Consider the following 42124-nt stretch of genomic DNA (forward strand, 5'->3'; position numbering starts at 1 on the left):
TTAATACTACCTACCAATGAAGTAGCTTAATTTTAATACTACCCACCCTATTAGGTAGCTTAATTTTGATACTACCCACCCTATTAGGTAGCTTAATTTTAATACTACTTATTAATTTTAAACTTCTGATTTACAAATAAATATATTTATTTTTCAAAAAAGTAAAAACTCCCCCTACATATATATATTATATAGGTATATAAATTAAAAAAAAGTATGTAACATACACACCTCTCTTCTTTTTCTGCAACTAAAATCTTCTAAATCTGTAATTCATTATTAATCAATTATATTTTGCGGTTTTGTATTCGGTCGCGGTTTTAGGGGCAAGATGTGTCTTTGTATATACACAGTTTTGAAAAAAACGGTATACAAAGACTCGTCTTGCCTTTTAGCTTCTTTGAAAAATTTGCCTATCGTCTGCATTTTTACAAAGGAAGCTAAAAGGGGAGAAAAACTGCGGAACTTGTTTTTCTTTCTGCAACGGAAATAGAAATCATACATCAAAAAAAATCTTCAAAAATACAATATTTTACGTTCTAATACGTACCAATAGAGTCCAATAAACACTAATACCGTCTATTTGCGTCTATTTATGTATAAAATAGTCTATTTTTTAAAAAGTTACGTCCATTTGTGCTGTTTATAGTCTATTATAGTCTACACCTCCTCTTCACCTATTGCGCACCTAAAAAATCCTCTCTTACTTTGCCAAAAATTTAAACCTAAAAGCGTTGGAAAAGACAGCTCTTAACAAATCAAAATACCTTATTCTTAGAATTACTGAAAGTCAAAAAGAGCAGTGGAAAAGGTTAAGCGCAGAAAGGAAAACTACTCTCACCGATTTGATAATATCAGCAGTGGAAGGTAATATGAACGCACAAGAACGACGTGAGGTTTTAAAGTTCATTGAAAAGCAAGACAACATCTTTGCTAAGATTGAAAACAATATTAATCAGTTCGCTTATGTAGCCAACGCTAAGAAAGAGGTACACCGAGCAGAGCTCATTGCTTTTACTCAGCGTTTGGACGAGATTGTAAAACTCAAGACAGAACAAAATCAAATCTTTAGGCAGATATATAAACTCATTGCGAATGATAGTAAAAATTCTTAGCTCAGCAAGCAGGGACTTTCACGGAGTAAAGTACAACGACAAGAAAGTACATAACGAAAAAGGCGAGCTAATGTTGATGAAAAACTTTCCTTCATTTATCAATGAGAGCAGCTCTCAAGAGGAAGTCAGAGATTATTTAAAAGCCATCTCAGAAAGTGAACGCACCCGAAAACCACAATTTCACGCGGTAATATCTACAAAGTACCAAGAACACAGTAAGGAGCAGCTCACTGAGATAGCCGATAATTTTATGCAAGAGATGGGCTATGGGCAGCAACCTTACCTTGTAGTCTTTCACAAGGACACAGAAAACAACCACGTGCATATTGTTTCTACCCGTGTAGATAAAAACACAGGCAAGAAGATAAACGACAGCTTCGAGCATCTTAAATCCCAACAAGCCTTAGCAAAGGCAATGGAAAAGGTATTAGGTACAAATCACCAAGCTACTATAGAGAAGCTTTTGCAATATAGGTTTAGCAACCTTCAGCAGGTAGAAATGCTACTCACACGTAATGGTTTTAAACTAGTTCAAAGTGATGACACCCCTAATCAGGTGGATATATTGTACAATGGCGTTGTTCAGAAAACACTTTTCAGTGATAAACTCCATTACCAAGAGAAGCAGAAAGGCGACAAACGCATTAAGCAAATCAAAGCCTTTATAGATAAGTACAAAGAAATGTACAGCAATAAAGTTTTTAAGGTGATAGATGATAGAGTTCAACAGGGACTATACGAACGAAACATTCTACCGCAAGAGCCTATCCCACCACAGATAGAATATGTGAGCGAGTTACAAGAAAAACTGCGCCAAATCTTTGGGATAGATATCGTTTTTCACTTTAGAGACGATAAACAGCCTTTTGGTTATACGCTTATTGACAATAAAAACCAACAAATATATAAAGGCAGTGAGATAGCTAAGATGAAAGACATCTTTGACTTTACTGAAGATAGCATTGACAAAAAAGAGTTTGAACGCCTAAAGGACTACAATCTGAGAAGTGATAAGGAAAAGCAAATCCTTATGCAGCACCTAAGTAAAGAAGGCGTTGCTGTCAAAGATTTTATGTTATTTGAAAACAAGCGTTTTAAAAGCAAGGAGAGCAACCCCAACTTTCAACAACTCAAAGAAGATGTAAGACAACATATTCATAATGCACAGAATGATGATTTTGTCATTTTGGAACAAGACGATAACGGAGCGTATTACGCTATACACGAGCGTTACCACCAAATACACAAACTATCCTTTCTTTTAGATAAAGAGGAATACCAAGCATTTATCGTAGGAACATCCATACACAATACCTCTGAGATGAGAAGCCAAACTGACCTCAAACACAGCCCAAGCGGTAAAATCTCAGAGGTTTTAAACGATGTAGCAGACATCTTTAAAGCTTTAGGTAAAAGTACTTATGCTCCACGCGATACCACAGAAGACGAATTAAAAAAACGACGTAAAAAACGAAAATAAAATGGTTATAACATTTGCTACCCAAAAAGGAGGGGTAGGCAAGACTACCTTAGCGGTTGCTTTTGCTAACTACCTCACCTTAGTAAAGGAGAAAAAAGTAAAAGCTTTTGACTTTGACTTTCAGAAATCTTTCCATCAAAAATGGGAAGAAGATAAAATGCTTTCTATCCCCCAACTCTATGAAGTAGAGGTGATAGGCGACGACAACCAAGAGAGTCTTTTAGATTTTCAGACCTTAATGGATATGAAAAAAGAAGAGACAGTATACCTCTTTGACTTAGCAGGAACATTGGACGAGCGTTATATTGATTTGCTCATATACAGCGACTTTATCATCATTCCTTTTGAGTACTCTGATGTATCGGTAAAATCTACAATGGTATTTATCAATCTATTGGGAATGATAGAAAGCCAAGCAAATAGGGTGTTTGTACGTTCTAAGTATGACAAAGGGTATTTTTACCGTAATCAGCAAGCAATGGACGAGGAGATTGGCAAGTATGGTAGATTATTACCTACGCCCATCTACAAATGCAATGAATTGCAGAGCATTAACACTCGTCGCCTTTCGTATAGACAAAAGAAAGCTGTTAAACAAACCTTTGAAGAATTAACCCAATACATCAATGAAACCATCTAAACTGCCTTTTAACATACAATTGGAGCGAAAATACAACGAAATAAACACGGAGGACTTCCTCAGAGACTGGATAGAAAACGAGGAAAATAGGCGTGATAGAACCATTAGTATGAGCAATGATTTACACATCGAATTGGTAAAGTTTGGCACTTTTGAAGTAGACCTCAATGAAATCATTGATATAGGTTTGCGCTATGCCCTTAGCAAACGAGAGTTTAGAGGTATGATAGCACAACTGATAGCCTATAAAAGTAGTTACTTAACCCATTAATTAATACACTAATGACAACATTTTTTCAAATAGTAATTATTGTTTACATCCTTTATTATGCAGGGAATATCCTATACGACTTGTACTTTAAAAAAGAAAAACTCCCTATAGAGGAGGAAGACAAACAAGAGTTTTCTCTATCGGGGATAGGACAGGAAACGAAAGTCACTAATATAGACTTTAGCGATGTAGAAGAGATGGCTACCAGCAGTAGTACAGAAATAGATGAGAATGATTTATTTCCTTCTACTACTAACGAGACAGCCACAGCTCCTGATGAAGTGTTAAAAGCGATGATGAGAAAACACCAAGAGGAAGAACAACTCAACACTAACGAGGCTGATAATACCGATACCCATACAACTCCAGAAAATACTGGAGGCGAAAGTACAGAGCTTACCAAAGAACAGAAGCAAGAGTATTTAAAAGCTAATAGAGAGCGATTTAAAGACATTTTGAATATGGCAGAAACCAGTGTACAAGTCGTGGTTAGTGGAGAGGGAGACGATGGTATTAAGGTATACAAAGCCTCTGTACAACCCAAGTAAGCAAATAAAACAAAAAACCTAATTTAATTCATTATGTTAAACATTCAAAAATCTGTAACGAGGAAGCAACTACTACTCTTGTTACTTTTAGGAATCTGTGTCACGACTCCTATACTTGCACAAGGAGCAGGTGCTATTACTGATGCTGCCAATAGTATTAAGACCTATTGGGGGCCTTTGAAAACGCTCATTATGATGATTGGAGGTATTGTAGGTCTCATTGGAGGGTTACGTATCTACAATAAGTGGACAAATGGTGATCAAGACATCAACAAGGAAATCCTCGGATGGGGAGGTGCTTGTTTGTTCCTCATCTTAGTACCTATTTTCGTAGGAGCATTCTTTGGTCTCAACTAAAAAAGCATCAACCTATGGGCTTCTATCTGTACAAGGGGCTTAAAAAACCCCTTGTCTTTTTCGGACTCAAAGATAAGTATATTTATTACGCTTTAGGCTCAGCCTTAGGAGGACTTATCTGTTTGGCTTCTTTACCTTCTTTCATTGGCTTTTTTGGAGCTCTTATAGGAGCAGGGATAGGCATTGGAGGGGTATGGTACACCTTTCACAATCAGAAGACGAAAGGTCTATATAACAAGATGAGAAACAATGATGAAATACACATCTTTCCTAAAAGATTTAGAAAATCATCACAAAAGAAACAACAAATTAAATCATTATAACTATGGAAATACAAGGACGTATTAAAGAAATTTTTTCCTTGGAGACAGTAGGTAACAATGGCTTCCAAAAAAGAGATTTAGTTATCACTACAGAAGAGCAATATCCTAATGATATTGTCATTCAGTTCACACAAGGGCGTTGTGCACTTTTAGACAATTTGCAAAAAGGACAGTTAGTAAAGGTACATTATAACCTTAGAGGGCGTGAATGGGTTTCTCCACAAGGTGAGGTAAAGTATTTCAATACAGTAGAAGGCTGGAAAATAGACCTTATGCAAATGCAACAAATACCTTACGGCTCTAATCAAGGACAACTTGTCCCTGCCCAAGCACAGACAACTCCACCGCCAATAAATCAACAAGCACAGCAAGGCGAGTTTTTTAACTCTTATGGCAATGCACCCGCAAATCAATCTGATGATAACGTTCCTTTTTAACAAGAAAAGAATATCAAAATGAAGACAAAAGCTTTTCAATTTCCTTTTATAGGTTACGACTATGGCAGTGAGCACGGTTGGAAATACGATACACTTATTGGTCAGTATGGTAATCCCGTAATAGGAATTCGCATAAAGAATATTGTAGAACAATACTCAGCCGACCCCGAACGTTACGAGCAGTTTCATACCATTCTCAATCAAGTAATTGCCATTATAGGGGAAGGACACATCGTGCAGAAAGTAGACATTTTCGCCAAAAAGCGGTATGTATCTGAAAAAGAAAATACCTATTTGCAACAGAAATACTCTGACCACTTCAATGGACGTATTTACAAAACCATAGACACGCTATTGCTCTTTACCGACTTGTTAGACAAGAAAAAAAGCAAATATAAATTTTCAGAAAAAGCCTATAAAGAACTACGAGACAAATGTGAAAAAGTGTATATGCTGTTAGAGCAAAGTGAGTGTGACCCCGAATGGCTGTTTGAAAAAGATTTTGAGTATTACATTGGAGGAATGCTTACAATGCAGTTTGCTGAAGTACCTGTGTTTGACAATATCAAATCCACTAATGAATATTTGCGTATAGGCAGCTCATTTGTCAAAACAATCTCTTTTGTAGATGTAGAAAACATAGAGCTCCCCAATGAAATAGAAACCTATTCACGCTTAGGCGGTAGCAGTACTGTAGCCTATTTAGCAGTAGATAATTTTTCTTTTCTCAACGAGTTAGAAGCATATCAAACAATTGTCTACAATCAAGTAATTGCTATTCCACCCCAAGTATCACGTCAACGAGAGTTGGAAAAGAAAATGAAAAAACACGATGGAGTAGCTAAAAATGCTCCTTCCAATGCTATAGTAGCTCAAGAAATTCAAGATCTTTTGCACGATATAGCTGTCAATGGACAGTTGATAGTGGATGCTCACTTTTCGTTGGTTTTTGCTTGTGATACCTTGGAGAAAATGGAGAAAACGCAATCCACTATTGAGAGTAAGCTCTTTACTAAGGGAATCATCATCTCTAAGAATGCTTACAACCAAATGGAGCTATTTCGATCGGCTATTATAGGCAATGCGGTAGAGCTGCAGGAGTATGATTTGTTTACCACAACGAGCGAGGCGGGCTTGTGTTTTTTTTTTAAAGAGAGTTACCCCATAAGTGAAAAATCTAATTTTTATTTGCGTTTTGCCGATAGACAAGGCGTACCTCTAAAGGTAGACACCTCAGATTTGCCTTATCAAACGGGACGGATCAACAATCGCAACAAGTTTGTTTTAGGACCTTCGGGAAGTGGTAAATCGTTCTTGATGAACAATATTGTAGAGCAATACCTCACTTATAACTACGATGTAGTAATCGTAGACACGGGTGATTCTTATTCAGGTACTTGTTCCTATAAAGGAGGGCGTTACGTACAATATACAGAAGAAAAGCCTATTACAATGAATCCGTTTGCGGTAGGTAAAGAAGAGTTTAACATTGAAAAAACTGAATTTCTCACCAATCTCATTTTCTTAATATGGCAAGGAGCTGATGCAACAATGTCCCCCGCTCAGAAATCCATTATAGATAATGCCCTCCTTGCCTATTATCACCAACATTTTGAGGGCGACACCCAGTGGTATAAAGCCAAAACAAATGAGGAATTATTGCTCTACCTCAATAAGTTCAACATCTATGAAGAAGATTTAGACAGTAACGAGGAAGAGACTTTCTATGATATACTGGGACTGCCTTTAGATGCGAGTACTGAAGAGATAAAGGACAGAGGTCACAAACTTTTAAAGGAATACCACCCCGACAAACGCAAGGACGAGTATAACGCCAATATGGCAGATATGTTCTATAAGATATACGAAGCTTACGAAACCCTTTCTGATGAAAAAAGGCGTAAAGTCTATAATGAAAGTGCCGCACTCATTGCTGTAAAACGAGAAATAATCCCCTTAGATGATGAAGATTTAGAGACTGATAGACAAAGGCAAGCAATTGTAAAACGAGTTAAAAAAGTAGCAGAAGAATTTAAAGTACAAGAGTTGTCGTTTAATACCTTCTATGATTTTTGTGAAAAGTTCCTACCCGTGTATATGAACAACAAACATCACCGCATTACGGAACAAGAGTTTAACCTGCGTACTTTTCTCTTTGTACTCAAAGATTTTTACAGAGGTGGACGCTATGGTACCACACTCAATGAGAATGCCGATAGTTCTTTGTTTTACGAGCCTTTCATTGTCTTTGAGATAGATAATGTGAAAGACAATCCAAAGCTGTTTCCCATAGTAACGCTCATTATTATGGATACGTTCATTCAAAAAATGCGTTTGCGCAGTGATAGGCGTAAAGCCCTCATTATTGAGGAAGCGTGGAAAGCCATTGCCTCTAAACTAATGGGAGGTTATATACTCTATCTGTACAAAACAGTGCGCAAGTTTTGGGGTGAAGCGGTAGTAGTTACCCAAGAGTTAGACGATATCATCGGTAATACGGTAGTGAAGGACTCAATCATCAATAATTCTGATACGTTCATACTACTTGACCAAACCAAGTTTAAGGACAATTTCGACCGTATAGCAGCTTTATTGTCGCTCAACAAAGTAGAGCAAAACAAAATCTTTACGATTAATAACCTAAACAACAAAACAGGTAGAGGGCGTTTTAAGGAGTTTTATCTAAAGCGAGGGGCTAAAGGAGAGGTATATGGTAATGAAGTATCTATGGAACAATACCTCACCTATACTACTGAAAAGCCCGAAAAATCAGCTATTCTGTACTATGTAAAAGCATTAGGTAATTACGACAAAGCCTTAGACGCTTTTGTAGCTGATGTAAAAAAGTACAAAGAAAAGACAGATGCCATATTTGTCTTGGTAAACCTCTATAAAAAGCCTTTAGATGAAAAAGTAGTAGCTTTCTTTAAGGAGTTCAAGAAGGAGCACCCTAAAGATACCTTAAAGAAATTTGACCAATATGTAAAAGACCAAGAATTACCTTTATCTGAACTTATAAACACACAACAATATGAAAAACAAGCTATTTAAATTATTACTCACAACAATGCTGTTGCCTGCGATAGGAGAGGCACAAACCATTTATTTTGATCCAGCTGTCACAGGTTCAATGGCAGGTTATGCTATTTCGCTTAAAAATGGTCAGAACAAAATTGCCGATGAGCAAACCAAATTGCAAAAAGCGCAAACCTTTATAAGTGGTCAAATGGCATTGGTTAATCAGGTACAAGAAAAAGTATATAAAGGACTTACAGAAGTCTCTACTACCATTACCAACGGAATGCAACTCAAAAATATATGGGAGCAACTCAAGCAATGCCAAGAGTATTCTTCTAATGTACTCACCCTTGCTAAGAAACATCCTCAGTACGCTGTCTTTGGGGTAAAAGCAAGTGAAAAGGCTTACGAGGAAATACTCAAGCTCACGGCAGAGATTAACAGCGTGATTGATAGTAAGGGTAAAAACCTAATGACCGCTGGCGACCGTTATAGGTTATTAGATTCTATAGAGAGCAAAATACGTTCCTTTAAACTATGGCTTTTAACCATTCAAATAGGAATAGAAAATGCTCAGCGTATTGGCTTTTGGAGGGCTATCAGTCCTTTCGACCAATATATCAATACCGATAAGGATATAGTAGAAAACATAATGCGAAAATTCAAACACACTTTCTAATGAAAAAGGTTATTTATCTCATCGGAGTATGTACTCTAGGTTTTTGGCTCAGCTCTTCAGGAGGGAGAAGTAGAGCTCCTTTGGAAAAAGAATCGTTATCCCCCGTAATGATTAACAACGAGGTAGAGCGGTCAGTAGATGAAAACGAGCGACAAAAAACGCTGAACAACAAACAAACGCTCAATACTACTACTGAAGCACTTAATAGAAGTCAATGGGAGAAGTATAAGGAAACGGGTCGCAAGATACAAGACCGCTTGCGGATAGTAGATTTTACCCTACAAGCAATTCCTACGGGCTATGTAATAAGTGAGAGAGCCAAAGAAATAAAACAAGTGCAACAGAAAATTTACAGAGAAATGCGCAATGCACCTGATGTTTTTAGAGAAGCTTTCCCTATTATCCTGCCCAAACAAATCAATTTTATAGACGATTTGCAAATGGTTACCCGATTTTTAGCAGGTATAGTACTCTCTTACGGGGCTATCAACCAAATGGAACGGGCTGAACGCCAAATATTACTTGACTATGCTCTCAGTGAAGTCAATAGACTGTATAATGATTCTTACGCCACCCTTAGTGTTATTCGTGAAACAAGTTATGCTATACAGCGCAGAAGAAGCTTATTTCAGTACTATATAGACCGAGATAAGGAGTTAGCACAAGATATTTTAAAAAATGTTAAAAGCCTTGGCATATGAAACAACTTATCCAACTATCTGTATTGCTTTTCTTTTCTACAGTAACTACACTGCAAGCCCAAAGCTACTATGAGACGGTGATCAATAGTTCTTTATTGGCGCATATCAGTGCCAATCACGTAACAAGGGAAGCGAGTTTAGCGAACTTTAATAGTATCTTTAAAAAACAGAAAGAGTTTTATGAAGAGTCTAATAAAAAAATAGTACAAGTAGTAGCTATCCACGAGAAAATTTACCAAAATCTGTATAACATTAATTCTCTTTTTGGTCAAAGCAAGCAAATCAAGTATATAAAAGATTATGTTTTTAGTATTATAGGGAATCTTAGAAAGATGAACAAATTAGCTGTAGAAAACCCTCAATATAGTTTTTGGATCAAAAAAGAAACAGATCAAGTGTACTCTAAAGTATTGTCAATTATTGAAGAGCGGAAAGCTTTCTTAACAGAAGACAGAAAACGATTGATAGACTCAGCCGATAGAGATGCACTTCTCGACCGTGTATATATGAAGTTACGTTTGCTCAATGTTTCTATTTTAAACGTTATCAATATCATAGAGTTTAATAAGAGCCGTGCTTATATCTATTCTATACCTGTATTCAACAACTTTGTAGAACACGACAAACAACTTGTTGAAGAGATTATGCAAAAGTACAGACGTTATAAATATTATTAATACAATGAAACAAACTATTCTTTATGTGTGTCTATTAGCTTCTACTGTGGTCTTTGCTCAGTATAAAATTACCAAGGTAAGAGATGAAGCCCTCAATGCACAAGAAAAACGGCAGGTTTTTCAACAGTGGGGAGATTTTAAGCCCGAAGCACAGTACAAAAAAATATTCGGGATAAAGGTAGGCCCTCAATTGAGCAAGAACCATTCAATGGTATGGGGATGGCTTTCTTACAACGGGCGCAAGTATAACCACCGTTATATGGACGGTGAGGATATCCGTCCGCTCAGTGCTACAGGCTTAGAGACACAACGGCAGCTCAAAGCTATGGTAATGCAAAGAGAAGCAGAAACCATCAAAAAGCACGTAGATAGTATTTATAAACGCAGTCTCAGTGATATGGCACATTGGACATCCTTAACCGTCAAAGCCGACCCTTTATTCTTGTTGTACTATAAAAGAATGCTCACCCCTCTTAAAGAGTTTCCAGACAAACCTGAGACTTATTCACAATGGGGTTTTAAAGATGAAAAAGCGTTTGAGAATGCTAAACGCACAGGACAATTACAGCCTTTGCAAGAGAAGTTAGACATCATCAAAGGAATTTACGAAAAGGCAACTACATTGGATATGCCACGAGGCAAGCGATTTTTAATGTATCACAAAGCACTGATAGGCTGGCGAGAATTTAAACGTATGCTACAGAACACGGGAAACATCAATCAGTGGTTTTTAGAAACGGAACGACTCCTCAATGATTCTTATAAAGCTACCGATGAAATAGCTCCTTATGTTGAAGATGTACAAATAATGGAAAGTATAATGCGACAATACAAACATAAATTCTAAGTATATGAACTTAAAGAAAATTACAATCATTATAGCAAGTTTGCTATTTATATTGGCAACTCCTGCTTCTTTAGCACAACCCAGACCTCCTTATTCAGGGGCGGGCTCATCTATAATAGGCCCGCCACCACCTAGTATGGATCAAGGAGATAAAACCGTAAAGTTTATGAAAGGTAGTGGCGACTTTGAAGAGTGGTTTATGGAAGCCTTTACGCACTTAGATACTTTTATAGAAAGTTACGCCTACCAAGCCTCTATACTGGGAAAAGCTATTGGAGCACTCGGAATGCTTATTTACTTTTCAATCATAGGTTTTAGAATGCAAAGCGGAAGTGCCGAATGGGACGTAGAGCCAATGATTAAACCCGTTATCATAGGACTTATACTCATCTACTGGGTACCTTTCACCCAAATGGTACAATATCCTTTTCTAAAACTTGCTGAAATGCCCAAGGGAGTTTTCCAAGAGATAGAGAAGACAACTAATAATCTTCGGACAACTCGCTATACCAAACAAATGCAAGTATTAGATGCTACTATCAAAGAAAGAGCAGCTCTTATGGCTAAAAGACAGGACTTTTGGACAAAAGTAGGTAATGGTGATGTAGGAGAAGCTTTTGGCGACCAATGGGATAAACTTACAGCTCCTATTGAAGATGGATTGGAGAGACTCAATTACAAAATGCAAAAAATCATAGGAGAAGCTATTGAGTTAGTATGTTTAATGATTTTAAGGGTAGGGGTCTATCTCATCTTCTTTATACAAAAGGTATGGTCGTATATACTGATAGTTTTAGGGCCTATAGCCGTCGGGATGTCGCTCATACCAGGTTTTGAAAGTTCGCTGACGAATTGGATTTCTAAGTTTATCAATATCAATCTATACACTTTTATAGCCTATACGATTATCAATATAGGGCAACAGATTATAATGGCAGGCTACACTATGGATATTACACGTCTTTCAACGATAGTTGATGCTAATGGCAATGTAATCAATCAAGGACTTCTAATGGCATATACCACCTATAGTGGAATGATGAACTCTGTGATTTTCCCTTGCGTAGGCTATGTAATAACTGGATTAGCCGTACTAATGACACCTACTATTGCCGACTCAGTGGTTTCAGCTGGAGGAGCTAGCATAATGACCAAAGCCAAAGGAGCTGCGAGCAAAGCAGCTAGTGCAGTTTCAGCAGGTGGTAAGGCTGTAGGAGGTACTGTAAACGCAGGACGTTCTCTAGCAAATAGCGTGAAAAACTCAGTGGCAAATAGTACTTTTGATGTTGTTAGTAAGAATATCAACAGAATGCCTGACGTACCTAAATCTAGATAACAAATTCAATTCACAATGATAGTAAAAAACATAGAAAAACGTATCAAAATCAATAAAACAATGGCTATAGCTACCGTGATATTTGCTATTGTTATCGTGATTGTAGGGTTTAGCTATTCCTACAAAATCGTACAGGACTCTCGAAAATCTATCTATATCTTAGACAACGGAGTACCTGTGCTGGTCAAACAAACTGATGAACTCCTAAATCGCCCCGTAGAGTACAAGGCACAAGTGGAACTTTTTCACCGCTTATTTTTCACCTTAGCTCCTGATGATGAGTATATCAATAAGAATATTGATAAAGCACTCTACCTTATGGATGATTCAGCAAAGAAAGAGCGAAGTAACTTAACCGAAAAAGGTTGGTATAACCAAATCATCTCCTCTAATGCAACCGTGTCCATACAAACAGACTCTATCAATATTGATTTGAACAGCAAAAGGTTTATGTACTATGGTACACAGATGATTAATAGAAAGACAAGCCTTATCATACGAAAGCTCATTACACAAGGTACTTTTAGGGATATACCGAGAACGCCTAATAATGCACACGGAGTGCTCTTAGAAAACTGGAATATCTTAGATAATACTGAACTATCTGTCAAACAAAAATACAGCTATTAGAATGAAAAAAGAAGTAGAACAAAACACCTCAATAGAGCCTCAAACAGAGGAACAAGAACAGCAACCTAATAAAAAGCTCAAAGAAAGACTTAAAGAGAGATTTAAAGAAACCTCAGTAGGTAAATGGTTGTATGCCAATCCTAAAAAGTTTTATTTCTATGCGATGACTTTCTTAGTGCTGTCGTTTATAGGAAGTACTATTTGGGATATACGTTTGTCTCAGCAAGCTAACAATGGTATGATACCAATGCTTTATGAGCAAAGTAGCAAAATCATCAAGCAAAACGAGAACAGACAAGAGCAAATGCAAAACATTACTGAGGAATTAAAGGGATATAAAGCCAAACGCGAATTAGGAGAGCTCACCCCTTCTGATAGCCTTAGAATTGAGTTTTTATACCAGCAGTATCAAACCCTACAAAACCAAAGTCAGCAATGAAAAAAATCAACTTTAAGCAACCCAAATATATCTTTCCTCTCATTGCTTTACCTTTTGTGTGCTTCATAGGCTATCAAGTAATAGACCTATTTGGCAAAGACGATAAAAAGGAGCAAGCACAGAAAGACCTGAGTACCTCTTTAGGAAAAGTGGAAACGCCCATAATGAACAAAAACGACGCTTACGACAAGATGTTTGAGAATACGAACGACAGTCGTTCTATGATTCAAGATTTTGAGAAGGAAAGTGATAGCCTTTACAACTACTCCGACAATTTGAATGATGCTCAAAAGCGTTATTTGGATTCTTTGGAATATGAGCGCAAGCGCAATGCTAATAGCAAGGTTACAAAGATAGGAGATAACACCTATTACCGCCCCAACAACAGTGCTTTTTCTCAATCCTCATCGCAATCACAAGACGATAAAGATTACGAACGTTCTAAAGAGATGATTCGTATGCTTAATGAGTCGCAACAGCCTACAATGAGTAGCAAGCAAGAAAAAGAGGAGAAAGAGTACGACCCTGTAAAAGGCTTACGAGAGCAGATGTTATTCTTAGCCTCATTGGAGAAATCTAAAGACCCTGAGGCAATAAGGCAGAAAGTAGCTTCAGAGCGTTTAAAAGCTAATAAAGAAAAACGCGAAGCCTTTCTCAATCGCAGTTTAGAGGTTACCAAAGCAAATAACTTGGGGAATTTTAATCATATTTCTAAAGAGAAAGAGGGTAACAACATCAAAGCGGTAATAGATGAAAACATTAAAGGCTACTTAGGAAGTCGCATTCGTATACGTCTTTTGGAAGATATTTTCATAGGTAAAAAGCAGAAGAGGTTGGTGAGAAGAGGTAGTTTCCTATACGCTGAGATTGCAGGCTTTTCACAACAGCGTGTTTACCTGAGTATCGTATCGGTAATGACCAATAATGAGATTTACCCTATCAATCTTTCCATTTACGATATGGACGGGCTCAAAGGGCTATACGTGCCTGCGAGTGCCTTTAGAGAAATGATTCGAGAGTTAGGAGCGAACTCTGTACAAGGGGTGAATGTAGAAACAGGTCAAGGTTTCTTTACCAGCCTTGCCTCTAATCTATTCCGTTCTACCTCCGAAGCTGTAGCAGCTATCATTCGCAAGAATAAAGTAAAACTCAAGTACAACTCTTACATCTATTTAATTAACGAACAAGATTTAAACAAAAATGAAGAATAATATCATTACAAAACTCTCTATAGCGTTATTTGCCATTCTCTGGGGAGGACAAGTACAAGCACAAACCCTTGTCAATCAAATTAATGTAGATAACCTCCCCATTATCTTTATGGGTAAGGAGGTAAATATTCACATCATTGCCCCTGAGCCTATTCAGTTTGTAGACCTCTCTACAAACTACCTCATAGGCGATTTGCCTTCCGAAAATATTGCCCGCATTAAAGTAGAACAAAGCGGAGACGAATTAATAGAGAATGCAACTCAAAAAAAGGAATTGCGTTCAGGAATGGATATAGGGATTATCACAGTAGTAGGGCAATCGTTTTTAGCGCAATACCGCGCCATTTACCAAGAGCAAGAGCACAACTGGTTAGCCTCTAATATTCATATCAAAGCCGAAGATATGCAACCATTAGAATATCCTAAACTCAAATACTCTAATTACGAACTCAAACGCTTTGCCTTGGATATTCAAGCAAAGAAAATTAAAAAGCCTATTCGCAAGAAAAAGAATTTGAAACTCAAAATGCTACTGAACAATGTTTATGTGATAGATGATTACATCTTCTTAGACATCAGTATCGAAAACCTTACTAACCTACCTTGCAATATCGACGCTATGAAGTTCAGTATTGAGGACAAAAAGATTTATAAAGCTACCAACAATCAAAGTATTTTGCTAACCCCTTTGTATGCACTCAATAATCAAACTAAAATACGCAAGAACTATCGCAATATTTTTGTGTTTGAGAAATTTACCTTTCCCAATAGCAAAATACTAAAAATACGCCTTATCGAGGAACAAATCTCAGGGCGTGTGATTGATATGAAAGTCAATTACTCCGATGTACTCCAAGCTGATACTTTCTAACCCCTAAAACCTGAAACCTAAAACCTGAAGCCTATGAGTATGCAAGAACAACAAAACCAAATCAAAATATACGACTTCTTCCAAAAAATGGTCTATGGAGTCGTAACTTTGGATTGCCTAATTCTTTTCTTTCAAAATGCTGAGATACCTGTGCTATCTAATATCTTGCAAAGTTTTGCAAAGATGGGCGTATTCTTTCCTCCTATCAATGCCAAGCTGAGTACTCTTGTACTAATTACCTTGGTAGCTATAGGCACACGAGCTAAAAAGAAACGCGACTTAGATACAACCAAAGAAATCTTTTTGCCCATATCTGTGGGACTGATAATGATCATAAGCTCTTTAGCCCTTGTATGGGGAGCGGGCAATCCCAATTTACCTTATGTAGTGCCCTATCTCAATGGTTATCAATTAGGCTACCTCCTGCTTTCGTATGCAGGGACGATGATCACTCAAAAAGGTGCTGATAGTATTTCTAAACTAATGCAAACTAAAATGGATAAAGACCGTTGGAATACCGAAGAGGAGAGTTTCGACCAAAATAGGGAACTTGTAGAAACACCTACCTCTGTAAACATCCCTTACAAGTTCCGCTACCAAAAACAAACGCACCAAGGCTGGATGAATATTGACCCCTTTCGTGGTTCAATGGTCATTGGAGTCCCTGGTTCGGGTAAGTCCTTTGGGGTGATTAACCCCGCTATCCGTCAGTTAGTAGGCAAAGGTTTTTGCTTGTGTATCTACGACTTTAAGTTTCCAAGCTTAGGCGAAATTGCCTATTACCACCACTTGCTAAAGAAGAAAACTGACCCTAACTACAAGCACAAATTTCACGTGGTAAACCTCGATGAAGTAGAATACTCCCGAAGAGTAAATCCTTTCAAAAAGGAGTATATCAACACCTTAGCACAAGCCCAAGAAATGGCTGAATCTATGGTAAGTGCCTTGCAAAAAGGAGGCAGCTCTGGTGGAGGAGGTTCTGAACAGTTCTTTACTCAGTCAGCGGTGAATTTTCTTGCCTCTACTATCTATTACTTTGCTACTTATGAGAATGGCAAATACTCTGACCTACCTCATATACTCGCCTTTATGAATCGCAGTTACGAAGAGATATTCGATACTCTCTTTACCAATGAAGAGTTAGTATCGCTTATGTCGCCTTTCAAATCTGCCTATGAAAACAAAGCCTTTGACCAGCTCGAAGGGCAGATAGGTACTATAAAGATTTTCTTATCGCGATTGGCAACCAAAGAAAGCTTTTGGGTATTTAGTGGCGACGAAGTGCAACTCAAAATATCCGACCCTGAAAATCCCTCTATCCTCATTCTCGCCTCCAACCCGCGCACACAGGACATTAACTCAGCTTTGTATTCAGCGGTGCTCAATAGGGTAATAAGTCAGATAAACGACAAAGGTAATCTCTACAGCGGACTTATCGCTGATGAGTTCCCTACTATCTATATTCACAAGATAGACAACCTCGTGGCGACTGCACGTAGCAATAAAGTAGCGGTAATGCTCGGTTTGCAAGAGCAACCACAATTGCGCCAATTCTACAAAAAAGAAGTAGCCGAAACCATTTCAGCTATTATGGGGAATATCCTCTCAGGAGCTGTGCGCGACAAGGGTACCCTTGATTGGCTTGAAAAGCTTTTTGGTAAAATCAAACAAAAAAGCTACTCGGAATCTATCTCCAACCAAGGTACCAATATGACCATCAGCGAAAAGATGGATGTAATGATACCCGCGGGCAAGATTGCAGGACAACGCACAGGTGAAATGGTAGGTATGGTTGTACAAGGCGAGGACAACGCCACCGAAGAGTTTAAAACATCGGCTATTTCAGGCAAAATCAACCTTGATATGAAAGCTATCAAACACGAGGAAGCCAATTATGTGAAAATGCCTACCTACTATTCATTCAAAGACAGCGCAGGCAACGACCGCAAAAATGAAATCCTTATGACCAATTTCCGTCGTATCAACAAAGAAGTTGAAATAATGATTAATGAAATTAGAGAAGCTGTAGCCTAACTGACACCTAAACCTTAAGACCTAACACCTCAAAAATGCAACCCGATAAAAAACATATCAAAACCATAACCCTATCTCTTTTCTTTTCTGCAATAGGTAGTACCTATGCACAGTTCAATACACTCATCCCAAAAGTAGCTCCCGAAAAAGAGTACCAAAAATTTAGAGTAGTAGAGAATAATGAGCTAAGTAATAGCAATGTAAGTGCAGAAAAAAAAGGCAGTGGCGTGTGGAAGCGATTGTTTCGCAGTGAGAAGGCAGCCCTTCGCAAAGAGGTAGATTCACTGAAGACACTTATCCGTCAATCACAACCTACTGCACCTAATATCCTCAAACAGGTGCAAGATTCTATCATCTTATCCCTTGCTAAAAAGGCAGTGACTGAAGCACATACCAAACAGCAGGACAATGAGCAACCTACTCCTACCAAAGAAGTCGTACGGCTCTCTCTGCCTCTGAAGGGAGAATTGTACGTTACCTCTCATTTTGGAGAGCGTTTCCACCCCATTCTAAAGCAAGAGCGTATGCACAACGGCATTGATTTACGGGCTAACTACCAACACATATACGCTGTTTTAGACGGGGTAATTAGCGCAGTAGGCTGGGATAGCAAAGGCGGAGGCGTATATATCAAAGTTAAACATCAGAATTTTGAAACAATCTACTGTCACCTCTCCGAAGTCTATTACCAGCAAGGGGAATCTGTAAAAGCGGGGTTTATTATTGGTAAAAGCGGTAATACCGGACTCTCTACAGCGCCCCATTTGCATTTTTCAGTGAAACAGAATAATGAATATATCAACCCCATAACCTTTCTAAACAATTTAATCAGTATCAAATAAGATGGACAATTACACTTACTATATACTACTGTTATTGTTATTCTTAGCAATAGCCATACACAATATGTATCGTCTCAAAAGAGAGCGAGATAAATTACGCAAAGAGAATAATACATTACATAGTATAATTTCTAATAGGTTAGGTAACATATTAGGTACTCCAAATGGAGGTAAACAATATAATTTTTCCAAATTTAAGGAATTAGAAAAAGAAATAGAGCAACAATAAACTAAAAACATTATGCTTAAAACCCTAATCATAGCCGAAAAATCAACACAAATGCGTGAGTACGCCCGCGCATTAGGTTTTACCCTCAAAGGAGACCATTACGAGAAAGGTGATATTATCCTTTCTTGTGCAGCTGGGCACTTGTTAGAACTTGCTGAAGATACCGCCTATCGAGGGGAAGGAAAATGGGATAAATCCTATTTGCCACTGCTTCTGCAGATAAAAGATTATAAGTACGAACCTAAGAAAGAGGAGAACCGCCAAGCTCAACTCAATAAGTTAGGCAGCTTACTAAACGACCCTGAAATCGGTAATATCATTGTTGCCACCGACCCCGACCGTGAGGGGGAACTCATTTTTAGATACATCTATAACTATTTTAAATGTAAAAAACCTTTCATTCGTGTGTGGAACTCGGCTTTAGTTGATGAGGGTATTCGCAAGGCTTTTGCACACCCTACCTACAAGCAGGGTGACCCATTTTTGGAAAACCTTTGTAAAAGTGGCTACGCTCGTGCTTTTACCGATTGGCTCATTGGCGTAAACGCCACCCAAGCAGCCACCCTACAATTAGGACAAGGTAAATTGCTATCGATAGGAAGAGTACAGAGTACTATCTTAAAGATTATTTGCGATAGGTACATCAAGAATAAGGGGCACGAAAAAACCTATACTTACAAGATTATCACCAATCATTCTTACAATGGTACTACCTATACGACCGAGAGCCCCATATATGAGAGCAAAGAGCAAGCCCAAGCCGTTTTTAACGGACTTTTGCCCGCTCATAGGTTTGTGTCTCACGAGGTGAAAAAAGTGTCTAAAAACCCGCCTCTATTGCATACATTGGACAGTTTGACGATTGTAGCTAACAAACTCTATAAGTACACGCCCGACCAAGTGTTGGCGTCTGCTCAAAAGCTGTATGAAGGTAAATATTTGTCCTACCCGCGTACTGAAGACCCTTATATCACTGAAGAGGGATATTACAACCTCCAAAAGTTCTTTATTGGTTTGTGTAGAGATTTTTTGGGCGTCACTGACTTTTCTTTTATGGGAAAACCCAAATCGGTAGATGATAGCAAAATTACAGGCTCACACGATGCTTTAATACCTACAGGTTACACCAATGGTTTAGAGAGCTTAGCCGAGCAGGAACGCCGTGTATTTGAACTTATCCTATATCGCTGTTTAGAGAGCTTTTCCGACAGCTCTCAATATGAAAAAGGCATATATCTTTTTGACAATCAAGGAACGCCTTTTAAAACCAACACTAACAAACTGTTATATGCAGGTTGGGAGCGTTACACGCCTAAAAATAAAACAGCAGCTACTGATGAAGAGGGTGAAGCAGATGATGAAAAAATTACTGTTTTGGATCTGCCTTACAGGCAGGGCGACGCGGTCGCTATCGAGGCGAAAAACGTTCGTGAAATTGAGAGTAGACCTCCCGCTATATACACACCTGCAACCCTTACCGATGATTTATGTAACTTGGACAAGTTCCTACAAGAACAATCGCCCGAAGTACACAAGGAGCTTTCAAGTCAGTTTGAGTTGAAAGGTCTGCAAATCGGTACCAAAGGTACTCGCCCTGGCATACTTGATACGCTTATTCAAAAAAGACAGTTTATAACCTTACAGAAGAACAAGTATTTGCCTACAGAGTTGGGACTACAGTTTTACAATGCTATCAAAGATTTAGAAGTGGTGAATGTAGCTCAAACCGCCCGCCTTGAGTATCAACTAAAGCAAATAACAGAAGGAAAGTTATTAGTAACACAGTATTACAATAACTTATTGCAATACGTGCAGAATATGGTACATAACATCTTTAGCATTGAGGCTACTGTTAAGGTGGAACGTCCAACCTTGGGAACTTGTCCTAAATGTAAACAAGGGCAAATCGTGGAGGGTAAAAAAGCCTTTGGCTGCACCAACTACAAAAACGGTTGCGACTTTACCATTTGGAAAGAGGTAGCCCATAAAACCATCACCGCCAAGCAAGTGGCCGACCTTATTGCCAAAGGCAAAACAAGTCTACTAAAAGGCTTTAAAAGCAAGGCAGGAAAAGACTTTGAAGCGTATTTAGTGCTCAAAAATTGTAAGGTAGATTTTGAATTTAAAAACAATAAGAAGAAATGACAAAACAACAGAAATTAGAAATTATTTGCAACGTTATACTACTATTGCTTTTCATAGGTATTACCGTAGTAGTAGTTGATTTTAATAGTTTGGTAATAGAAACTTTACAATCTATCGACGATTCGACTCTCATTACTTCTAAAGAAGCTCAAATGGCTAATGAGTTAGCTATTCTTATAAAAAAATGTATAGCTCCTGTTAATCTAATGTTGGGAGTATGTATAGGGCTATTAGCTCCTGAATTAATCAAAATGGTGAGACAGTTAATCAAATTTAAAAACAAATAAATCAGTAACAATATGAACGAACAATTACCTACATTAGACCTAAAAGAGTATGGTATTATGAGTGAAGACAATACCTTCTCTAAAAAGCTCTCCAACAAGGATATTGAAAATTTCCTTAAAGGACACGCTATGATTGCCGATAATGGTAAAGACCGTTTGATTTTCCTCCTGACGGATAACAATACTCGTCTAAATGTGAATATCTATCAGCGTGACAAAACCATTGACGAGATTGTAAAACAAAGTCAAAAGGAAATTGTCTATAGCCAGCTAAATGAACTCACCAATAGTAAGTCCATAGATATTGAGAAAAAAGCCTTTATCTACGACCAAAGAACGCAACAAGTAACCGAGTATGACCTGCTCAAGCACACCGAGAAAATCGCCCAAGTGGTTGCAGAAAAAAAAGATATCCAAGAAAGTAACCGTTTTAAGAACGAACTCCTCAAGCTCAAAGGTTACTTGCAGGATAAGATTGACAAGTTCCCTGAGATTGGCAAAGAAATCACCAATAATCTAAACATTGTATCCAAGACCATCAGTACCATAGACGATGCTACGCCTAATGAAAGCCAATCACAAAAGCAACAGCAGTCTAAACTCCGTTTAGACGTGAATGACGACGACCTCTATCAAGATGCTAATCGTCACCGTGAAGAACAAGAGCAGGAACAACACCGCCATCGTGGTTTTAGAAGATAATAATCTAAAAAACTAATCAAATGCAAAACATACAAATCAGTATCGGACAGCAATTCTATTCCAAAGATTACGATGAAACTTTAGAAGTGTATAGCATCCGTGAGCAACCCGACCCTAAAATCTATCTAAGTGGTACCACTTCTGATAGAGAAGTATCTCTTTATAAGTCTGACATTGTGCGACTTCTCAATGAAGAGAGATTAAAAGAGGTAAATACTCCTAAAAAATCCCTAAATACCGATGTTCTCAATAGCTTTATTGGTGATTTAGCTTGGAGAAAAGACACTGAAATGGACAGACTTAAGCAAGTCTATCTCTCATTTTCTCCTCAAGAGAGAGAATTTGTAGATAAAAACGCTGTGAGAGAAGGAGCAAGCTCCATAGAAGAGTATTATCAAAGGATGAAAAAGAAAAATTAGAAAACAAGATTAATAACTTTTTAAACACTGTAAAACAAATGGAAACAACAGAACAAAAGGAAGTAAACCAAAAGCCTACAATTGACTTGCAAATAGGTCAAAAACTCCATTACAAAGAGGACGTTTTTGAAGTAACAAGATTTGCAAAAAATAAAAGTGACCAAGATATGGTCATTCTAAAAGACTCCTCCATTGGAGGAGGAATTGAAGTCCCCTGGTATCGGTCAAAATTAGAAGAAGTAATAAATAACGGGCAATACAAACTTGCCGAAGTAAATCCTATCAAACAAATGAATACAGTAGAACAAGAAGTAGCTACTAAAGCTACAATCGAAGAAAAATTCAAAGAAATGCCCAAAGAACTCTATCCTTTAGCAAAAGCTTATGCTCTTTCTGAAGACCAAGAGTTTGATAATTATAATGCAGACTGGGGTAATACTAAATCTGACAAAATTGAAGCATATAAAGCTTTAAAACAAAACTTCCCTGAAGAAGTTGTAAAGAGTGTAGAAAAAATGGTTGATGACAATACCTATATACAAAGCAAAGAAGCTAATAAAGTATATGTAGCCAACATTGTAGGCATTCTTGACAACATTGAACAGCAACAAAGTCAAAACAATGATGTAAAAGTAGGTCAAAAATTCCAATTCAAAGAGAATAATTCAGTCTTAGAAGTTGTTAAGATTGACAAAAATGCTCACCGAGATGGTAGCGATGAACTAACAATGAAACCTATAGGCGTAAATGTAGGTAACCAAGAGTTCAACTGGAGCAAGTTAGCTTTAGATACTGCCATTAAGGAAGGAAAAGTTGTAGAAGTTGCTCAACAACAGCAACAACAAACACAATCATCTCCTCAACTTTCACAACAGCAATTCACTCAGCTAAACTACCTCAAAAACCAAGTAAAATATCTTGGTTTAGGCGAAGATACTAAACTGCACAAGGACTTAGAAAATGCCATACTATCACCTGAAGCTAAAGTAACTGTTCGTGCTGAGTACAACTACCCCGACCGCTTGATGAAAGGCAATACAGCTACTTTTGATTTGAACCTCACTAAAACCGAGCAAGGAGGTGTATTTCTTAATTCTTATCGTGCCAATCTCACCACCAAAAATGGTGAGGAACGTTCCCAAACTTTTAAGATACAGAAAGAAAACAATATTACTGCCAAAGAAGCGATTAACTTGCTTGAGGGTCGTTCAGTAAAAATAGAGCACGATGTAGTAAACAAGGAAACTGGGGAGCTTTCACGTACAGAAAGCTTTATCAAACTCAATATGAAAGAGCCTAAAACTGACTATGGCAACTACAAATACGAGTGGTACAATAAGAATGCCTATGGTGTGGATATAGATAACATTATGCAAAAATCCAACTTAACATTTGCTAATGATATTGAGAGAGAACGCACTAAAAAACATTTAGAAAAAGGCAATATCACTCAGGTAACTTTCCAACAAGAAAACCGTCAAATACAAGGCTTTGCCGTGTTAAATCCTCAGTGGAAAATGCTCAATCTGTACGACAACGCTATGAATAGGGTAACTATCCAAAATCAATTGGTAAAACCCGAAGTTACACAGTCTCAACAAAAGAACAACGTTCCTGAACATAGTATTTCACGATAACACATCAATTGATAAACAATGAAAAAAACTCTTTTTCTCTTTTCTGCATTGCTGTGCTTTTCTTGTAGTAAAAAGGAGATTAAAGCCGAAAAGGGAGGTATTGATATAGTGTCCAACATCTATTTCAATGCCTCTAAAGGCTTAGATGATATGAAAAGCGTTGTTATCTCTAAACTCAATTACAAAGGAGACACCCTTGTAGAGCTTGTTCCTTATGTTGATGAACCTGAACTCACTGAAAAAATCTTTGTTATTACCGACTCACTTGCCTTTGATATCACTGACAGAAACCCTCAGCAGTTCATATTTTCAACGCTTTCTAATGTTCCTTCTATCCCTAAACACAAAAAAGAACAAGGAGCAGTATTCAAATCGCAACACCTTTTGAATTTCGATTACCGAAAAGACCTGAGTGATACTATTCTTTTTAAAAAAGAATACAAGCGTTTTAGGATAATTACTCCTGAGAATTACACAACTTATTATGTTCATCCAACCGATACCCTTTTACCTTACACACTATATAAAAAAGAAGGGGATAAATATGGAGGGCGTATAGAGCGTATAGATTTATACAACAAACAAAACGATGTGTTTATATCCTTACAACTCCTCTCTCGTAAAGAGTGGGATAGTAAAGCTAAAAACATTTTTGAGTTCAATGATTTTATAGAAAAACGCAAATAAATTTATCCTATGGCTACATTTTCACCACAAGATATTGAAAATATTGTCAAAAACACTTCTACTGTTGATTATTTCTTCTACCTTGAAAGACAAGGCAGAGTGAAATTTGACCGTCAACGTGGGCACGATTACTATTTTCTTACCGATAACGAGAAATTTTCAGTAGATGAAAAAGGCTATTATGATTTTAAAGCGGGTAAAGGCGGACAAATTTTCAAAGCTGTAATGGAGCTTGAAAAGAAAACTTGGAAAGAAGCTGTTGAGTTTCTGAAAGACTTTTCTAATACTACTATTAGCCAAAGTATTAAAAATCAAAAAGCAGAAAATAAAAGACTTACTCCCACTCAGCATTACACGGAAAAAGCCCCCAGCACTAAGATTACTCAAGTGACTGTACCTAACAATGATAAGTTGTTAGAATACTTCGCAGGGCGTGGTATCTCAAAAGAAATTTTACAACAATACGCTCAACAGGTACATTATCGCAATAATAGTGATGGTAAAAACTATTTTGGTATTGGTTTACGCAATCAATCAGGAGGTTATGATATACGTAATCCTTATGTCAAAGCCAAAGTAGGAGCAAGTGATATAAGCATTATAACTGGTACTCGCAACGAAACGGTTGTCTTTGAAGGAATGACCGATATGTTTTCTTATCTGCAAATGGCTAAAGATAACGGTAAACCTAACGACCGTACATTGGTAGTGCTAAACTCTATTACCAACACAGGTACTTTTATTGAGCAATTTGAAAACTATACAGGTAAAATACATTTGTTTTTAGATGGAGATAAAGCAGGTAACGATGCTACTCAAAACATACTCAACAATCTGAAGAACAGCATAGACCAAAGAGGGGCTTATGGAATAGGTAAAAGTGAAGTAAAAGACTTGAACGACTATCATTTAAAAGTTTTTAACTACAAGAAGAGCATAGAGCAAAGGAATGTCCCTGAAGCAATAGAATTACAAAAAGGAATGAAAGCGGTAGACAAAAGTACGAATGAGACTTTTGTCATTAGCTATACAGCTGATAATTATATAGATTTGAAACGTGAATACAATAGTCATATCGCCAAAGTGAATAGCGTTCATTTCAATCATCTCAGTGAACTATTTAGCGACTATGATTTTTTTGATTTTAACAATAAAAGATTGTTTCTTTCTTCAAAAAACACTATCTTTGCCGATAATAATAATATACAAATTCACACACAAAATGGAAGCACTACAATTGAATCCAACAGAGTATCCTCATCTGAGCAAGTGGGAAAGCAGTCATCTAAACCAAACCTTAGAAAGCCTCTCACGCCAAGCCAATCCCAGCAAGAAGGAGATAACCCAAGCCGACAAGCAATGGGCAGCGACAATGTTGGAAATGGACTTAGCAGCTCAGAGCGGAGCGATTTGGGAAGACAAACAGGAAGACCTCAAATGGGCAGCCACAACGGAGCACAACCGCAAATTCTACCTAATCAAAGACCTCTTTCAACAGAAGAACATCAAAGCACTGGAAGAGATATTCAACACGGAGACCGACCCCGACCTCAAGGAGATGGCAAACAATTACCTAAAGAATCTGTACGACCTACCCTTTTAAACAAACCTAACAACACGAAAGTCAGCAACGAGGAAATAACAACCCTTGTCAATTCGCTGACTTTCGTTGCTGATGATAATACTATCCAACTCAATGAAGGTGTACAAATCACTGATGAGATAAAAAACACCATTAGCCAATACAAAAGTGGCGGTATTACCAAAGATAATCGCGGGGTATTAGATGAATACTACACCGATGAAAAGTTAGTGAATGCTGTACGCAACCTTATCAAAAACAATTTCCCTCAAAAACAGTCCATCAATGTATTAGAACCCAGTGTAGGTACGGGTAACTTCTTGCACGCTACCGATAATTTAGGACTAAAAACCAATGTCTCTGCCTTTGAAATCAATGAAACTACTGCCAAAATAGCCAAACTTCTGCACCCCCAAGCTACTATTAACCTGCGTTCCTTTGAAACCGAATTTATTACCGACAATGGTACCAAAAAAGACTTTACCCCTCGGTACGATTTAGTGATAGGTAACCCTCCTTATGGAAACCATAGAGGGCTTTATTTAGGTTTAGGAGAAGAAACTAAACTCCCCCGCTATGAAGATTATTTTGTAAAACGCTCCCTCGATGTAATGAACGAAGGGGCTACCCTTGCAATGGTACTCCCTTCAGGGTGGCTCAATAGACAAGATAAACTCTCAGGTGCTGAACTTTCTGAGGCGTATCGACTGCCTAACGGTGCTTTTAAAGCTACTGATGTAGGTACTGACATTGTAATTCTCAAAAAGAATAGCCAAGCACAAAACCAAGATATTAGCAAGTATTTTAGCGAACACCCAGAGCAAGTATTAGGTGATACCTTACTGCGCAAAAACCGTTTCGGTCGTGAGGAGGATTACGTGAAAGGCAACTTAGATGATGCCCTTACACGCCTACAAGAGTTTGCTACAAAAAAAGTCATACAACCTACACAAACTCAAACAACACAAGGGGTACAACTTGATATGTTTTCAACTTTTGAGAGTGCTCCAGCCAAAGAATCTATTGCAGAAAAAGAAGAAAATGTTAAGGAAGAGTACACCAATGCACAACTCCTTGAAGAAGCTAAAGAAAAACTAAATGCAGCGCTTAATATTTTAGAGAATATAAAGTTCAAATCTTTAGATGTACAAATAGAAATAGGTGCAAAAAGCAATGTCAAACGCTTACTAAATCGGGGAGATATGAAGTTTAAAGATGAGTATTTGCAAGAGATTATCAAAAAAGCAAATAACATCATCGAAGCCCATACACCCAAAACTAAAAAGACACAAGAAGCAACGGATATTGAAGTTGTTACTAAAAGCAAAAAACAATCCGCTGAAAACACTGGAGAATACAAAGTACAATCTACTCCAGAGATTAGTAAAAAGACACTCAAATACCACTTTGTAAAAGATGATATCGTGGTAGATACAGCTTTACAGAATAGTCATAGCATCACTCCTGAGCAAGTAAAAGCCTTTACTGATACCAATTACAATGGCGAGATAGCCAATCCTGAAGCACACGCTCAATACGCTAATTATTACAAAGGAAAGTACATTCACGATTTTTACTATGCCGAAGGAGATATTTACGAAAAATTAGAACGTCTAACGATTGATTTTGCAGGTAGATTAGATGATGAAAAACTAAAAACACAATATAACAAGCAAAAATCACTCTTGCAAAGCGTTTTACCTCCTAAAAAACAGTTAGAAGATATTATCATTTCACCTAATCACGAGTTTGTGCATAATTTTGATTTAGGAAAAGTGGAGAAAGAGGTCTATAACAGCTATATGAGGCGCTATGATATGGTCAAAGTAGATTATAATTTAGCGGATAAGTTTAAAGACTTCGTTTTAAAATTACCAAGCCAAGCCCTTGAGCCCTCTTCTTCTTGGGAGGTCAGAGAATTTGTAGACAACCAGGCGGTAACAGGTAGTGATAAAGAGCGCAATGCTTTGATACGTGAACGCCGTAAAGAAGTAGCTAATAACCTCTTTCAAAAGTTCCTGCGTGAGGAACTTCCTAATGACCTTAAAGAGCGTTTTGTAAACGAGTTCAACCGCAAATACAACAACCTCCATATACCTGACTATTCTCAGTTCCCTTTGTTCTCTAAAATAAACCAAAACTTCAAAGGCAAACCTTTAAAGCTGACAGAAGTGCAGAGGGCGGGTATCGGTCGCCTTATAACCAAAGGGGTTGGGCTATTAGCCCACGAAGTAGGTTTTGGTAAGACACTTTCAGGAGCGCTCTCTATGCACGAGGCGATGCAACGTGGTAATGCCAAACGCCCTCTTATTGTTGTGCCTAATGATAGCATCTTAAAACAGTGGGTAGAAACTATTTTTGAGGCTATTCCTAACGCCAAAGTGAATGTATTAGGCAATCTTGGTAAAGATTACGATTTGTCTCATTTTGATAACAAAGACGGAGAAATAACCTTAGTAACTTACGAGGGTTTCCAGAATATCGGTTTTGGTGATGAAATTACCCAACGATTGGCTGAAAAATTCTCTTATATCAACAAAAAGGATGTTGATAGCTTAGAAAATCCTATTACGGGAGGCGTTTCCGATGAAACAATGCGTGAGATAGAAATAGCTATTGCAAAAGAAAAGAAAATGCAAGGCATAATGAAACGAGGTAAGGTATACGACTGGGAAGATTTTGGTTTTGACCACCTTACTTTTGATGAAGTACACAACGCCAACCATATCGTAGATAAGGTGCGTATCGAGGACAGGCGTTTTGCCTCCGATTTCCGCAGTCAGAACCAACGCCCCTCAAAATTGGGACTCAACACTTGGGTAGCTTCTCAGTATATACAAGAAAATTACGATGGGCGTAATGTTACTTTACTTTCTGCAACTCCTTTCACTAATAAGCCGTTAGAGTATTATTCTGTATTATCTCTTATTGCCAATCAGCGATTAGAAAAATCGGGCTATTTCAATGTAAATAACTTCTTTGAAACCTTTATGGAAGCCGACAACGATATGGAAATTGATGCCAAAGGTGATGTAAAGTTTAAAACTAATGTACGCAGGTTTAAGAACAACGCGCTGTTTCAACAACTTCTATCCGAGTTTATTGATATTAAAGGCGAAGAGGATAACCCGCAATTGGTACGTCCTAACCGTATCAATAAGGAATACAAGATTGAACAAAATGAGTTTACAAAAAAAGAATACGACACCCTAAACCTCCTTTTTGACGAAAGTAAAGAAGGGGCTATTCTTTCTCATATCCTCAATGCAAGACTCATCGCTTTTTCTCCTTACCTCTCTAAAAATTACGAAGGTGATGTAGACAAAGTAAGTACTAAAGATTTTATAGAGAACTCTCCAAAACTCAAAACCACAATGGACTTAATTCGTCAGAATAAAACCGACAAGCCCGAAGCGGGGCAAATCATCTATTCTGAGTTGGCAGTACAACAATTCCCTCGTCTCAAAGAGTATTTGGTAGGCCAAGTAGGCTACAAATCCGATGAAGTAGGTATCATCACTGGGGCTACCAACAAAAACCAACGTTTGGATATTCAAGAAAAATTCAATGCGGGTAAGATAAAGATAGTTATTGGCTCAGAAGCTATCCAAGAGGGAATGAACTTGCAAGAAAACACTACCGATATGTACCTTTTAACGCTACCTTACAACTTTACCTCTTTACGACAAACAGAGGGACGAATGTGGCGACAAGGCAACAAATGGGAAAATGTACGTATGAACTATATGCTCACCAACGATAGTATTGATGTGTTTATGCTCCAAAAACTACAAGCCAAGCAATCCCGCTATATGGAAGCTATCAAAAAAGGGGCAAATATCATTGATGTGTCTGATGTGGATACACAGGAACTCAAAACCGCTATCATCACCAACCCCGAAACACGTGCTGAAATTGAAGTAGAGTTAATGAGAAAACGCTATGAGAATGAAAAAACCAAACACGCTGCCGATTTAGGTTTTATCTCTCGCAAATTTGAAGATTATACCAAAGTATATGATGAATATTTAAAAGAGAAAAAAAGCTATGAAGATATGCAAAAATGGGCTGAAACAGATGATTATTGGAAAGAGAAACTACCATATAGAGCTCAACAAGTAGAAAGAGCTAAAAAAGAAATCGAGCAAGTAATTGAAAAACTGGCGAAAAAGGGTGTCAATATAGCTGATTTTCAACATCAGCAAGAGATTGCAGAAAATAAAATAGCCTCTATAGACAAAGCAATCAATGAGGAATTACCGATTATCCGCGAAAGACTTATTACGCAATACAAACAAGAAAAACAAGAGCGCCTCAATGCCCCACAAATAGACTTTGTAGAAGAACGGGCTGAAGAGAATAAAACATTCTTTAAATTTCGTCCAATTGCTGAAAATCCTGAGAATAAGGTTGTAGAAAATAAAACATTTCAAGATGAGCAGCAACGCACTTACAAAGCTTTTAAACGATAATAAAATACCCCTGACAAGCTTATACTTATCAGGGGTATTTTTATATCTATTGGCGTACAAGATTGTACTTATATTTGTACTTGTAGGCTAAACCATATTTTAATTGCAATTCTATTAGCTTTTCAGCATAACCAGAGGCGGTTGTATCTAATTGTGAAAATTCTTTTAGATATGCTTCTGCTTTTTCATTTTCCAAATTATCCAAATTAGTATCTGTTATTAAATAGAAAAAGTCTGTGTTTTCAGCTAATAATCTGTTATTCTCAATAGAATAAGTAGCTAAAGGTTGCTTTTTCTCATCATTAACTATTTTGTCGCCTAAAGTTGAGTATGCAATATCCTGAAAAGAATATTGACCTTCCTTGTTAGTTATGTTTAGCCTTTTTTCATTAAAAACTACTCTAACTGTATAGGTTTGATAGTTACTTTCAGGGCTGCCTAATAAAGCTCCATACGATTGTTTAAAAAGTTCTGATACTTTACTTTGTTGTGCAGGTTTTTCTGCAATAACTTCTGCTGTACCTACCCAAGTTCCTAGCAGCTTATTGTTATCTCCACTATTCATAGGAGTGTCGTCAGATTTAGAGCAGGCAGTCATTCCTATTGCCATAAAGGTGAGTAAAAATATTTTCTTTACCATTATTGTTAAGTATTAAAATGTTAATGTTAAGTTACTGATTTGATTGTGCAAAGATACGCATTTTATTAGTAAATTCAAAAAACATTCTTTTAGATTACACAATTAACGGCGAGATAGAGAAAAATTGAAACAATTCTTATAAATAAAATACATTTATGAAGTGTTTTAGAAATGGGTTTTTATATCTTTTTTGAATAAGATATAAATTATATTTTATTGAATTACAGAGTTTTGTGTTTTTATAACAAAATATATTTCAATTTTATTTGAGAATATATTTGTAATTTAAAAATAAATGTATAATTTTGTGGCGTTTAAAATATTACTATACTTTTGATATGCTATAAGTATGAAAAAAGCCTTATTTCTTATCTGCTTTTGGGTAGTAAATTGGTCTTTTGCTCAATTGTCTGATACTACTCCTTCAGTAATGCTCAAGTACTACGTTCAAAAAGATAGAATACTGCTCCGTTGGGCGGTAAATACTCCTATTGAATGGCAGAAAGCAAATCAAAAAGGCTTTGTTCTTCACAAAATACTCCTCAAAAAAGATGGTAATCTCCTCGAAAATCCTGAAAAACAAACTATAGCTACTCTAAAACCTGATAAACAAGAAGATTGGATAGACTTCATTCAAAAAGATAATTATGGCGCTATCATTGCTCAGGCACTATATGGTGAATCTTTTTCTGTAGAACAAGATAGTAAAAATGGTATATCTAAAATTGTAAATATAGCAGAGGAGCTAAACCAGCGTCATACTTTTGCTCTTTTTGCAGCAGATATGTCCTTTGGTGCAGCTCAGAAAGCAGGTTGGGGATTTATAGATACTGATGTAAAAGCGGGAGAAACCTATATTTATCAGGTAGAAGTTCTCGGAATGCCCGAAATAGAGTCTTCTGCAGTGATGGTAGGGCTTTCTGATGTTGAAACACTTCCTAAAATTCACGATTTTACAGCTATCCCCGATGATAAAAAGGTGCTCTTCTCGTGGGGGATTACCTATTTAAAAGATATATATACTTCTTATATCATAGAACGTTCTGAAAACGGCACTGACTTTCAGCCCATTTCTTCCACACCTATTGTAGATATGAATGGAACAAGTAAAAAACAAATGTTCTATGCAACTACTTTAGAAACGAATGATACGCCTTATTTCTTTCGCATCTATGGTATCAATGCCTTTGGCGAAAAAGGTATTCCTTCAGCCCCTATAAAAGTACAAGGTGTTTCTGCTACTACAGCCGTCCCTCGTATAGCCGACTATAATTTCATTAACGACGGAGTTGAACTTATTTGGGAATACCCTAAAGAAGCTGAAAAAGCTACTGAAAAATTTGAGCTTTGGCATAATACCAAAGAAGATGCGAACTATCAAAAAGTGGTAGACAATATCAAAAGAGAAGACAGAAAACTGATATATAAGAAACTTTCAGTGTCTAACTACTTCAAAATAGCCTCAGTTGATAAACAACAAAAGCGACATTTTTCACATAGTACTTTAGTGCAACCATCCGATTCTATTCCTCCTGCCCGACCTATAGAACTACAAGGGAAAATCGATAGTTTAGGTGTAGTTACTCTTTCGTGGAAAGCTAATACAGAGGTTGACTTGGCAGGCTATAGAGTACTGAGAGCTAATACCGATAAAGAAGAATTTGTAGATATTTTTAATCATATCATCACTGAAAATACAACCCGTGATACGGTGAGTTTCTCTCTTTCTAATAAAAAAGTGTATTACAAAATTTTAGCAGAAGATTTGCGTTATAATCGCTCTCCTCTTTCTGAAGTAATAGTAGTTGAGAAACCTGACAAAACCCCGCCTACAGCTCCTATTTTTAATAATTTCACTACCGAAAACGGAAAGATAACACTGTATTGGATAAGCAGTTCAAGTGATGATGTAGAAAGCTATACCCTAAGCAGAAGAGAAAAAGGAACAGAAAAATGGCAACCCCTACAAATATTTCGCAAAGAAACCAATACATTTATTGATGAAACTACTGAAAGTGGCAAAACGTATGAGTATCTCATTCAAGCAAAGGACAAAGCAGGTCTATGGTCAAGTGCAGACAATGCAACCATAACTATAAAAGCACCAGTAAGAGCTGACAAAGTAATTAAAAGTATAGATTTTGTAGCCGATAGAAATGCGCGTACCATCTCTTTGTTTTGGAAATATCAAAAAAATGCCAAAGTAATTGAGATTCAGATTTACAAAAATGTAAAAGGTACACCACCCTCGCTCTGGAAAGTGCTCACCCCCAAGCAACAACACATCACTGATAAAGAAATACATATCAATACAATATATGAATATTACTTTTTGCCTTCATTGGCTAATGGCAAACCCGCGCAAGGTGAAAAAGTAGAAGTTAATTATTAATTTTTAAACACTTACACTATGAGAAAAGTATTTTTATTAATTGCCCTAGTAGCAACCGTATTTGCAAGTAACGCTTGTGGAAAAAAAGATGACACTAAACCTCAAGAACAACCTAAAGAAAACTCCCTCGAACAAAAATTGATCGGGAAGTGGAAATCTTCATTAGAAATAGATGTTGATGCACAAGGGAATAAACTTGTAGAGAAGAAAAGTGAATGCCTTTCTTTGGAATTTTTTGCCAAAGGAAAAGGAAATTGGCTACTTGATCCGAGTTCTGATTGTCAGGATGGGAATGACTGGACAAAAAAGAGTATGAATTGGAAAGTAGAGGGGAATTACCTTATTATGTCTAATGTAGAAGGACACGAAGAGTCAAAACTTTTTAAATTAGAAATCGCTTCTGTAAATGATGATTATTTTGAATATTATACAAATCTTTCTGACGAAGAGAAGCCTTTTCATAATCCAAAAACTGATAAAATACTAAATCGTTATGTAAAAGTGAAATAAAGTATAACATTTACTTCTAAAAACACACTGAATGTATTATTCTTATATGAAAAAAATATTTACCATATTCCTCTTTTTTACTTTGTACTCTGTTTATCCTCAGTTATATATAAATGGAGAAGCGCATTATAATATGTCTGTTAAAGGGAAAGTTGGTTTTACAAGAAGCCCTTGTGGAAATAATATAACAGGGGGATTACAGCATATTGTTGGTATTTATGAAAAAGGTTATCCTACTCCTTTTGTATTTGCTCAAGGTAATTCTCCTTATCCTAATATAGGGCATGGTTTAAAAGGTGTTCCTTTTGGAGATGAAGTTACATTCAAAGAATCTAATAAAATTTTAAGAATAGATATCATAACAACATCTAGAGGAGAAACTTTTTTGGGATTTTGTAAGAAAGAGGATAATAAAAATGAGAGTGTAAAGATTGAAAAATATTGCTTTTGGGGAGTTTATGATTTTTATAACTTAGGGTTAAATCAACCTGGGTGGTTTAATTTGTATATTTATCCAGTGGTAAATCTTTCTTTTCGGGATTCTCGCTCAGATATACTTGGTGATGATGATTATCTTATTATTCCTGAAATTGATGGAATAAATAAAGACTTTTATCAATGGCAGTATGATATTGGTGAAGGATGGAAGAATTTTGATACTAAATATCAAAAGAAAAATTCTTTAAAAATAAAAGGAAAAGATTTTATACCAAGTAATAAGATAAATCAGAATGTAGCAATAAGAGTTGATATGGGGTGTAAACTTTCAAATGAAATTCAATTTACATATCGAAAATCTCTCCCCCATATTATCAATCAATCTATTAGTAAAACATCTTGTTATGATAGTGAAGATGGTAAAATCACACTCTTTTTTGATCGTGATTTAGAAGAATATGAAAATATGTCTTTTAGTATTACGGATATAGACAATCACCCCATTCCTAATAATTACAAAAACATCACTCAGTTACAAAATAATAAATCATATACTATTGAAAACTTACCTGCAGGGAATTATAAGCTGAAACTAATAGGAAAATATAAAGGAAATCCATCGTATTCTCCTCATAGTGATCAATTTTATTACTTTACAATTCAGAAAAGCAATCCTGTTAATTTTAGTTTTTCACAAACAGATGTATACTGCAAAGGAGGAGAAGACGGTAGTATCGTTTTATCTGCTTTTGGAGGAACAGAAAATGGTTTTGAATATGAACTTAATAATAACAATCAATGGATTGCATTCCCTAATAATGATCACTCTACCATAATAAAGAATCTAAAGAAAGGTACTTATGTTGTAAATGTTCGTGATAGGAATAAATGTGTTGCTAAAATACAACGTTATGTAGGAGGAAAAATTGTTTTAGGTGATGTCAAAAACACGCATATCACTATTTCTGAACCTGAAAAACCTCTTACAATAACTTATACTGAAAAAATTAATCCCAAGTTCAATGGTGCAAACAATGGTAAAATTGTAGCAAAAATAGAAGGAGGAACTCTCTATTACGATAATTCTTATGACTTTGAAATACTAAAGGATGGTACTCAACCAATAATGCATTTGGCTACAACTGAGTTTGTAAACAATGCTTTTTATATTATTTTAGAAAATATACCTAAAGGTATTTATAACTTTACAATTTATGATAAAAATTATTCATTAGCTACTAATAAAGAAGGTTGCTCTATAGAAAACTCATATATAGAACTTACAGAGCCTCAACCCCTCAAAGCTACTATAGAACTCAAAACCCCCATTTCCTGCAACTCCCAAAATGAATTTGGCGACGAAACCGATAGAATCCCTTATGACGGTCAGCGTGATGAAAGTCAAAATGGAAAACTAAAAATTAAACCTTCAGGAGGAACTCCTTTTGAGACTGGCAAACCCTACATTTACACTTGGAAAAAGCAAGATAACAATGGCAATTGGGTAACCTTGCCTAACAATACTGACACAGCTGAACACCTTTCTGCGGGTAAATACGCTATTAATATACAAGATGCCAATGGTATTGTATTGGGTGAATACAATACCCATACAGTAACCAAAGTGGTAGATGTGGTTTATGAACTCAAAGAACCTGCCAAACTAACCCTTACCCTCCAAAAAACAGATGCCACTTGCAAGGGTAACGATGGCAAAATTACCGCTACTCCTGCTGGAGGTACTCCTCCTTATACTTATCTGTGGTCTAATGGAGCGACCACTGCCTCCATTGACAACTTGCTGCCTATGCCATATACGGTTGAAATCAAAGATAAGGCTGGCTGTATAGTACAAGGAAGTACGGCAGTTCTGCAACCCAATAGCCTTACGGTTACGGGTACTATCACCCCGCTTCGTTGCCATAATGCCACTAATGCCGCTATAGCGCTTGCTGTACAAGGAGGTACGGCACCTTATCAATATCTGTGGAATACAGGAGCTACTACAGCAAATATAAACAATCTCCCCACAGGAGAGTACAAGGTAAAAATAACCGATGCTCAAGGCTGCGCGCACTTCAAAACTTTCACTATCGAAAACCCTCCTAAATTTGAGATTGATTTAGGAGAGAATCGCACGCTTTGCAACGGACAAACACTTACCTTAAATATAGCTATTAATGATCCACAAGCTACTTACCTGTGGACTGGCGATAATGGTTTTTCTTCTAATACGCCTCAGGTAACTTTATCCGAAAAAGGTACATATACTGCTACAGTAACTACTAAAGATGGTTGTACAGCAACAGATGCTATTACTATTGAAAGTGCAAATACTCAAATAGCTTCTGAGTTCTTACTCACTACCCAAGCCTATGAAAATGAAGAGGTAATATTAGTAAATACCAGTAATCCTAAAGGGGAAACTACTGAGTGGTTAGTACCCGAAAATGAAGCTATTGAAATCACCAATAAAAGTGATGACTATATCTCTCTCATCTTCAAAGCAAAAGGTGAATACCGCATAGGTATCAAGCAAACACAAGCTAATTGCTTTGAGTTGTTCTATAAAAATATCATTGTAGAACCCGCTACCGATTTACCTAAAACTCAAAAAAACAATGAGGCTTTTGTAAGAGAATTTGAAGTCGCACCTAACCCTAACGATGGCAAGTTCAAAGCAAAAGTAGTTTTAGAAAAAGCAGGGGCTATCAAATTCCGCCTATATAGTATCACAGGGCAATTAATAAGTGAGAAAAACTCAGTTTCAGCTACTGAACACTGGGTTGATTTTCAAGACCCTCTGCCTGCTGCTACCTATATATTAGTTTTAGAAACTCCTTACCAACGATTAAGTAAAAAAATCATTATTATTCCTTAAGTACAATGCGCCTATTCTCTTACATATTCCTCTTTCTGCTCACAACGTGGCAGCTCATAGCACAAACCTACCCTGTGCAGGTAGTGCCTGTGCTCACACCTCCGTATAGTAGTAAGATTGCCGACTATGCCAACCCAATGGCTAATAAGGTACAACTGCAACTCATCACTACCGACTTAAGTGTGCAGAACCGCCCCGTACAATTATATGTAGAGATTAAAGGCAATGGACTTACAGCAGCCTCAGCCCCTGTACTTTCAGGCGTTTCACCCTTGCGTATCAGTGGAGGCGAAATCCTCCGCCTCACCAATGCCGAGCTGGCAAGCTACTTCCAGTTGCGCAACCTGCAAGGTATCACCTCACAACAATACGCCTCTGCCTTGCCCGATGGGATGTACTCGTTCTGCTTTAGGGTAAAAGATGTGCTCAGTGGTCGTTGGCTCTCCCAAAGTCATTGCGCCATTGCCTATCTAATGCTCAACGACCCACCAATTCTAAATATCCCTTCTGACAATGAGCAAGTAGCTGTAACCGACTTCCAAAACATTATTTTCAGTTGGACACCCCGTCAAATCAACGCGACCAATGTAACCTATTCCTTTGAATTACGTGAGATTTTAGACCCTACCCTCGACCCTCGTTTTGCTTTTGAAGTAAGCCGACGCATACTCAAAGAAGACGATTTGCGAATGACTACTTTCGTCTACGATGTGAGCAAACCCAACCTCATCCCTGGCAGACGCTATGCGTGGCGCGTAAGAGCTACTTCCACAGGCGGTTTAGCAGAAAACAGTGTCTTTAAAAACGATGGTTATAGCGAGGTACACTCGTTTGTCTACGCCGTAAACTGTAGCAAACCGCTCTTTTTGCTAAGTGAACAGCAGGGTAGAAGTCGTACCAAACTACTCTGGCAAGGGCACACACTGCACCAAAAATACCATATCCAATACCGTAAGAAAAACGTAGAAGGCGCACAGTGGTTCGAGACCTTTACCCGCAATACCCAAACCCTCATCGCCGACTTGGAGGCGGGTGAGTACGAGTTTCGTGTAGGAGCTTCTTGCGAGGGCGAACGCTATGGTATTACTCCCAGCTATGTGTATTCGGATATACAGACTTTCAAAATAGAGAAAACCCCCAACACCACTGAGCAAGGGTATAACTGCGGAATTGTACCCAAAATAACGATTACAAACCAAAAGCCTCTCAATAGTTTGGTAACCAATGAAGTGTTTACCGCAGGTGATTTTGCGGTTACCCTTTTGGAGGTGAGTGGTAGCAATGGTGTATTCTCAGGCAAAGGCTTTATAAAAGTGCCTTACTTGAACGATACTAAGCTGGCGGTAGAATTTGAAAACGTCAAAATCAACAGTGATTACCAGCTCACAGATGGAGTAGTGAAAACTACCTATGATGCCGATTGGAAAAATGTACAGTTCATAGAAAACCTCACAGGTCAAGGTAAAAAATCCTATGAGATAAACGTACCTTTTGAGATTGAAAAGGTAGAAACTCGCAATGGTGAAATAGTAGTTACAGGTAAAGACGGTCGCAAGGAAGTATTCCCTTTTGGAGGTAATGATTCCACTGTTAAGGGAAAAGTTACCACTACTACCAATGGAGAAACTACCACTGAAGAAAAAATATATTACATAGATAAAGACGGCAAAGTATCAGCCCCACAAACTGTTGCTCAAGGAGGCAAACCTACCAAAGAAAACACCAATGGCGTAAGCAAAGGAGGTGAGGCTACAGCCCTTACCGCCAAAGGTATTACCGTTACTTTTGAGAATACAGCCGACTCTAAATACGCTTATGAAGTCCCTACCAAAGCCTATAGTAAGGACTACCAAAACCTTGACGGTAAGTACATTCCGTTTAAAGCGGTGGTAAAAGGCGAAACAGAACCTTTCTTAGCCAAAGTACAGATTACCGATAAGAATATTAGCGCTGATAGCCTTATCTTCAAAACTGATAAAGGCGCACTCATCGAATCCAAACGAGTAGAAGGTTCTAACGACTTTTTGCTTACCCTCAAAGGTTTCCATAGCTTTGCAGTAGAGCAAGTACAAGCTACTATCAAACAGGGCAAGAAATACCAAATCGCAGGGGTGTTTAACTTGGTACACCTCTCACCTAAAACTGCCAAGGTAATCCTTGTACCCACTTCCGAAAACACTTCTATAGATATAGATAGAGTAAAATCTATTTATAGCAAGATAGGAGTAACTTTAGATATCACTTGGGCAGCACCTTTTGACATTACTCCTTATTTGACTAATGGCGTGTTGGAAACCAAAGATGTATTTGGCGACCTTACCGATTATAGTCCGTCGCAACAGGCGCTTATCAATGCCTACAAAGCTACAGGAAAGGTTGTGAACGATACCTACTACGTGTTTATTACCAATGCCAAGAGTAGTACCGGACAAGGAGGCTATATGGCACTCGGTGGACAGTTTGGTTTTGTATTCGACCAAACCGAAAGAACCCTCGCCCACGAATTGGGTCACGGAATATTTAAACTAGCACACCCATTCAAGAAAAAACAACAAGGTAATGTCCCCTCCCTAATGGACTACACCTCCGATGAAGCCCTCCTCTTTGCTGATTGGAAGCAAATCAATGACCCTGCGTTTAAAATTGGTATTTTCCAAGGACAAGGGGAAGGAGAGTTTGCAGATAAAATATGGCTTACTCCTGATTGGCGACCTTTTAAATATGATAGTTCCCATATTACAGCTTTTGATAGAAATAATTTACCTCAAATACCAAAAGGAGCTTTACCTGCAATTTTAGGAGAAGATAAAAATGCTTACTACGCCGAGTTTTCCAATGGAAAATTTATAGGCTACAAAAATTCTGATGGACTCTTCTTAAAACTTGATTATCAAACATCGGTTGGAAATGAAACTGAAATTTATCTGTATAGAATAGGAAGTCGATGTGGTAGTGATACTTATTACAAAACTACTTGGGGATATATTAAAGATAAAAAAGGGAAAGTAGACTTTTTAGATAAAACTATTACACTTGTAAAAACAGTAGTTTGTAATGATAAGGTAGAAAACCAGCAAACCAAATGCAATAATTTTGTTCCTTTAAAAAAAGAAGAGTTATCCACACTCCAAAGCAATGCAATTTTATATCTAAAACAAAACTTACAAAAAATTAACAGTACACGTGGAGAACTTGTAAACACTAAAGGAAACTTTAGTCATATCTATTTTAAAGGCAAAAGTGGACTTGGATATTCTCAATTGCAAATGTTAGAGGATAAGCTACACTTGCTTTCTTATTATACCAATGTAGATATGGTACTGTCGATACTGCCTATCACTAATAACTCAATGGTAGAAGAAAGAATACTCTCCGATATGGCTAAAAAAGCAATCAAAGCCCAAAAATCCTCTCGGAGAATAGTATATATACTTGTTGCGACCTCTAATTACGAATCTATTTTAGGGGAAGGATTGTTTAATAGTGATTCGTGTTATTCTATAGGGTATGCTGAGAGTCAAGAAGGTGTCCTTTCTACGGTTTCTAAAGGAAATACTATTTTTGAAAATGTAGTAACGCTCTTTAAAGGTATTGAAAAACCTCTATTAGTAAATCGTTTTTATTGTAAAGCTGATGGAGCTATTCTAAACCTTCAAAACAAATATAAAGAGCAAAGAGGGTATCCTTTTATCCATCTTATAGAAGTATATGAATCATCGTATTACCAAAAGGTAAAAGACTTAGAATCAAACAAGAATTCTGAGCTTAAACCTAAAAATAGTACTGCCTTTAGAGAGTTGGGAGATGCTAATTTTAGGATAAACATAGATAAGGTTCACGACTTAGAAGAACAGCGCCGACAGTTATTGTTAGAGGCTAATAGAAATGAGAATTTAGAGAATAGCAACTCTGCTGTTTGGAAACCTTGGAAGAGTGACGATGAGAATATTTTACGTGAAGTTTTTGCTATCGACCCCCAATTGTCTTTAGCCAATCTTAAACGCTTGCGCTCAGATGTTAAGTTTTTTGAAAACAGTGCCATTTATCACCAAATGCAAGGCGTTATATTGAACCCTAATGTTCATTTCTACAGTTTTAAAGGTACTGATTTAGTATATCTATTTGCCGATAGTGTAGGCACTATTCCTGTAATAGATATACTAGGAGATTTAACAGGTTTTATCTATGCTTCTTATAGAGGAGATTGGGCAGAAACCTCTTTCTACTCTTTAGGAATGGCTATTCCTATAGGAGGCGTTTATCTAAAAACAGCTGCCAAAGCCGACGAATTGGTAACTATTGTAGCACGTGAAGCTAAAAATGGAGAGAGCACTTTAGAAGTAGTGCCTTTAAGTGAGAAACTAACCACTGATATAGCACTTACTTCTCCCATAGTAAATAATTCTCAAGAAGTAGGAAAGGTATTAGAAGATGTTAGAAAATTACATTTAGAAAATGGAAAACAAATAGCAAATCTTGCTGAAGACCTCTCTAAAAAAACAAACAACATACTTACTAAAGCATTCTCCGAAGGCTCTAAATTTATAGATGATAAGAAAACAATAGAAAAAATCACTCATTATTTAGCCCCTGAAAACGCTGAAAAACTAAAGGCTATTGGAGGTGAACAAGGATTGATAGATTTCT

General features: G+C 37.2%; 31 protein-coding genes and 1 pseudogene. 31 read left to right on the plus strand and 1 reads right to left on the minus strand.

Features of this window, described 5'->3' with window-relative positions:
- Positions 1–734: 734 nt before the first annotated feature.
- The 27 genes from HMPREF9078_RS05545 (at position 735) to HMPREF9078_RS05675 (ending at position 30616) form a co-directional block, all read left to right on the plus strand.
- Positions 735–1115, plus strand: coding sequence for a hypothetical protein (locus tag HMPREF9078_RS05545; protein WP_009419750.1), 381 nt, complete (start codon positions 735–737; stop codon positions 1113–1115).
- Positions 1096–2595 carry a relaxase/mobilization nuclease domain-containing protein gene (locus HMPREF9078_RS05550; protein WP_009419751.1) on the plus strand — a complete coding sequence of 500 codons (1500 nt, stop codon included), beginning with the start codon at positions 1096–1098 and terminating at the stop codon, positions 2593–2595. Before HMPREF9078_RS05545 ends, HMPREF9078_RS05550 begins: the two co-directional genes overlap by 20 nt.
- A gap of 1 nt (position 2596) precedes the next feature.
- Positions 2597–3235, plus strand: coding sequence for a ParA family protein (locus tag HMPREF9078_RS05555; protein ID WP_009419752.1), 639 nt, complete (start codon positions 2597–2599; stop codon positions 3233–3235).
- A complete protein-coding gene (locus HMPREF9078_RS05560) occupies positions 3222–3506 on the plus strand; it encodes a hypothetical protein (RefSeq protein WP_009419753.1) in 285 nt (94 codons plus the stop codon). The genes HMPREF9078_RS05555 and HMPREF9078_RS05560 overlap by 14 nt, the downstream gene beginning before the upstream one ends.
- A gap of 11 nt (positions 3507–3517) precedes the next feature.
- Positions 3518–4054, plus strand: coding sequence for a hypothetical protein (locus HMPREF9078_RS05565; RefSeq protein ID WP_009419754.1), 537 nt, complete (start codon positions 3518–3520; stop codon positions 4052–4054).
- A gap of 33 nt (positions 4055–4087) precedes the next feature.
- Positions 4088–4411, plus strand: coding sequence for a DUF4134 family protein (locus HMPREF9078_RS05570; protein WP_009419755.1), 324 nt, complete (start codon positions 4088–4090; stop codon positions 4409–4411).
- Positions 4412–4425: 14 nt separating this feature from the next.
- Positions 4426–4734, plus strand: a complete 309-nt coding sequence (locus tag HMPREF9078_RS05575) for a DUF4133 domain-containing protein (RefSeq protein WP_009419756.1) — start codon at positions 4426–4428, stop codon at positions 4732–4734.
- A gap of 2 nt (positions 4735–4736) precedes the next feature.
- A complete protein-coding gene (locus HMPREF9078_RS05580) occupies positions 4737–5171 on the plus strand; it encodes a DUF3127 domain-containing protein (RefSeq protein WP_009419757.1) in 435 nt (144 codons plus the stop codon).
- A gap of 18 nt (positions 5172–5189) precedes the next feature.
- A complete protein-coding gene (locus HMPREF9078_RS05585) occupies positions 5190–8222 on the plus strand; it encodes a TraG family conjugative transposon ATPase (protein WP_009419758.1) in 3033 nt (1010 codons plus the stop codon).
- Positions 8203–8868 (plus strand): hypothetical protein, encoded by a 666-nt coding sequence (locus HMPREF9078_RS05590; RefSeq protein ID WP_009419759.1) that lies wholly within the window; start codon positions 8203–8205, stop codon positions 8866–8868. Before HMPREF9078_RS05585 ends, HMPREF9078_RS05590 begins: the two co-directional genes overlap by 20 nt.
- The gene (locus HMPREF9078_RS05595; protein WP_009419760.1) at positions 8868–9569 is read left to right on the plus strand and encodes a hypothetical protein; all 702 of its coding nucleotides are present in this window, start codon (positions 8868–8870) and stop codon (positions 9567–9569) included. Before HMPREF9078_RS05590 ends, HMPREF9078_RS05595 begins: the two co-directional genes overlap by 1 nt.
- Positions 9566–10246, plus strand: a complete 681-nt coding sequence (locus HMPREF9078_RS05600) for a hypothetical protein (RefSeq protein WP_009419761.1) — start codon at positions 9566–9568, stop codon at positions 10244–10246. The genes HMPREF9078_RS05595 and HMPREF9078_RS05600 overlap by 4 nt, the downstream gene beginning before the upstream one ends.
- Before the next feature lie 4 nt (positions 10247–10250).
- Entirely contained in the window at positions 10251–11093 is an 843-nt protein-coding gene (locus HMPREF9078_RS05605) for a hypothetical protein (RefSeq protein WP_009419762.1), read from the plus strand.
- Positions 11094–11097: 4 nt separating this feature from the next.
- Positions 11098–12429, plus strand: a complete 1332-nt coding sequence (locus tag HMPREF9078_RS05610; RefSeq protein WP_009419763.1) for a hypothetical protein — start codon at positions 11098–11100, stop codon at positions 12427–12429.
- Between the two features lie 15 nt (positions 12430–12444).
- Positions 12445–13059 (plus strand): conjugative transposon protein TraK, encoded by a 615-nt coding sequence (gene traK / locus HMPREF9078_RS05615; protein ID WP_009419764.1) that lies wholly within the window; start codon positions 12445–12447, stop codon positions 13057–13059.
- A gap of 1 nt (position 13060) precedes the next feature.
- Positions 13061–13498, plus strand: a complete 438-nt coding sequence (locus HMPREF9078_RS05620; RefSeq protein WP_009419765.1) for a hypothetical protein — start codon at positions 13061–13063, stop codon at positions 13496–13498.
- Entirely contained in the window at positions 13495–14709 is a 1215-nt protein-coding gene (gene traM, locus HMPREF9078_RS05625) for a conjugative transposon protein TraM (protein WP_009419766.1), read from the plus strand. The genes HMPREF9078_RS05620 and traM overlap by 4 nt, the downstream gene beginning before the upstream one ends.
- Entirely contained in the window at positions 14699–15580 is an 882-nt protein-coding gene (gene traN / locus HMPREF9078_RS05630; RefSeq protein ID WP_009419767.1) for a conjugative transposon protein TraN, read from the plus strand. The genes traM and traN overlap by 11 nt, the downstream gene beginning before the upstream one ends.
- Before the next feature lie 39 nt (positions 15581–15619).
- The gene (locus tag HMPREF9078_RS05635; protein ID WP_009419768.1) at positions 15620–17614 is read left to right on the plus strand and encodes a type IV secretion system DNA-binding domain-containing protein; all 1995 of its coding nucleotides are present in this window, start codon (positions 15620–15622) and stop codon (positions 17612–17614) included.
- 35 nt (positions 17615–17649) lie between these two features.
- Positions 17650–18456, plus strand: coding sequence for a M23 family metallopeptidase (locus HMPREF9078_RS12295; RefSeq protein ID WP_009419769.1), 807 nt, complete (start codon positions 17650–17652; stop codon positions 18454–18456).
- A gap of 241 nt (positions 18457–18697) precedes the next feature.
- Positions 18698–20830 (plus strand): type IA DNA topoisomerase, encoded by a 2133-nt coding sequence (locus tag HMPREF9078_RS05645; protein WP_009419771.1) that lies wholly within the window; start codon positions 18698–18700, stop codon positions 20828–20830.
- Positions 20827–21117: a hypothetical protein gene (locus HMPREF9078_RS05650; RefSeq protein WP_009419772.1), complete on the plus strand. Its 291-nt coding sequence runs from the start codon at positions 20827–20829 to the stop codon at positions 21115–21117. The genes HMPREF9078_RS05645 and HMPREF9078_RS05650 overlap by 4 nt, the downstream gene beginning before the upstream one ends.
- Before the next feature lie 12 nt (positions 21118–21129).
- Positions 21130–21819: a hypothetical protein gene (locus HMPREF9078_RS05655; protein ID WP_009419773.1), complete on the plus strand. Its 690-nt coding sequence runs from the start codon at positions 21130–21132 to the stop codon at positions 21817–21819.
- A gap of 20 nt (positions 21820–21839) precedes the next feature.
- A complete protein-coding gene (locus HMPREF9078_RS12135) occupies positions 21840–22238 on the plus strand; it encodes a hypothetical protein (RefSeq protein ID WP_009419774.1) in 399 nt (132 codons plus the stop codon).
- 38 nt (positions 22239–22276) lie between these two features.
- Positions 22277–23875, plus strand: a complete 1599-nt coding sequence (locus tag HMPREF9078_RS05665) for a hypothetical protein (RefSeq protein ID WP_009419775.1) — start codon at positions 22277–22279, stop codon at positions 23873–23875.
- Between the two features lie 18 nt (positions 23876–23893).
- Positions 23894–24562, plus strand: a complete 669-nt coding sequence (locus tag HMPREF9078_RS05670) for a hypothetical protein (RefSeq protein WP_009419776.1) — start codon at positions 23894–23896, stop codon at positions 24560–24562.
- A 9-nt stretch (positions 24563–24571) separates the two neighbouring features.
- Positions 24572–30616 carry a toprim domain-containing protein gene (locus HMPREF9078_RS05675; RefSeq protein WP_009419777.1) on the plus strand — a complete coding sequence of 2015 codons (6045 nt, stop codon included), beginning with the start codon at positions 24572–24574 and terminating at the stop codon, positions 30614–30616.
- Positions 30617–30662: 46 nt separating this feature from the next.
- Here HMPREF9078_RS05675 and HMPREF9078_RS05680 read toward each other — a convergent pair whose 3' ends face one another.
- Positions 30663–31256, minus strand: coding sequence for a hypothetical protein (locus HMPREF9078_RS05680; protein ID WP_009419778.1), 594 nt, complete (start codon positions 31254–31256; stop codon positions 30663–30665).
- A 349-nt stretch (positions 31257–31605) separates the two neighbouring features.
- Here HMPREF9078_RS05680 and HMPREF9078_RS05685 point away from each other — a divergent pair, with 349 nt between their 5' ends.
- The 4 genes and pseudogenes from HMPREF9078_RS05685 to HMPREF9078_RS05700 all read left to right on the plus strand — a co-directional run.
- Complete coding sequence (locus HMPREF9078_RS05685; protein WP_009419779.1) at positions 31606–33648, plus strand: fibronectin type III domain-containing protein; 2043 nt, start codon at positions 31606–31608, stop codon at positions 33646–33648.
- 18 nt (positions 33649–33666) lie between these two features.
- A complete protein-coding gene (locus HMPREF9078_RS05690; protein ID WP_009419780.1) occupies positions 33667–34158 on the plus strand; it encodes a lipoprotein in 492 nt (163 codons plus the stop codon).
- A gap of 46 nt (positions 34159–34204) precedes the next feature.
- Positions 34205–37477: a T9SS type A sorting domain-containing protein gene (locus HMPREF9078_RS05695; protein ID WP_009419781.1), complete on the plus strand. Its 3273-nt coding sequence runs from the start codon at positions 34205–34207 to the stop codon at positions 37475–37477.
- Positions 37478–37482: 5 nt separating this feature from the next.
- Positions 37483–42124, plus strand: a pseudogene (locus HMPREF9078_RS05700) (hypothetical protein); the annotation flags it as partial.

Source organism: Capnocytophaga sp. oral taxon 380 str. F0488 (genome assembly GCF_000318255.2).
Taxonomy (GTDB): Bacteria; Bacteroidota; Bacteroidia; order Flavobacteriales; family Flavobacteriaceae; genus Capnocytophaga; species Capnocytophaga ochracea.

What these genes read in the sequence shown, in the direction of transcription:
- HMPREF9078_RS12295 (WP_009419769.1), top strand. Translation starts at nt 17,650, where the DNA reads ATGCAACCCGATAAAAAACATATCAAAACCATAACCCTATCTCTTTTC.
- HMPREF9078_RS05555 (WP_009419752.1), top strand. Translation starts at nt 2,597, where the DNA reads ATGGTTATAACATTTGCTACCCAAAAAGGAGGGGTAGGCAAGACTACC.
- HMPREF9078_RS05575 (WP_009419756.1), top strand. Translation starts at nt 4,426, where the DNA reads ATGGGCTTCTATCTGTACAAGGGGCTTAAAAAACCCCTTGTCTTTTTC.
- HMPREF9078_RS05650 (WP_009419772.1), top strand. Translation starts at nt 20,827, where the DNA reads ATGACAAAACAACAGAAATTAGAAATTATTTGCAACGTTATACTACTA.
- HMPREF9078_RS05620 (WP_009419765.1), top strand. Translation starts at nt 13,061, where the DNA reads ATGAAAAAAGAAGTAGAACAAAACACCTCAATAGAGCCTCAAACAGAG.
- HMPREF9078_RS12135 (WP_009419774.1), top strand. Translation starts at nt 21,840, where the DNA reads ATGCAAAACATACAAATCAGTATCGGACAGCAATTCTATTCCAAAGAT.
- HMPREF9078_RS05685 (WP_009419779.1), top strand. Translation starts at nt 31,606, where the DNA reads ATGAAAAAAGCCTTATTTCTTATCTGCTTTTGGGTAGTAAATTGGTCT.
- HMPREF9078_RS05580 (WP_009419757.1), top strand. Translation starts at nt 4,737, where the DNA reads ATGGAAATACAAGGACGTATTAAAGAAATTTTTTCCTTGGAGACAGTA.
- HMPREF9078_RS05670 (WP_009419776.1), top strand. Translation starts at nt 23,894, where the DNA reads ATGAAAAAAACTCTTTTTCTCTTTTCTGCATTGCTGTGCTTTTCTTGT.
- traN (WP_009419767.1), top strand. Translation starts at nt 14,699, where the DNA reads ATGAAGAATAATATCATTACAAAACTCTCTATAGCGTTATTTGCCATT.
- HMPREF9078_RS05600 (WP_009419761.1), top strand. Translation starts at nt 9,566, where the DNA reads ATGAAACAACTTATCCAACTATCTGTATTGCTTTTCTTTTCTACAGTA.
- HMPREF9078_RS05550 (WP_009419751.1), top strand. Translation starts at nt 1,096, where the DNA reads ATGATAGTAAAAATTCTTAGCTCAGCAAGCAGGGACTTTCACGGAGTA.
- HMPREF9078_RS05585 (WP_009419758.1), top strand. Translation starts at nt 5,190, where the DNA reads ATGAAGACAAAAGCTTTTCAATTTCCTTTTATAGGTTACGACTATGGC.
- traM (WP_009419766.1), top strand. Translation starts at nt 13,495, where the DNA reads ATGAAAAAAATCAACTTTAAGCAACCCAAATATATCTTTCCTCTCATT.
- HMPREF9078_RS05635 (WP_009419768.1), top strand. Translation starts at nt 15,620, where the DNA reads ATGCAAGAACAACAAAACCAAATCAAAATATACGACTTCTTCCAAAAA.
- HMPREF9078_RS05665 (WP_009419775.1), top strand. Translation starts at nt 22,277, where the DNA reads ATGGAAACAACAGAACAAAAGGAAGTAAACCAAAAGCCTACAATTGAC.
- HMPREF9078_RS05565 (WP_009419754.1), top strand. Translation starts at nt 3,518, where the DNA reads ATGACAACATTTTTTCAAATAGTAATTATTGTTTACATCCTTTATTAT.
- HMPREF9078_RS05595 (WP_009419760.1), top strand. Translation starts at nt 8,868, where the DNA reads ATGAAAAAGGTTATTTATCTCATCGGAGTATGTACTCTAGGTTTTTGG.
- HMPREF9078_RS05695 (WP_009419781.1), top strand. Translation starts at nt 34,205, where the DNA reads ATGAAAAAAATATTTACCATATTCCTCTTTTTTACTTTGTACTCTGTT.
- traK (WP_009419764.1), top strand. Translation starts at nt 12,445, where the DNA reads ATGATAGTAAAAAACATAGAAAAACGTATCAAAATCAATAAAACAATG.
- HMPREF9078_RS05675 (WP_009419777.1), top strand. Translation starts at nt 24,572, where the DNA reads ATGGCTACATTTTCACCACAAGATATTGAAAATATTGTCAAAAACACT.
- HMPREF9078_RS05570 (WP_009419755.1), top strand. Translation starts at nt 4,088, where the DNA reads ATGTTAAACATTCAAAAATCTGTAACGAGGAAGCAACTACTACTCTTG.
- HMPREF9078_RS05610 (WP_009419763.1), top strand. Translation starts at nt 11,098, where the DNA reads ATGAACTTAAAGAAAATTACAATCATTATAGCAAGTTTGCTATTTATA.
- HMPREF9078_RS05560 (WP_009419753.1), top strand. Translation starts at nt 3,222, where the DNA reads ATGAAACCATCTAAACTGCCTTTTAACATACAATTGGAGCGAAAATAC.
- HMPREF9078_RS05680 (WP_009419778.1), bottom strand. Translation starts at nt 31,256, where the DNA reads ATGGTAAAGAAAATATTTTTACTCACCTTTATGGCAATAGGAATGACT.
- HMPREF9078_RS05655 (WP_009419773.1), top strand. Translation starts at nt 21,130, where the DNA reads ATGAACGAACAATTACCTACATTAGACCTAAAAGAGTATGGTATTATG.
- HMPREF9078_RS05590 (WP_009419759.1), top strand. Translation starts at nt 8,203, where the DNA reads ATGAAAAACAAGCTATTTAAATTATTACTCACAACAATGCTGTTGCCT.
- HMPREF9078_RS05645 (WP_009419771.1), top strand. Translation starts at nt 18,698, where the DNA reads ATGCTTAAAACCCTAATCATAGCCGAAAAATCAACACAAATGCGTGAG.
- HMPREF9078_RS05690 (WP_009419780.1), top strand. Translation starts at nt 33,667, where the DNA reads ATGAGAAAAGTATTTTTATTAATTGCCCTAGTAGCAACCGTATTTGCA.
- HMPREF9078_RS05605 (WP_009419762.1), top strand. Translation starts at nt 10,251, where the DNA reads ATGAAACAAACTATTCTTTATGTGTGTCTATTAGCTTCTACTGTGGTC.